Genomic DNA, 41975 nt, shown 5'->3' on the forward strand with positions numbered 1-41975 from the left:
CATGACTTACGACCAGGGCCGGGAGATGGCGCGACACGCCGAGATCACCCAAAGAACCGGCGTGGCGATCTACTTCTGCGACCCGCACAGCCCCTGGCAGCGCGGCAGCAACGAAAACATCAACGGCCTGATTCGCCAGTACTTGCCCAAGGGCACAGACCTGTCGGTACATAGCCAAGAGGAGCTGGACGCCATTGCGCTGCAACTGAACATGCGACCGCGCAAGCGCTTCGACTTCAAATGCCCCATCGAGGTGATGGGAGAGGTCATGCAAAATGCCATGGCGATGCGGCATGATGCTCCGGCTTCAATTCAATAACCGTGTTGCGCTCAGCTCCTGCAACCGCCAACCTTTAAGAACAGATGAATCAGTGCTCTTGAGCGCGCTTGATTAATTTTTTCAAGGTCATCATTTGGGGGACGATATTTTGTCATTTCTCTCGGCGAATCGAAACGAATTTGATCCAATATGTTTATTAACGTTTGATATTTAGACATTTTTTATTTCTCAATCTTTTAAAGCTTCTGGAGCCAATGTTAATTAGATTGCTCATATAAAAATTACATATTACTCATCCGCAACCCTCCCGCTCCAAGCCCCCCCTAACCCCACCAATCACTCCTGCACCCGTCGCGTAAAATCCGAATGGTTCAAGTATGTCATCACCAACCAATCGATCGCTCTTGTCATCGCCACATAACAACCGCGCTTCATCCGCTTCAGCCTCGCCTTTCTTCGGCATCTCACCAAGGCCCGGTATCGACACCAGCCCGAACTCCAGCCCTTTGCTCGAATGCACGAAAAAAGGGGGACAGATTTATTTCCCTTACCTACGCACAACCCTCCCGCATCACCCCAGCCCCTTCCTTCACCCCACCAATCGCCTCCTGCACCCGCCTCGTGAAATCCGAATGCGCCTGATACGTCATCACTAACCGATCAATCGCCCGCGTCATGGCCACATACAACAACCGCGCCTCATCCGCTTCGGGCTCGCCCTTTTTCGGCATCTCGCCTAGGCCCGGTATCAGCACGAGCCCGAATTCCAGGCCTTTGCTGGAGTGCATGCTAACGATCTTGACGCTGTCGTCGCTGCCGTAGAGTTCACCGCGGCCTTTGGCGCTGATGCCTGAAGCGTAGGCGATGCCGGCTTGGGTCAGGGCGCGTTCGGCGGCTTCGGCTTGGGCGTTGTTGCGGTAGATAATCGCCATGTCGTTGAGTACGCGGCTGTTGGCTTGTTCGTCGCGGATGCGGGTGACGAGGCAGTCCCATTCTTGCCAATGGCCTTCGCAGTGAATGAGTTCGGGGAAGGCGCCGCGGCGGCCGGCGCTTTCGGGGACGATGATGGGGACGCCGTCTTCGCCGGCATCACGGCCGGAGAGCAGTTCGGTGGCGAAGGCGCGGGCGACCGAGAGCACTTCCAGGGTGTTGCGGTAGTTGAGTTTGAGGATGGTGGTGCGGCCCTGGGCCTGGATGCCGACGCTGGCAAAGCTGAAGTCCAACCCGGTTTTCTTGCCCTTGCCGCGGTAGATGGACTGGGCGTCGTCGTAGAGCACCAGCAGTGCATTGGTGGTCGGGTCGACCATCTGCACGACGAGCTTGAACCACTCGGGTGCGAAGTCGTGGCCTTCGTCGATCAGTACGGCAGAGTATTGCGCGCGCGGGATCTGGCCGCGGTCGACGCCGTCGATGGTGAACTGGATCATCTGCTCCATCTTCTGGCCGACCGGCAGGCGATGGCTGGGTTTGTCCACCTGATAGGCCGTGAGCATGTCCGAGCACCAGGCGTGGAAGTTGCGCACGCTGACTTTCTCGCCCAGGCCTTTCTCCTCCAGCACTTGGCGCAACCGCCCGGCAAGGGACTTGTTGTAGCAGAGCACCAGAATCGGCTTGGGCGATACCTTGGCCAGCTGCTCGCAGCGGTAGCCGAGGATCATGGTCTTGCCGCTGCCGGCCGCGCCGTGAATCACACGATGGCCTTCACCCAGTGAGCGGGCGAGTTGTTCCTGCTGGAGGTCCATGACCTTGATGAGGCTTGGGATCGGCGCGTCGTTATCGGCAAACAAGCCGAACTGGCCGGGCAGGGCGCTGACGCGAACCTCGGGGTAGAGGTGGTAACGCACACGGTCGATCTGCGGCAGCGTCAGGGTGCAGGGGAAGACGTGGGGGAACATGTTCCACAGGCGCTGCTGAAACGCTTCGGGGTCCGCCGTTTCGGTCATTTCGTCCTGAAAAATGACGCGTTGCGGATCGAGTACGTCGTGGAGGTCGGTCTGTTCGAACTGGCGGCGGGTGATGTTGGTCAGCACCACGCCCCAGCCCCACGGCATGATCAGTTCGCCCGGCCGCGGTGAGCTTTTGCTCTGGCGCAGCAGCGGGTCTTTCTTGAGCACCATATCGACTTCAACGACATAGGAGCGCGCCTGCAGCATCGGGTTGGCAACGGTCTTAACCCCGCTGCTGGTGTGCAGAGTGACCTTGCCGTGTGTAGCGCTCTGGATGGTGGCGAGCTTCCAGTCCTTGACCTCCAGCACGAGGATGCCGCGGCGCGGATGCAGGACGACGAAGTCGGGGTAGCGGGCCTTGGGGCCGACCGGGACGTTGCTCCAGCAGAGGTAGTCGTCTTCGAGCAGCTTTTCCAGCCGCTCGGCAAAACGGCGCTCGCCAGGCGTATCGAACTGGCATTGCGACCGAACGGGGAAGAAGCGCGCCATCTGTACCTTCCATGGTGATCGGGCTAGTGCCCGTGGTGCTGCCGCTGAGCCCAAGCCTGGGCGGGGAGTGTGATACGGGGCGCAAAAGGAGCGCCGCTTCGCCACGTTACCCACGGCTGTGTCGTCGGTAAAGCAACTAAGGGCTTAATCCAGGCTTTTTATGCGGCTTCTGGATACACGGTTTCGCTTAGGTCTAGCGCGGGCAGGGCGGCGAGCTAGGTAGGACGCTTACACCGGCCCGCTCAACGCTCAGGCGTTCCCAGCATTTCCTTAACCTTGCTGGCAAAGGCATCGATGGCGAACGGCTTGGTGATCACGGTCATCTCCGGGCCGAGGAAGTCGTTGGCGGCGAAGCTTTCGGCGTAGCCGGTGGCGAAGATGACTTTCAGACCGGGCCGTTGCTGGCGGACGATCTCAGCCAGTTGCCGGCCGTTCATGCCCGGCAGGCCGACGTCGGTAATCAGCAGGTCGATACGATGGGCGCTTTCGGTGATGCTGAGGGCCTCGCTGGCCTCGCCGGCCTCCAGGGTCTTGTAGCCCAGGTCGTTGAGCACTTCGACCACCAGTGCGCGAACCACAGGTTCGTCCTCGACCACGAGAATGGTTTCGCCCGCGCCTTGCAGCGCGCGCTCCGGTTCGACCGGTAAGGGTGTCGAATCGCCCTTGTAGATGGGCAGGTAGAGGCAGACGCTGGTCCCGGCGCCTGGCTCAGACTCGATATGGATGTAACCCTTGGCCTGTTTGATGTAGCCGTAGACCATCGAGAGCCCGAGGCCGGTGCCCTGGCCGATGGGTTTGGTGGTGAAGAAGGGTTCGAAAGCCCGCTCGATCACTTCCGGCGTCATGCCTGTGCCGGTGTCGGTGACACTCAGCAGGACGTAGTCGCCTTCGGTCAGGCCGCGCTTTTTCGCATCGGGCTCCTTGCCCATATGGAAGTTGGCGGTCGCTAAGGTGATTCGCCCGCCGTGGGGCATGGCATCGCGTGCGTTGATGACGAGGTTGAGCAGCGCACTTTCGAGCTGATTGACGTCCATGCAGGCGTGCGGCAGGCCCGCACCGAGTTTGGTCTCGACGCGGATGTTTTCGCCCGTGGTGCGACGCAGTAAGTCTTCCAGCGAGGCCACCAGCTGGTTGACGTCCACGGGCTTGAGGTCGAGCGTTTGCTGGCGGGAGAAGGCCAGCAGTCGTTGTGTCAGCGCGGCAGCGCGGTGGGCGGAGGTGACAGCTGCGTTGATATAGCGCTCGACGTCTTGCATGTCGCCCCGGCAGGTGCGCCGCTGCATGAGGTCGAGGCTGCCAATGATGCCCGTCAGCAGGTTGTTGAAGTCGTGGGCGATGCCGCCGGTGAGCTGGCCAACCGCTTCCATTTTCTGCGCCTGGCGCAGGGCTTCTTCGGCCCGGCTGCGCTCGGCCACTTCGGCTGCCACCCGGGCTTCGAGGTTATCGTTGAGCAGACGCAGGCGGTGCTCGCTGACCTTCAGAGCCTCTTCGGCACGCTTGCGTGCGCTGATATCGGCGCAGGCCCCGGCGACGCTGAAGGGTTTGCCCGAGGCCTCTAGGAATACCTTGGCCCGGCACATCAGCCACTTTACCGGGCCAGGGCGCGCCAGCCGGAACTCGACGGCAATGCCGCGGCCTTCGGCGCATCGGTCGAATGCCTTCCGCACAGCAGGGCGGTCTTCGGGATGTACCAGCTCGAGGAACCGCTCATCGGTGTCGGGTTTCTGGCCCGACGAGAGATTGAAGATCTGCTCCAGGGCACTATCAAAGTGAAGGCTGCCGTCGCATAGATACCAGTTAAAGGTGCCGGTCCCGGCTGCCAGCAGCGCCGCGCGGAAGCGCTCATCCCAATATTCCGTCCGCGCCTTGGATGCGTCCGGGCTGAGGATTCGGTCCGTCACGTCCTCGGTCTTGTGCACGATGCAGTACATGGTGCCCTGCTTGTCGAAGACCGGGAGGTTGATCGGGCTCCAGTAGCGAGCCTCGAAGCCGCCACCTTCGGAAGCCGGTCTGGTCACGTCGTAACGGGTGATCGCCATGCGATCGGGGACGCCGGTTCGCAGAACGCGCTCCAGCGAAGCGCGCAGCACGCCGGCACCGCAGGTTTCAGGCTTGTCCGAATCTTCCGCGAACACCTCGAAGATGGAACGTCCGATGCATTCGTCGCGGCGCTTGTTGGTGGCGCGCAGACGCGCATCGCTGGCGGCGAGCATGATGAAGTCGGGATCCGCCGACAGGACGAGATTGTTGGCGGGCAGGGCCTCGAAGATGGTCTTGAAATCCAGTTCTTGCTTCATCGGGGCGGTCGCTGCTTAGAGTGAAAGCGCTCAATGAGTAAGACCTGCGCCGCGTAAAGAAATGCGCAGGCGAGCGCGCACGCTCATCCGAAAAGCGGACGGAAGCGCTTCGGAATGGTTCGCAACCGGCAGCGCAGAGCGGGCGAGCCGGTCATCGGAACCCCTCGCGCGGGCACATGGGGTAGCGCCGCCGGCTCGGTCGCTGCGGCGCGAGGAGTCTTCAAGCCGCAGGAAGGAAGGGGCAATCGGCTCCGGCGCTACGAACAGCAGCAGCCAGGTCGGATCTAGCGGCGAATGCTTACGGCGCGATCTCCAGCATGATCTTGCCAATATGTCGGCTGCTTTCCATCAGCTGGTGCGCCTGCGCCGCCTCCGCCAGCGGGAAGGTGGAATGGATCACCGGGCGGCACAGCCCTTGTTCCAGCAGCGGCCAGACCTTCGACTGCAATGCCGTGGCGATGCTTGCCTTGTCTTCGCGGCTGCGCGGGCGCAGGGTCGAGCCGGTGAAGGTCAAGCGCTTGCGCATGATTGGTGAGGTGTCCAGCTCCACACGGCTGCCCTTGAGGAAGGCGATCTGTACCAGGCGCCCTTCCAGCGCAAGGGATTTGACGTTGCGGGGAATGTAGTCGCCGCCGACCATGTCGAGAATGACGTCGACGCCATTGCCATCGGTGGCTTGTGCCACGGCTTCGACGAAATCTTCCTCGTGGTAGTTGATCACCCGATCCGCGCCGGCGCGCTGGCAGGCCTCGGCTTTCTCGCTGTTGCCAACGGTGGTGAATATGGTGGCACCGAACTGCTTGGCCAACTGGATCGCGGTGAGGCCGATGCCGCTGGAGCCGCCATGCACCAGCAGGGTTTCGCCGGCCTGCAACCCGCCGCGTTCGAACACGTTGGTCCAGACCGTGAAATAGGTTTCCGGTAGCGCCGCCGCCTCCAGTAGCGACAAGCCCTTGGGAACCGGCAGGCAGTGTTCGGCCGGCGCGACGCAGTATTCGGCGTAGCCGCCACCGGGTGTCAGCGCACACACCTTGTCGCCAAGGTTCCAGCCGGTTACGTCGGCACCGAGCGCGACGATCTCGCCGGCGATCTCCAGGCCCAGCAGCGGCGACGCATCCGGCGGCGGGGGGTAGCTGCCGGAGCGCTGAAACACGTCCGGACGATTGATCCCGGCGTAGGCCACTCGAACCAGCACATCGTGGGGGCCCGGCTCGGGAACAGGGCCGTCGGCCAACCGCAGGCATTCTGCGTCGCCACCCGGACGATGCTCTACATGACGCATGGTTTGCTCACTCATGACTTTCGCTTTCCTTTCGGCGTGTTTTGCTTGAGGGTCGGTTCGTCGTCACAAGGTAGTGTCCGGCAGCCGCAACGCCAACCCCTCGCAGGAGATGGACGTCCGCTTGCGCTGTTGACGATGCCCTGAGCCGCCGACGACGGATGCATCGGCGGCTTGAGGCAAGGGAGCTCCCCGGTGAGCTCGCCAGGGGTGACGCGTGGCGTTTATTCCCGCTCCGATTTCGGCATCGGGATCGCTACGCTGCTTTCAACGCTGCCGGCCAGCGGATCGCCTTCCTTGTAAAAATGCTCAACCTCTTCACGGGCCTGCAGCCAATGCTCGGCGTCCTGCCCTTCGGGGCGGCCTTTGGCGTCCCAGATTTCGTAGGCTCTTTCGCGTATGCGTTGTTCGATGTCCATTTGCGTCTCCTCGTGCGGTCGGTTCCAGGCCCATCTGCACGCCGTATGAGCCGGGTTAGAGGCCTCGGTTCGCCTCGGCGATTACTCGTCCTGGTATTTAGCAGAGGGGAGCAGGGCCAGGATGGTTCCGGTGTTTCGACCATAACCGACCAAAGCCTCACCCCCGGCGTTTCGGCGCCGGGTGCTCAGTGGTAACGGGCCTCGCTCAGAGCACCGGAGAAGCCGCACTCACCACGCGCAGGGCCATGCCCTCGTATGGATCGAGCTCAAGGGTCATCTCGCAGTTGTCGGTCAGATCGCCCTCGACCCGCTCGTGGATGATGTCCACCACCGGCCCAGGCGCGACGCCCGGAAGGCAGATGGTTTCGCTGATGTGCTCGCCGCTGAAGTTCAGTGCGGTGATCTGCACTCCCTTGCCGGCCGGCAGTTCATGCACCATGACCAGCAGCCCCGGTGCCTGCACATCGGGAATCAGGATCTGCTTGCTCGCCGCAATGTCATAGGCGCGGCGGACGCTGAGGATGTGCTTGAGCTGACAGGCGAAGGAGTCGGGCGTCTTCAGCTGCTCGACCAGGCTGCCATAGAGCGAGCGCGCTTTGGGCAGCCCTTCGCTGGAGGCGCTTGCTTCGGGTGCCAGATCCGCCAGATCGTAGGCGCCGCGGTGTAGCCAGCGCGTGTCGCCATCGCCCATCAGGTGTTCGACCTGCTCGGCTTCCAGCGGCAGGGCGCCGACCAGATCCCAGCCGGAGAGGGCGAAGACGCCAGGCTGCATGGCGTTGAACATCACTAGCAGCAGGTGCAGCCGCTTGATCTGCTCGACATCGGCCGGGCCGATGGTGCCAAGGTCGCGAATCCCGAGCGCGGCGGTGATGACGCTGACCGTGGTGCAGGACACACCGTTGGTGACGAACTTGAGGTTGTAGGGCGCGTGCTCGCCGGTCAGGCGTTCGTACATCTCTTCGCGGATGTGCTCGCGCAGGATGCCGCCCGGCAGTGTCTGGCCGTGATAGTGGTAGTGGTCGTAGGCATGCAGCGTCCAGAAGTGCACCAGTTCCAGGGTCAGCTCGTCATGGTTCTGCATGGCATGAATCAGCGAGGCCGGATCGATGCCGAACGCATGGACTTCGCGCAGCATCAGCCGCAGGAACTCGGTGTCGCCGGTGAGCAGGGCGTGCTGATAGGCCGGGCGGGTGATGAAGTCGTAGGACAGGTCGGCGCCACCGTGGGACATCGAGGCGATGTCATCGATGGTCAGGTTCAGCTCCTGGAAGCTGAAGCCGCCAGCCTTGCGGATGGTGCTGGCAATCAGCTGGTTACCGGTCACCGACAGCGGATGGCTCTCGGACCAGGCGGTGCCTTCGGCACGACGCTCGACACCGAGGAAGCCATTGGCGTCCAGGCGCAGCACGCGCGCGCCGGAGACATCGATGGCATGCAGGGCGTCGCCGATGATCAGTTGCTGGGCGGCGAAGGTCGGGTCCAGCCAGTTCAGCGAGGGCTGTCCTTCCTTGAAGTAGTGCAGATACACCCAACGCCGGCGCTTGCCGTCGACGCCGGTCACCACGCCGGTGGCGCTCCAGTCGGTGTCCTTGATGCCAGGCTCGAAGAAGATCACCCGCTGCAGCTGGCCGACGATGTAATACTTGTCCTTGAGTTGATCGACCACCACCGGTGACAGGTTGATCGAATCCCGCCCCTTGGGCACGTCAGGCAGCAAGGGCCAGTCTTCCTCGTTGATCTCGACCATGTGGTACAGGCCGGGGTAGTCGCCGTAGGCCATTTCGGCGAGGCGAAAATCCGCGCCCTTGCCGGTGTGCGCCGGAACGATGTCGTCGATCACGATGGCGTTGTGCGCGGCCGCCATGCGGCTGAGCTGCAGCATTTCCGCCTCGGTACCGAGGTTGGGGTCGATATCGAAGCTGATGCGGTCGAAGTTGCCATCAATGGTCGGCGTGAAGTCGCGCCCACGCAGGCCACCGGAGCGCTTCATCGGGCCGTTGTGAATGCCTTGCACGCCGAGCTCCGACAAGGCACTCCAGAGGCGGTCATCACCCAGCGCCTGCAGCACCGAGCCGCCCTCGGGCGTGATGATGGCGGCGGGGTAGGCGGTAAACCACACCGAGGAAATTGCGCTGGCATCGCGCGGCCGGGCCTGGGCGTAAGGACGCTGCCAGAGCCGCGCCTGGCCCGCATAGAGCCGGGCCCGCTGGCGGGCGGCATGAAGCATGGACTGGCTTTCCAGCCACTCGACATAGGTATTGTCTGGTGTGCTCATAACGACGTTGGGTTCCCGGTGCGCTGAGGGGAAATGTAGTCGTTTGAGTCGGTCGCACCGGCATCGTTGCATCGGGCGACGTATCGATGCGCTGAAGGGGAGCGCTCGGTGCTTGTTGATTTGTTGTAGGAGTGAGCTTGCTCACAAAAAGCGCCGCACTGCGCAGCGGTTCGCGAGCAAGCTCGCTCCTACAGTCTTGCCCCCGCCTTCTGCCGCAACGCTTCAGCGCCCGCTGGCTATCGCGGTGGCGGCATCACGCGGCTCACCGGCGAGTTGGCGCTCGGCCATTTTCTGCTGCTTGTAGGCCAGCGCGGCGGGCGCGACCGGGGTCACCTTGCCGGTTTCCAGCCATTTCTTCAGGCGGCTGGCGTCTGCCATGTGGGTGTACTTGCCGAACGCATCCAGCACCACGAAGGCCACCTCGCGTTCGTCCATGACGGTGCGCATGACCAGGCAATGGCCCGCAGCGTTGGTGAAGCCCGTCTTGGTCACCTGGATGTCCCAGTCGGGTTTGCGCACGAGTGCATTGGTGTTGCGAAAGCCCAGCGTGTAGTTGGGTTTGTGGAACGCGACGGTCTTTTCGGAAGTGGTGCTGAACTGCTCGATCAGCGGATAGGCCTGGCTGGCCTTGAGCAGCTTGACCAGATCGTAGGCGCTGGAAACGTTCTGCTCGGATAGGCCGGTGGGTTCGACATAACGCGTATGAGTCATACCCAGCGCCCTGGCCTTTGCGTTCATCGCCTGGATGAATGCGCTGTAACCGCCCGGATAGTGATGCGCCAGGCTCGCGGCGGCGCGGTTTTCGGAGGACATCAAGGTCAGCAGAAGCATCTCGCGCCGGCTGATTTCGCTGCCAATACGGACCCGGGAAAACACACCCTTCATTTCGCGTGCATCGCGGATGACCACTGGCAGGCGCTGATCGAGCGGCAGCTTGGCGTCGAGCACGACCATCGCCGTCATCAGCTTGGTTACCGAGGCGATAGGCACCACCAGGCCCGGGTTGCTGGAATAGAGCACCTCGTTGCTCTTCAGGTCGATCAGCAGTGCACTGCCGGAGGCCAGCTCCTGCTGCTGAGTGATTTGCGGGGCAGCGGCAACTGAGGGGGACAGAATGACGCTACCGCAGGCGAATAGAAGGCCAAGAAGGGAATGACGAAATTTCAAGATGAACACCGATGAATTGGCAGTGGAAAAGACGCGCCGAAGCCGACGACGCGGCGGGCATTATAGGTAAACCCGAGCCAGAGATAAGGCCTCGTAGCCGTTATATTTCGGGGCGTTGGGCGCCGCTTCCGGCCCGTTGCGCATCCGTCGTTTCGCTTGTTGGATGCGCCGCCACAACGCCCTGAGTGTAGAAGAACATCAATTGCCTCGCTGCAGCAGCGGCTCCTGCTGGCTGGCGCAGGCGTTTCCTTTGCTATCGGCAGCGGGGCGCATCGAATCAATCAGCCCGACGGACGGGAACCCGTACGGGTGAAGCGGGTCCGCTGCCTACCGGGGGCGTTGTCGTGAGGCCGCACCTTCGGCCGATGACGAGGTCAAACCAGCACGTCCAAAAGGAGAGAAATCTATGTCCCGCTTCAGCCGCAAACCCACCACTCGCGACGAAATCGAGAGGGAAATCCACGACCTGATGGCCGCCCTCGACGAGCTCAAACACGACGCGACCCGTGGATCGCGGCATCGCTTCGAGTCCCTGCGTGCACGCGCCGAATCGCTGTGGAACGATGCCGACCTGGATACGCACTACCGTGACCTGTCCAAGCGAAGCCGCGATGCCAGCCGTCTGGCCAAGGAGTGCGTGCGCGAACATCCACTGAGCACCGTGGCGCTGGCCGCTGGCGCGGTCGCGCTAATCGGCTATCTGGTCACGCGTCGCTGACCGCTCGTCCCGCTCATGCTCAACGCCGAGACACCCCGCCTCAAGTTCGCCCTTTACGGAGCGCACTCGAGCCTCGGCAATGCCGTGCTGTGCGAGCTGCTGACCCGCCAGCACGAGGTCGTGGCGCTGGTCGACGACTTCAATTCGATGACCGCTCGGCCGGGGCTGCGGGTCAAGACCGGCGACTTGTTCGATGCCATCAGCGTGTCGCAGAGCGTTGCCGGTATGGACGCGGTGATCTGCCTCTACGACAGCCCGTCGGTACCCAGCGCATCCGGCGACGCAACCTTCGAGCAGCCACGCGGCTTCTATCAGGCGGTCGACGCCTTGTTGAGTGGATTACCAAAGGTCGGCGTCGAGCGCCTGTTGCTGGTAGCGGATTTCAGCGTTCATGGTGAGAAGCCCGATGCGGCCGCTGCCTTGCAGCGCATCGCCGCGCACCCGATGAAATGGACGCTGGTAGATGCCGGAACCGACGGCGAAGACCTGTCGATCGAAGACCTCAGCAACCTCGACGGCTTGGCTAGCGAGGATCGCCGCGTACAGCTCCGGCGCATCGCCGCGGGGATGATCGACGAGCTTGAAGCCCCGCAGCATCTGCATCAACAGGTGCACTTCCGTCTCTGAGCGATGCTCAACCCGCCAACTGACTGCGCAACTGCGCCAGAACATCGGCCGACTCGGGCCTTACCCCACGCCATAACTCGAACGCGGCCGCTGCCTGCTCGACCAGCATGCCCAGGCCATCACGGGTCGACCGCCGAGGTTGGCCGCCCACAGGCAGAACGGCGTGGGCTCTGCGCCATACATCATGTCGTAGCAGAAAGTCGTGCCCAAGCGGATCAGGCTGTCGGCAAGGGGTGGCAGCTCGCCGCCGAGACTGGCGGAGGTACCGTTGATGATCACATCGAACGGACCGTGCAGCTGATCGAAGGCGCTCGCGCTGACCGATCCCAGTTCGGCGAATTCGCCGGCCAGCTGCTCGGCCTTGCTCAGTGTGCGATTGGCGATGACCAATGCAGCCGGTCGCTGCGCCAGCAATGGCCCGAGCACGCCGCGCACCGCGCCGCCAGCGCCCAATAGCAGTACGCGCTTGCCTTCCAGCGCCACGCCGGCGTTATCCAGCAGGTCGCGCACCAGGCCAATGCCATCAGTGTTGTCGCCCAGCAGCGTGGCGTCTTCGAGCTTCTTCAGGGTATTGACCGCCCCGGCACGCCGCGCGCGCTCGGTCAGCTGGTCAGCCAGGCGGAAAGCCTGTTCCTTGAACGGCACGGTGACATTGGCGCCACGGCCATCCATGAAAAATTGGCGAGCGAAACCGGAGAAATCATCCAACGGCGCCAGCAGCGGCTCATAACTGAGCGACTGGCCCGTCTGCTGCGCGAACAGGCGATGAATCTGCGGGGATTTGCTGTGGCCGATGGGGTTGCCGAAAACGCCGTAGCGATCCATGAAAACGGTCCTCGAAAGTTTGATCGGCTGCGGAGTCAGGCCTGCTCGGCAAGCCAGTCGCGATCCTGCAGGAAATACTCAGTCAGCCGCGCCTCCGGCGTGCCCGGCTCGGGGTGCTTGTCGTAGCCCCAACGCACCAGCGGCGGCAGTGACATGAGGATGGACTCGGTGCGCCCGCCTGATTGCAGGCCGAACAGGGTGCCGCGGTCATAGACCAAGTTGTATTCCACGTAGCGCCCACGACGCAATTCCTGGAATTCCCGTTCACGTTCGCCGTAAGGCATGGCCTTGCGCCGTTGCACGATGGGCAGATAGGCCTCGATGTAGGCATCACCGATCGCGCGCATGAAGGCGAAGCTGGTGTCGAAGTCCCACTCGTTGAGGTCGTCGAAGAACAGACCACCGACACCCCGTGGTTCGTTGCGGTGCTTGATGTGGAAGTAGCGGTCGCACCACTCCTTGTAGCGTGGATAGACATCGGCGCCAAAGGGCGCGCAAGCATCACGGGCGACTCGGTGCCAGTGTATGCAGTCCTGCTCGTTGCCGTAGTAGGGCGTCAGATCGAATCCACCGCCGAACCACCAGACCGGCTCTTCGCCTTCCTTCTCGGCGATAAAGAAGCGCACATTGGCGTGGGAAGTCGGTACGTATGGGTTCTCTGGATGGATCACCAACGACACGCCGAGGGCCTCGAAGCCGCGGCCGGCCAGTTCCGGACGGTGCGCGCTGGCCGAAGGGGGCAGGCCGCTGCCGTGTACGTGGGAGAAGTTCACGCCGCCCTTCTCGATCAGCGCGCCGTTCTCGATCACCCGGGTCCGGCCACCGCCGCCCGCCGGACGGGTCCAGGCGTCTTCGGCGAAACGGGCGCCGCCGTCTTCGGCTTCAAGGGTGGCGCAGATTCGGTCCTGCAGGTCGAGCAGGTAGGCTTTGACGGCTTCGGTACGCTCGTTCACGAAATCACCTTGGCAAGTAACGGCACGGGCCCGGCGACAGCGATCGCCCAGCAGTGCTTTAGCGGAAGGGCCGGCAAGCATATCACCCGGCCGATTGACGGATGCGCGCGGGAAGCGTTGGATAGGCTCCTTTGCATTCGCTCAGGAGTCGATATGTCACAGCGCATCCAGTTCAGCCAGCATGGCGGTCCCGAAGTTCTTGAGCAGGTAGACGCACCTGTCACGGCGCCCGGCGCCGGTGAAGTCCGGGTACGCAACCACGCGATCGGCCTGAATTTCATCGATACCTATTTCCGCAGTGGGCTCTATGTACCGCCGAGCTTGCCATCCGGCCTGGGTGCCGAAGGCGCGGGCGAAGTGGAGGCTATCGGCGAAGGCGTCAGCGGATTTCAGGTCGGCGACCGCGTTGCCTACGGTACCGGTCCGCTGGGCGCCTACGGCCAGCATCACACGCTGCCGGCGCGCCACTTGGTGAAACTGCCGGACTCAATCAGCTACGAGCAGGCCGCTGCGGTCATGCTCAAGGGACTGACCACCCAATACCTGTTACGCCAGACCCATGTCCTGCAGGCGGGCGAAACCGTGCTGTTCCACGCCGCAGCTGGTGGCGTCGGTTCGATTGCCTGCCAATGGGCCAAGGCCATCGGGGCCAAGCTGATCGGCGTGGTCGGTTCGGCGGAAAAAGCCGAGCGGGCCAAGGCGCTGGGTGCCTGGGCCACCATCGACCGTACTCAGGAAAATGTCCCGCAGCGCGTGCTGGAACTCACCGATGGCAAGAAATGCCCGGTGGTCTACGATTCGGTGGGCAAGAGCAGCTGGGAGATTTCGCTGGACTGCGTGGCGCCGCGCGGCCTGCTGGTCAGCTTCGGCAATGCCTCAGGCGCGGTCACCGGGGTGAACCTCGGGGTACTGGCGCAGAAGGGCTCGCTGTACGTCACCCGGCCGACGCTCGCCGGCTACGCGGATACCGCAGAGCGGTTACAGGCCATGGCAGCCGAGCTGTTCGAGATGATCGCCAGCGGCAAGGTCAAGGTCGAGATTGATCAGCGCTACCCGCTCGCTGAAGCCGCCGAGGCGCAGCGCCAGCTGGCCGCGGGTCAGACCACCGGATCGACCATTCTGCTGCCCTGACGCTGGCGTCATCGCCGTCCTGCCTGCCATCAGGACGGCCGAATGACCTCGCCGCTACGCAGATCACGGATGGTGCTGGGGTTGCGCCGCCCGCCCAGGCGGCCGCCGAGCACCGCGTCGAGTTGGCCCGGAAAGTACTGCTCCACACGCAAGCGTGAGCGCGCCGAAGGCCTGCCGGCGGGATTCGCCGAAGTGGATACCAGCGGCCCGGTCAGTGCGCACAGCCGGGCGACCAGGGGATGATCGCTGACCCGCAGGGCCACGCTGTCGTGCTTGCCGGTGATCCACTCAGGCAGCCGCTGGCGATGCGGCACCAGCCAGGTATTGGGCCCCGGCCAGGTCCCTGCCAGGCGATCGAGCCAGCGCTCGGGTAGATCCTCCAGCAGAAACTCGAATTGCTCGACGCAGTCGGCCACCAGAATCAGGCCCTTTTCCACCGGCCGCTCCTTCAACGCCAGCAACCGATGCACCGCATCGCTGTTCCACGGGTCACAACCGAGCCCCCAGACCGCTTCAGTCGGATAGGCGATGACCCCACCGTTCCTGACCACACGGGCCGCCTGCTGCACACGCCAGTTACCGACCATCACCACCTCCGCTGACTGATCGGCGCAGTTTACCCAAGCGCATGAGGCTGCACAGCTGCGCTCAGCCGGCTCGCGCCCCCCATAGGCCGTTCTCGCAAGCGACCAGTCCCTCAATTTCCAGCTCGGTCAGCTCCGCCAGTACCTGTGCCAGGGGCTGCGTCAATGCAGCCGCGAGCGTCTCACTGGTCATCGGTGCGGCATGCAACTGCGCGAGCAGCGGATGAACCAGCCGCTCGGGTTGCGGTTGACTAGCTGCAGCCGTATGCCGCCAACCCTGCAATGCCTGGAGAATATCGTCGACGCTTTCCACCAGCGCCGCCCCCTGCCGAATCAGCTGATGACAGCCGCGTGCGCCGGGATGATGAATCGAACCGGGGATGGCGTAGACCTCGCGGCCCTGTTCGGCAGCAAGCCGGGCGGTAATCAGCGAACCGCTCAAGGGGCTCGCTTCGACCACCAGCACACCCAGCGAAAGCCCGCTGATGATGCGGTTGCGACGGGGAAAGTTGGAGGCGTGCGGTGCGCAATCCAGCGGCAGCTCGGACACCAGCGCGCCGCCGCCTTCGACAATGCGCGCGGCGAGGCCAAGGTGGCGCCGTGGATAAAGCTGCTGCAGGCCAGTACCCAGCACGGCAATGGTCTTGCCGTTTACATCCAGCGCCCCCTGGTGCGCCGCTCCGTCTATGCCAAGGGCAAGACCGCTTGTGATCACGAAACCGCCCGCAGCGAGGCTCCGCGCAAAAGCCATGGCATTGTCCAGGCCCGGACGCGAGGCGCGACGGCTACCGACCATGGCCAGCTGCGGCCGCTCCAGCAGGCTCGGGTCACCTTCGACGAACAACAGCGGCGGGGCATCCGGCAGTTCCGCCAGCAAGGCTGGGTAGCAGGGATCGTCCCACATCAGTAGCTGATGGCCTGGTTGTTCCAGCCAGGTCAGCGCCAGGGCGGCACGCTCGCGTATTACCGAGCTACGTCTGGGTTCGGCGCAACTGGCTGGCAGCCCCAATGCGCGCCAGGCGGCGGCCGGGGCGCTGAGCGCAGAGGCGGCATCAGGGAAAGCACTGAGCAATTTGTGCAGACGCCGCGGACCAAGCTCCGGCAGCAGATGCAGGCGCAGGCGGGCTTCCAGTTCGGCAGGGGAATTCGCAGGCATGAGTGAACATTCCTTGTCTCGTCGCACCGCATCCATGCGGTGGTATCAGCAGAAAAAAGCCCCGCATTTGCGGGGCTCGGGTAACTCAGGGATTGCGGACCTTGTCCATCACCGCCAGCGAGCGGGTGGCCTGCAGCACCAGACCGTAGCTGAGCTTGTCGTAGGTACGGAACACCATCAGCAGTCCCGAACGCTCGTCAGGAATCTTGACGTTTTCACCCGTCACCCGGTCGCGGACGGTTTCGCCGGTCTTGTACACAGCCAGCACGTTGCCGATGCTCAGCCCGTCGCGTGCGCCCTTGTTCAGGGTGACCACATCGAACTGGCCGATCTGGGTCACGCCACGCGGCACGTCGAGGATCACGCCATTGACTTCGCCTTCCGGCTCGCTCGGCATGAAGGTCGAGTTCACCGCACGCTCCTCGCTGGGGAACATGCGATCACCGATACGCGCTTCCTGGGTGACTCGAGTGAGCATCATGGTGGCGATGTCGCCTTCCATGTCGAGTAGTTCGGCGGTACCCACGTCATCGGCGTTGATGCCTAGGAACTCCTGGGTTTCGGGATCCATGTAAGTCTTGCCCTGACGGAAGATGCCGTAGACGCCGATGCCGTCCTGGAATTCGCCACGTCCGTAGACACGGTCGCCGGATCCGCTGATGACGCGCTCGGCATTGCCGGCAACGATGTAGGGCGCGGCTTCGAATTCAGCGGCACTGTCGACGATTCGGTTGCTCAGCAGGAAGCTGTTGATCGCTTCAAGCGGGATGGTGCTGATGGCCTCGGCCATGGGGGTGGTGCGAATGGTAGGCGAGAGCTTGATGGTTCCGCGCGACGCGCCGCGGTTAAGCATGACGCGCGGCTGGCCGTCGATGTAGACCAGACTCAGACGGTCGCCGGGGTAGATCAGGTGCGGGTTTTCGACCTGGGGGTTGGCGTGCCAGAGCTCCGGCCATTTCCAAGGTTCGCTGAGGAAGCGACCGGAAATGTCCCAGAGTGTGTCGCCTTTCACTACGGTGTACTGCTCCGGATGATCATCCTTGAGCTGCACAGCGGCCTGTGCCATGCCGCCAACCGCCACCAGGAGCAGGGCGAGTAGTGATTTCCTCATGTGGTGAATCCCTTTATGATGTGCTTTCACGTAAAGCGCCCTAGCGCCGCAGAAACCCTTGTGGAAAGCGGCGTTAAGCCGTTTACAAGCTGCTCGGCATCTTAGCAGCGGCTTTTGACTTTATTCCATAAGTGCATCACAAACGCATATGGCAATCCTGAACATCCTAGAATTTCCCGATCCGCGCCTGCGCACCATCGCTAAACCGGTGGACGTGGTCGATGACGGCATACGCCAGCTGATCGACGACATGTTCGAGACCATGTACGACGCCCCTGGCATCGGCCTGGCCGCGACGCAGGTCAATGTGCACAAGCGCGTGGTGGTGATGGATCTGTCCGAGGACAAGTCCGAGCCCCGTGTTTTCATCAATCCCGAGTTCGAGTTCCTGACCGACGAGATGGAGCAGTACCAGGAAGGATGCCTGTCGGTGCCCGGCTTTTACGAGAACGTTGACCGGCCGCAGAAGGTCAAGGTCAAGGCGCTGGACCGCGATGGCCAGCCCTACGAGCTGATCGCCGAAGGCCTGCTCGCGGTCTGCATCCAGCATGAGTGCGATCACCTCAACGGCAAGCTGTTCGTAGATTATCTGTCCAACCTCAAGCGCGACCGGATCAAGAAGAAGCTGGAAAAGATCCACCGTCAGCAGGCTTGATTCCGACCCCAAAGGCTTGCAGCAGCAAGCCTTTTTTATTGACGAGTCCTTTCCATGCGCATCGTTTTCGCCGGTACTCCGGAATTCGCCGCTCAGCATCTGCAAGCCCTGCTCGACGCCAAGCGTGATGTGGTGACGGTTTACACCCAGCCGGATCGGCCTGCAGGTCGCGGGCAGAAGCTGATGCCCAGCCCGGTCAAGCAGCTCGCGCTGCAGCACGGGATTGCCGTGTACCAGCCACAGACCCTGCGCGATCCGGCGGCTCAAGCGGAACTGGCGGGACTGCAGGCCGACCTGATGGTAGTGGTCGCCTACGGCTTGATCCTGCCGCAGGCGGTGCTGGATCTGCCTCGCCTGGGCTGCATCAACAGCCACGCGTCGCTGTTGCCACGCTGGCGTGGTGCCGCGCCAATTCAGCGCGCGATCGAAGCGGGCGATGCCGAATCCGGGGTGACCGTGATGCAGATGGAAGCCGGCCTGGATACCGGTCCGATGCTGCTCAAGGTCAGCACACCGATCACAGCTGACGACACCGGCGGCAGCCTCCATGACCGCCTTGCCGAGCTCGGCTCGAATGCCGTGGTTGAAGCCGTCGCCGCGCTCGAATCCGGCACGCTCGTCGGCGAGGTTCAGGACGATAGCCTGGCTACCTACGCGCACAAACTGAACAAGGACGAGGCACGCATCGACTGGAGCCGCCCGGCCATCGAACTCGAACGCCTGGTGCGCGCCTTTCACCCTTGGCCGATCTGCCACAGCCAGTTGGATGAGGCCGCGGTGAAAATCCACGCAGCGCGACCAGCGGCCGGGCAAGGCGCGCCCGGCCAGATACTCGATGCTGGTAAGGACGGTCTGCATGTGGCGTGCGGCACGGGCTCGCTGCTGCTTACGCGCCTGCAGTTGCCGAACGGCAAGCCGTTGAATTTCAGCGATCTGTACAACAGCCGACGTGAGCAATTCACGCCCGGCAAGGTATTCCAATAATGTCGATGAACCCGCGCCTCGCCGCCGCCCGCGCACTGGGCGTGGTGCTGTCCGGCAAAGCCTCGCTGAACAGCAGCCTGCCCGAGGTATTAAGCAAGGTCGATGCCCGCGACCGCGGCCTGACGCAAGAACTGGCGTTCGGTACCGCCCGCTGGCAGCCGCGCTTGGCCGGCCTTGCCGAGCGTTTGTTGCAGAAGCCCTTCAAGGCCGCCGACCGCGATGTCGAAGCCTTGCTGCTGGTCGGTCTCTACCAGCTGTTCTATACCCGCATACCGCCGCACGCCGCCATTGGCGAAACCGTCGGCTGTGCACAAAAACTGAAGAAGCCCTGGGCCAAGGGTCTGCTCAACGCCGTGCTGCGTAACGCGCAGCGTGATGGTGAAGCACTGTTCGCTGAACTGGAGCACGACCCCGTGATCCGTTTCGCTCACCCGCGTTGGATGCAGAAATCCTTGAAGGCGCACTGGCCGGAGCACTGGCAGGCGATCTGCACGGCGAACAACATCCATCCGCCGATGATGCTGCGAGTCAATCATCGCCAGGTCGAGCGCGATGACTATCTTGGCGAACTGCAGGCTGCCGGCATCGAAGCCTTTCCCTGCAGCCACAGCGAAGATGGCATCCGTCTGGCCGCGGCCTGCGATGTCAGCCAGTTGCCCGGTTTTGCCGAAGGTCGCGTCAGTGTGCAGGACGAAGCGGCGCAGCTGGCCGCCGGACTGCTGGATCTGGCGCCGGGTCAACACGTACTGGATGCCTGCTGTGCGCCTGGCGGCAAGACCTGCCACATCCTCGAGCGCGAGCCGAACCTTCAGAGAGTCGTCGCGCTGGACCTGGAGCCCAAGCGGCTGCAGCGTGTGCAGGAAAACCTCGACCGCCTGCAGCTACAGGCGACGCTGGTAGCTGCCGACGCCCGCGCCACCGACCAGTGGTGGGACGGCCAACCGTTCCAGCGCATTCTGCTCGATGCCCCCTGTTCGGCGACCGGCGTGATTCGCCGCCACCCCGACATCAAGCTGGCCCGCCAGGCCGACGACATTGCGCCGTTGGCAGCCCTGCAAGGCGAAATGCTCGATGCGCTCTGGCCGACGCTGGCGGTCGGTGGCGTGCTGCTCTACGCCACCTGCTCCGTGTTGCCGACCGAAAACCGCGACGTGATCGAGGCCTTCCTGGCGCGCATGCCGGGTGCCCGTGAGCTGGATCTGCCGAGCGAATTCGGTATCGAACAGTCACATGGTCGTCAGTTGCTGCCGCAGGAAAACGGCCACGATGGCTTCTACTACGCCAAATTGATGAAAATCGCGGCCCAACCAACGGCGAACTTATCGAAATGAACAGTGGCGCGTCTTGGTGAGATGGAATGAGCAAGGTGGTGAGGCGGCGGGCTAAAGCCCCACGCTATATGACGAGGCGGGCCATCCGAGGCGCCGGTGCATAGCACCGTAGGGTGGGCTTCAGCCCACCCTACGGTGTCATTCGATTGCGGTGGGCTAAAGCCTGCCCTACCGATGTGTAACCGAAGTTTGGCCAAAATCATGGGCGGCCGATAGCCGCCCTCCAGGAGCGAGTTCGTGAAGATCATTATTCTCGGTGCAGGGCAGGTAGGCGGTACGCTCGCCGAAAACCTCGCGAGCGAAGCCAACGATATCACCGTGGTAGACACCGACCCAGATCGCCTGCGCGACCTGGGCGATCGCCTGGACATTCGCACCGTGGTCGGCCGCGGCTCCTTTCCCACCGTGCTGCGCCAGGCCGGTGCGGACGATGCCGACATGCTGGTAGCAGTGACCAACAGCGACGAAACCAACATGGTCGCCTGCCAGGTAGCGTACACGCTGTTCCACACCCCGACCAAGATCGCTCGGGTGCGTGAGTCTGCTTACCTGACTCGCTCTGGTCTGTTCAGCAACGAGGCGATTCCGGTCGACGTGCTGATCAGCCCTGAGCAGGTGGTCACCAACTACATCAAGCGTCTGATCGAACACCCCGGCTCGTTGCAGGTCATCGACTTCGCTGAGGGCAAGGCGCAGCTGGTGGCGGTACGGGCCTATTACGGCGGCCCGCTGGTAGGCCAGGAGCTGCGCCAGCTGCGCAATCACATGCCCAACGTCGATACGCGCGTAGCGGCGATCTTCCGTCGCAACCAGGCGATCCTGCCCCAGGGCGATACGGTGATAGAGGCCGACGACGAGGTGTTTTTCATCGCTGCGCGTGGACATATTCGCGCCGTGATGAGCGAAATGCGCCGACTCGACGACTCCTATCGACGCATCGTCATCGCTGGCGGCGGGCACATCGGGGAGCGCCTCGCTGAAGCGATCGAAAGCCGCTATCAAGTGAAGATCATCGAGATGAACCCGGCGCGTTGCCGCTACCTCTCGGACACCCTCGACAGCACCATCATTCTTCAGGGCAGCGCTTCCGATCGCGACCTGCTGGTGGAAGAGAACATAAACGACGCTGACGTTTTCCTCGCGCTGACCAACGACGACGAGGCCAACATCATGTCGTCGTTGCTGGCCAAGCGCCTCGGCGCACGAAAGGTAATGTGCATCATCAACAACCCGGCCTACGTCGATCTGGTTCAGGGCGGCGAGATCGATATCGCCATCAGTCCGCAGCTGGCCACTATCGGTACGCTGCTGACCCATGTGCGCCGCGGCGATATCGTCAGCGCCCACTCGCTGCGCCGCGGTGCAGCGGAGGCCATCGAGGTGATTGCCCACGGCGATTCGCGTTCGAGCAAGGTCGTCGGCCGCGCCATCGGCAAGATCGCCTTGCCGCCAGGCACCACCATCGGCGCGGTGATTCGCGACGAGGAAGTGTTGATTGCCCATGACAACACGGTCATCGAGTCGGGCGACCATGTGATCCTGTTCCTCGTCGACAAGAAGCAGATCCGTGACGTGGAGCGCCTGTTCCAGGCTGGCCTGACCTTCTTCTGAGGTTTCAGAGCACCTCGGCGGCCACTGCGTCCACTGCACTTCGGGCGATCTCGACCACCTGATCGGCCTCCGCCTGCGTCAGCACCAACGGCGGGGCGAAGCCGAGGATGTCACCGTGCGGCATGGCGCGCGCAATCATGCCGCGCTCCAGACAGGCAGCCGAGACGCGCGGCCCTACCTTCAATGCCGCATCGAAGGGCGTGCGGGCCTCACGGTCGGCCATGAACTCGAGAGCGGCGAGCATGCCGATACCGCGCACCTCACCGACCAGCGGGTGGCTGTCGAACGTCTGGCGCAGCTGCGCGTTGAGATAGGCACCCACCTCGGCGGCGTTGCCCGGAATATTCTCTCGCTCCAGGATATTCAGATTCGCCAGTGCTGCGGCGGCGCAGATGGGATGCCCAGAATAAGTCCAGCCGTGCCCCATGGCGCCGTCGCGAGCCGAGGCTTCATCAATCACGCCCCAAACCTTTTCCCCGACGATCACTGCGGACAGTGGCGCGTAGGCGCTGGTCAGACCCTTGGCAGTGGTGATCAGGTCCGGCTTCATGCCGAACAGCTGGCTGCCCATGGACGTGCCTAGGCGACCAAACGCGCAGACCACCTCGTCGGCAATCAAGAGGATGTCGTACCGCGCCAACACCGCCTGGATCGCCTCCCAGTAGCCCTTGGGCGGGACGATGATGCCGCCGGTGCCCATCACCGGTTCGCCGATGAAGGCAGCCACGGTGTCCGGACCTTCCCGCTGAATCAGCTGCTCCAGATCCTCGGCGCAGTGGCGTACAAAAGCAGCCTCGTCCATGCCGGCCGGCGCCTTGTAGAAGTGCGGGCAGGCGGCGTGCTTGATGTCCGCATGCGGTAGATCGAAATGCTGATGAAAACTGGGCAAGCCGGTCAGGCTGCCGGTCATGATTCCCGAGCCGTGATAGCCACGCTGGCGGGAGATGATCTTCTTTTTCTGCGGGCGGCCGAGCACGTTGTTGTAGTAGCGCACCAGCTTGATCTGGGTCTCGTTGGCGTCCGAGCCGGAGAGCCCGTAGTAGACCTTCTTCATGCCCTCTGGCGCCCAGTCGATGATGCGTTGCGACAGTTCGATGATCGCCTCGGTCGAGTGACCGACATAGGTGTGGTAATAGGCCAGCTCCGTGGCCTGCTTGTAGATAGCTTCGGCCACCTCCGTGCGACCGTAGCCGATATTGACGCAGTACAGACCGGCAAAGGCGTCGATGAACTCTCGGCCTTCATGGTCGCGGATGCGGATACCTGAAGCGCCGGTGACAATGCGGCCCTTGAGCGCTCCGCTGGCGTGGTCATGGGCATGGGTGGACGGATGCATGAAGTGGGCACGGTCCTGGTCGAATAGCACGTCGTAGTCATGGCTCATGGGCTTCTCCGTTTGCTGTGATGGGATGGGGCTCGAACGCCTTCCCCTCATCCCGACCCGCCCCCGGCGGGGGGCGGGAGTGATTCGGCTCATCAATGCCGGCTGCGTCAGTAGCGCTGGCCCTGATGATGGATACAGACGTACTTAGTCTCGACGAAAGGCTCGAAGCCTTCGCTGCCACCTTCCCGGCCCAGGCCGGAGGCTTTCATGCCGCCGAAGGGGATCGGGTGGCCGGTGAACTTGGTGCCGTTGACCGCGACCATCGCGTGATCGAGCCGACGGATGAGCGGGTGGACTACGTCCAGCCGATTCGAGCAGACGTAGGCGGCCAGCCCGTATTCGGTATCGTTGGCCATGCTGACTGCCTCGTCCAGGCTGTCGAACGGCAGCACGCCGGCGATCGGTGCGAAATTCTCCTCGCGGTAGATGCGCATGTCGGGCGTGACGTCGGCCAGCAATGTCGGTTGCCAGAACCAGCCGCCGAGGGCGTGCGGCTCACCACCCGCCAGCAGCCGGGCGCCCTTTTCCAATGCATCGGCGACTCGTGCCGCGGTAGCGTCAAAGGCGGCCTGGTGCATCAGCGGGCCGATCTGACTGCTCTCATCGAGGCCGGGCCCGACACGCAACTCACGTACCGCGCGGGCGAAGCGTGCCAGGAAGGCTTCATAGATCGGCCGCTGCACGAGGATGCGATTGGCCGCGCAGCAGTCCTGGCCGGAGGTCTGGAACTTGGCGTCCATGGCCACCTGCACGGCATGATCGAGGTCGGCGTCAGCACAGACGATCACCGGTGCATTACCGCCCAGCTCCAGGGCCACCTTCTTCACGCCGGGCGCGGCGGCGGCCAGTATCAAGCGGCCGACCCGGGTCGAACCGGTAAAACTCACCGAACGCACGCGCGAATCCTGCACCAGGGTTTCCATGACCATCTGCGGTTCGCCAAGCACCACGTTGAACACCCCGGCAGGCAGGCCCGCTTCCTCGGCGAGCTGGGCCAGGGCGAAGGCGGAATAGGGCGTCTCGTGCGCCGGTTTGACCACCACCGTACAACCGGCCGCCAGCGCCGCCGCAGCCTTGCGAGTGATCATCGCGCTGGGGAAGTTCCAGGGGGTAAGCAGGGCGCAGACGCCAACCGGCTCCCTCAGGGTGCTCAGTTCGGCATCGGCAATGTGGCTCGGAATGGTCCGGCCATAGAGACGGCGGGCCTCCTCGGCGAACCAGGGGATAAAACTGGCGGCGTAACGGATCTCGCCCCGCGCTTCCGCCAGCGGCTTGCCCTGCTCCTCGCAGAGGATGGCAGCGAGGTCTTCCTGGTGCTGCAGGATCAGCTCGGCCCAGCGCTGCAACAACACTGCGCGCTCGTCCAGGCTTTGCCTGCGCCAATTCTCGAAGGCACGCTCGGCGGCATCCACCGCGGCGAGGATTTGCTCGCGTTCGAGCATCGGCACGTGGGCGATCTCGGCTCGAGTGGCGGGGTTCTGCACAGCGATGCTGGCGCCGCTGCGGCTGTGAACCCATTGTCCGTCCACGTAGCAGAGCGATTTGAACAGCAGGGGATGTTTGAGCGGCATGGCAATGTCTCCGGGCCAAGTGGCATGGGAGACATGCTAGGGAAGGGCGGCTTGGTGTTTTTTCCGTAGCGGCCCGATTGGCAGGTAAATCTTTCTGTTCGACGGGCGCGAAACAAGAAAAGCGTCGGGTGCGTGAGGTATGCGGTGGAAAAGGCTTCGCCGTTTCCACTTTACGCAGCGTTACCGGCGCTGTCGCTTACGCCGTGGCGGTCTTCTGCTGCGGCAACATGCGCACGATGGCGTTGAGCAGCATGCCGTAGAGCGGCACGAACAGCGCCAGGCTGATGGCCAGCTTGATCACGTAATCGACGCTGGCAATCTCCACCCAGTTCGCCGCCATGAAGGGGTCATCGCTGTGCCAGAAGGCGATAGAGAAGAACACGAAGGTGTCCAGCAGATTGCCGAATATGGTGGAGGCGCTGGGCGCAACCCACCAATGGCGCAAGCGGCGCAACCGATCGAACACCTGGATATCGAGGATCTGACCGAAGACATAGGCGAGGAAGCTGGCGATGGCGATGCGGAACACGAACAGATTGAACTCGCCCAGCGCCGCGAAGCCGCTGAACGCGCCCTGGTGGAACAACACTGAGACCACGTAGGAGGCCACCAGCGCCGGAAGCATGACCTGGGCGATGACTCGCCGCGCCGGACCCTTGCCGAGCAGGCGTACGGTCAGGTCAGTAGCCAGGAAGATGAACGGGAAACTGAACGCACCCCAGGTGGTGTGCCAGCCGAACAGGGTGATCGGCAGCTGCACCAGATAGTTGCTGGCGATGATGATGAGGATGTGGAAGGCGATCAGCCCGGCCAGAGTGGCCTGGCGGACCGGCGAAGGGATCTGTAGCACGGCATGTCCTTTTTAAAAGTGATGGGGTGAGGGAACCCATTTGTCGACCGATATGGCCGAGGCGGCGCGCATTCTAGTGCCAATCCGGGCGAGGGTATAGCCGCGTCGGTCAGAACGCCTCGGTTCGCGAGGCTGGAAGCAGTTCATCGTCAAGCGTTGACGGAGCGCCACCGTCGTCGCGCTTGACGCTTTTGGTGACGATGTAGGTGTAGTAGCGTTCGATGCCCAGATCTTCCATCAACAGCGTATCGATGAAGCGCTGATAGTGATCGATGTCGCGCGCACGGATCATCGCGATGTAGTCGACGCCGCCGCCAGTGGCATAGCAGAAGGCAACCTCCGGCGCTTCGGCCAGCCGCTGTTCGAAGCGTCGCATATCCTGCGCGGTGTGCCGCGCCAGGCTGATTTCCACCAGCACCTGCTGGGTGCGGAACAGCGCGCCCCAGTCGATCAGTGCTCGATAGCCGTGCACCAGCCCGACGGCTTCGAGCTTGCGCACGCGCTCCCAGGCCGGGGTCACCGACAGGTTGATGGCTTCGGCCAGCGCCGACTTGGTGATCCGCCCGTCCTTGGACAGGATGTGCAGGATCTTCAGGTCATAGCGATCGAGCTTGAGCATGATTCCCCCTTACCAGCCGGAAGGCCCCGGGGCGCAGATTACCTTTCCGCGCATCGGGCGAAGACACCTGCAGGGTAGCCGACCCCCCGCAGCGCAATTAGCGTCACCGTACCACCTCGGCGATGACCGCCAGCGTATCGCCACTCTGCACCCGCCCTGGAAAGTGCCGGGCGCAGAGCAGGCCGCCGCGCCGTGCCCGGTACTCCACCGGCACCACGCCGGTGCGGCGGGCATCATGCACCCGCGCTACCAGCTCACCTTCTCGCACGGTCTCCCCCAGATCCTTGCACAGCTCGAGCAGACCGTCGCTCTCGCTGCACAGGTAGCAATCGCCATCCGGCATGTCCAGCATCACCGACTCGGTCGGCTCGATTTCGCCGTCGAGCAGATCGAAATGGATCAGCAGATTACGCACGCCACGCTCGGCGATGGCCAGGCTTCTGGCGCTGATGGAGCCGCCACCACCGAGTTCGGTGGTGACGAAGACCTTGCCCTGCGCTTCGGCCGCGGTGTCGTACATGCCCAGCGCGTCCTGCTCCAGCATGCGCATGCAGAAGGGCGCCGCGAAGGCACGCATGCCCGCCTCGCAGCGTGCCTGCTGAGCCTTGTCGGCCAGCACATGGCAGGCCGCGAACGGCAGGAAGTCGAGGGTCTTTCCACCGGAATGGATATCCAGCACCAGGTCGGCCAGTGGCAGCAGGCTGCGCTGGAAGTAGTCGGCGATCTTCTGCGTCACGGTACCGTCGGGCCGACCGGGAAAGCTGCGGTTCAGGTTGCCCTGGTCGATCGGCGAGGTACGGGTGCCGGCCCATACCGCCGGGGCGTTCATGAAAGGAACGATGATCACCCGCCCATGCACGCGCGCCAGATCAAGGCTGCCGGCTAGCTTGCTCAGCGCCAGCGGGCCCTCGTATTCATCGCCGTGGTTGCCGCCGGTGAACAGCGCCGTGGGCCCCGCGCCGTTCTTTATCACGGTGATCGGGATCATCACCGCGCCCCAGGCCGAATCGTCACGTGAGTGGGGCAGGCGCAGATAGCCGTGCTGCACACCGTCGCGCTCGAAGTCGACAGTGGAGCTGATTGGGTTGCGCAGCAAGGTTTCAGTCATGGTTCAGTCCTTGACGTAAAGCTTGCGCGGCAGGTCGCAAAAGGTTTCCATCCCGGTCTCGGTGATCAGGATGCTCTCGGTGATTTCCAGGCCCCAGTCCGCCATCCACAACCCGGGAATGAAGTGGAAGGTCATGCCCGGTTCGAGCACGCTGTTGTCGCCCGGGCGCAGGCTCATGGTCCGCTCGCCCCAGTCCGGCGGGTAGCTGACGCCAATTGAATAGCCGCAGCGGCATTCCTTCTGGATCTCGAACTTTTCAAGCACCTGGCAAAAGGCCCGGGCGATGTCACCGGTGGTATTGCCCGGGCGCGCCACGGCGAGGCCCGCCGAGATACCCTCGACTACCGCCTGCTCGGCCTCGAGGAAGTGTGCCGGCGGCTTGCCCAGGTAGATGGTGCGCGACAGCGGGCAGTGGTAGCGCTTGTAGCACCCGGCGATCTCGAAGAAGGTGCCCGCGCCAGACCTGAACGGACTGTCGTTCCAGGTCAGGTGCGGCGCGCTGGCATCGATGCCGGTTGGCAGCAACGGCACGATTGCCGGGTAGTCGCCGCCATGGCCTTCGATGCCAAGGATGCCGGCACGGTAGATGTCCGCGACCAGCTCGTTCTTGCGCAGCCCCGGTTCGATGCGCTCGAAGATTGCCTCATGCATGCGCTGGACGATTCGCGCGGCGATGCGCATGTATTCGATTTCCTGAGGCGATTTCACCGCCCGTTGCCAGTTGACCAGCGCGGTGGCATCCAGAAAGCGCGCGTGCGGCAGGTGCTGCTGCAGCGAGCGGAAGGCCGCCGCGCTGAAGTAGTAGTTGTCCATCTCCACGCCGATCGCCAGACGGTCCCATCCACGCGCGGCAATCACCTCACTGGAAAGATAATCCATCGGATGGCACTGGCTGGACTGCACATAGTGGTCCGGGTAGCCGACGATGTTGTCGGCGCCCATGAACACGGTACGGCGCGCACCATTGGCATCGTGGCCGCGGCCGAACCAGAGCGGATCACCGTCGAGCGCCAGCAGCACACATTGGTGCACGTAAAAGGACCAGCCGTCATAGCCGGTCAGCCAAGCCATGTTCGACGGGTCGGTGACGACCAGCAGCTCGATGCCGCGGGCAGCCATGGCCTGGCGAACCTTGGCGATACGCAACGCATATTCCTCCCGGCTGAACGGGAGATTAACGACGATCTCGGACATCTTCTTTGCCCTCGTGGATGGACCGCTTTTGCTCTGCAGGGGCGAGCTGGCTCGCGAACAGGGGCTTGTGCCCCCAGGGCGAACAGGCTCGCGTCTGCAGATCAGGGGTTGAAGACGAAACCCCTGCCCGCCGCTCGGGCTCGGTCGAAGGCAAAGCTGGCGATGGCTGTGTCCTGCGCGCCAGTGCCGGTCAGGTCGCAGAGCGTGACCTGACCGGCCGAGGTGCGGCCGGGGTGATGTCCGGCGATCACCTGGCCGAGTTCGGCGAAGGATGAGTCGTCCACCGCGCCAGCGGCCAGTGCGTGATGAAGCTCACCGAGAATCCGGGTCTGGCTGAGCCGGTCGGCGACATAGAGATCGCAGGCAGCCAGGGCATCGGCGGCGATCTCGTTCTTGTGCTCGGCGTCCGAGCCCATGGCGGTGATGTGCAAGCCCGGCTGCAAATGATGCGCCTGGATCAAGGGCGTGCGGCTGGGCGTCGTGGTGATGGCGATATCGACGCCGTCCATTGCGGCGTCGAGGCTGTCCATGAGCCGAACTTCTACGCCCTGCAGCTCACCGGCGAAGACGGCCGCCTTCGCCGGATCTCGGGCCCAGATGCGCACCTCATGGATGTCACGCACCAGCCGCAAGGCCGCCAGCTGCAGACGCGCCTGCTCGCCGGCGCCGAGGATCGCGACGCGGCTGGCGTTCCCACGGCTCAGCCATTTGGCCGCCACCGCGCCAGCCGCAGCCGTGCGCACCGCCGTGAGGAAGCCGTTGTCCAGCAGCAGCGCATCGAGCAATCCGGTGCGCGCCGAGAACAGCATCATCAACCCGTTGAGGCTCGGCAAACCGAGCGCCGGGTTGTCGAAGAACCCCGGACTGACTTTGATGGCGAAGCGCGGCAACCCCGGCAGGTAGGCGGTCTTCACGTCTACCTCGCCGTTGTGCTCGGGAATATCCAGGCGCAGGATCGGCGGCATCGCCACCGCCTCGGTGGCGAGCAGGCGGAAAGCGTGTTCGACCGCGTCGAGGCTGGCCGGATCGAGGGCCAGGCAGGCGCGGAGATCGGTTTCGCTGAGCAGGATGGTCTCGGCCATGTTGATCTCCATCGGTGATGCACCGGACGGACCGGTAGCAGGGTTGGCTGGTTTGGGTTGTTCTATTCGCTGGCGCCGTTGAGCACCCGCAGGTGCTGCGCGGTGTCGACGTTTCGGCCGCTGATCACCACGACCACCGGCCCGCGAGGCTCGATCACTCGCTCGAGCAAGGCGGCGATGCCCACCACGGCGGCGCCTTCGAGCACCAGCCGCTCCTCGTGATAGGCATGACGGATGCCGGCTGCGATGGATGGCTCGTCGAGCAGGTGGATCTGGTCGGCCAGCTCACGAACGAGGCCAAAGGTGTAGCGATTGTTCAGCCCGATGCCACCGCCAAGCGAATCGGCCAGGCTCGGGCGCTCCTCTACTTCCACCGGGTGGCCGGCCTCCAGGCTCGCGTGCATCGCCGCACCGCGGCGCATGCTGATGCCGTGGACGCGGATCGCCGGGCGTTGGTGTTTGAGACCCAGCGCGACACCGGCAAACAACCCGCCGCCGGACAGCGGCACCAGCACCTCGGCGACTTCGGGGCACTGCTCGAGGATTTCCAGCCCGAGCGTGCCCTGGCCGGCGATGATATGCGGATGGTCGAAGGGCGGAATGAAGGCAGCGCCCTGCTCTCGGGCGATGCGCGCTGCCTCGGCCTGAGCATCGTCTTGGCTGTGACCGACGATGACCACCTCGGCGCCGAGTTCGCGGATCGCTTGGACCTTGTTCGGCGGCACCCGCTGTGACAGGCAGACGATCGCCCTGACCCCCTGCTGCGCGGCGGCAAAGGCGAGCGCCCGGCCATGATTGCCAGTGGACACGGTCACCACACCGAGGCGTTTCTGCGCGTCCGACAGTTGCGCCACTGCATGACTAGCCCCGCGCAGCTTGAAGCTTCCGGTCGCCTGCTGAGACTCCAGCTTCAACCACACCGGCACGCCTACCAGCTGACTGAGCGACGCCGACCGCTCCAGGGGCGTTTCCCGAACGAGGCTGCGAATGGACTTGCGGGCCTCGAAAAGCTGGTCAAGAACAATCGGCTGCATGGCGAACATCCCGATGGTGGATGTTGCCGAGTGTAGGAGCGCCGAATTCAGCAGCTGAATGTACTAGGACGCTATTTTTTCAAGCCCTGTATTTTTCCGCGCCAATCGCCGCAGCGCCCCGATTTTCGGGCCCTGCCGGCAATCGACAACGCCGCCGAGGTGTTTCGGCGAGCACATTTCAACGAGCACCGCGAAACTCATGAATTTCCGGGTACTGCTCGAACACTTCACGAACGCTCGCCAGCCCCTCGCGCAACCGTAAGTCGTCGCATTCGGCGCCTACACAGAGGCGCATCGCCCTGGGGCGGCGGGTGCCTGGCGGGAGAAAAGGGTCAGGAAGGGTCAGGGCTACTCCGCGTCGGCGCAGCTCGCGCTGCAGCGCATCCAATTCCCAATGTTCCGGGACGTTCAACCAGGCGCTGAGCGATAGCGGATGACTGCCGCGTAGATAATCGCCCAGTTCATCGCTGACTGCCGCCTGGCGGACGGCGATCAGTTCACGCTGCATGCGCACCAGTTCGTCCGCCTGGCCATGCTCTATCCAGCGTGTGGCGATTTCGCCGAGCAACGGCGCGGCCATCCAGCTGTTCACGCGCAGGATGCTCTCGGTACGCAGCGCCAGTCGCCGCGGCATCGCCAGGTAACCCAGGCGCAGCCCGGTGAGTACCGACTTGGTCAGGCTGGTGCAGTAGAACGACAGCTCCGGCAGGTAATGGCTGATCGGCAGCGCTTCGCGGCGATCACCGAGCAGCGGTCCGTAGACATCATCCTCGATTACGTACACACCGTAGCGCCGAGCGATCGCGGCGATCTCGCGGCGGCGTGCCTCCGGCATCACGCTGCTGGTGGGGTTGTTCAGGTTCGGCGTGCAGACCAGCGCGGTGACCCGCTCGTTGCCGCAAAGGTCCTCGAAATGCTCCGGGTCCAGGCCGTAGCGATCAGTCTCTACCCCTTGCAACGTGAAGCCGAGCACCTGGGCGGTGCCGATCACGCCGTGGTCGGTGCAGTTTTCGCAGAGCACCAGGTCATCCGGCCCGGCCAGGGAGGCCAGCGCAAGAAAAACCGCGTGCGAGGTCCCGTTAGTCAGCAGCAGATCCTGCAGCTCTACCGTCAGGCCGAGACCGGCGAGCCATTGCACGCCGACCTCGCGATGGTGCTCGAAGCCGGCGATCGGTCGGCAGGCGTGAATCCACGGTTGCTCATGTTCGGCGGCCAACTCTTCACAGGTCTGTCGCCAGAAACGGTCATGGGTCTCGGTACGGATGATGCGTGCCGTCGAGAAGTCCAACAGCGAGTTTTCACCCCGGTCGAGCATCGAACTGGCGACGCGTTCGCTGATGCGTCGGCTGACGAAGCTGCCTCGTCCGACTTCGCAGCGCACCCAGCCCTGGCGCTCCAGCTCTTTATAGGCGTTGGTCACCGTCTGCACGCTGACATCGAGTTGGTCGGCCAACAACCGCTGCGGCGGCAGGCGCTGGCCATCCTGGAGATTGCCTTTCTCGATGTCGCTCGCGACGGCAGTCACCAGCAGCTTGTATTTCGACGCACCACTGCCAGCGGCAAGCAGGGCCTGTTTCCAGTTGTGCATGACGGTCACCTCAGTCGAGGCGACAGGATCAACTGAAGCGCAATGTCATGCAATTGTCCTAGTGCAATCCCTGCTGGAAAACAGCTTTTGTATCCTCGGTCGGCGAAACGCGGCGCACGTTTCTTTTCTGAAGCAGTCAAAAGCCGCGCTGTGGCAGGGAATGCCCTGTCCTGATGCTCTCTCCTATAAACGCAGCCCGCCTGCGAACCATAACAGCACAGGAGTACTCACCATGAGTCGCGCACGTCCCCTTCACTTCGGCAAGCTCATGCTGGCCTGCACCGCTCTGGCCGGCCTTTCTGTAGGTAGCCTGACCCACGCAGATACCCTTGATGACATCAAGGACAACAGCAGCGTCCGCATCGGTTATGCCAACGAAACCCCCTTCGCCTACACCGCCACCGATGGCAGCGTCACCGGAGAGTCCCCGGAGATCGTTGAGAAAATATTCCAGCGGATGGGCATCGAAACCATCAAACCCGTTCTGACCGAGTGGGGCTCGCTGATCCCCGGTCTGCGCGCCAGCCGCTTCGACCTGATCGCCGCCGGCATGTACATCACCCCGGAACGCTGCCAGCAGGTGATATTCACCGATCCGCATTACCAGTTGCAGGACACCCTGCTGGTCAAGGCCGGTAACCCCAAGCAACTGGGCAGCTACGCGGATATCGCCAAGGATGAAAGCATCAAGCTGGCGATCATGTCCGGCACCGTCAACCTGAACTATGCCCGCAACGCCGGTATCAAGGACTCGCAAATTGTTCAGGTGCCGGACACCACCTCGCAACTGCAGGCCGTGCGTACCGGACGGGCGGATGCCGCAGTCGGCACTCAGCTGACCATGAGAGGGCTGGCAGAGAAGGCTGGCGATCAGGTCGAGGCGACCGATGACTTCAAGGACGACCCGGCCAACACCGGCTATGGCGCCCTGGCATTCCGACCGGAAGACAAGGCACTGCGCGACGCCGTCAACGCGGAACTGAAGGAATGGCTCGGCAGCGATGAGCATCTGAAGACCGTCGAACCCTTCGGCTTCGATCGTTCGAACATCACCGACAAGACTGCCGAGGAGCTCTGCAGCGCCTGAATGGAACCGGCGCGGCTGACGCCGCGCCGGGCTCTTCAGTGAATAGCCTCTCGATGGATCCTCCGCCTCCGCCCGGCCACATCGCTGCATCGCGATGCGCGGCACGCGGCTGGCTGCACTCCGTCTCCCATTGCGAGGCGGTACTGCAGCGACCGGATCGCAATGTCTACCCGGACAATCTCGCCGGGCGGCTAGCGATCTCAGCTCCGCCCCCCTGGAGCCAACCGGAAATCGACCATGAACGAACTACTCCCCCTCCTGCTGCAAGGCGCCTGGGTGACCGTACAGATCACCTTTTGGGGCTCCATGCTGGCCATCGTTGCCGCACTGATCGGCGCCTTGGGACGGCTCTCGCCGATTGCGCCGTTGCGATGGCTGGCGATCGTCTATATCGAAGTGTTCCGTGGCAGCTCGCTGCTGGTCCAGCTGTTCTGGCTCTACTTCGTCCTGCCGATGCCGCCGTTCAACATCGCCATGAGCGCCTTCAACGTTGCGGTAATCGGCTTGGGTCTGAATATCGGCTCCTACGGTGCCGAGGTGCTGCGCGGCGCCATACGGTCGGTGCATGAAGGGCAGTACGAGGCGTGCCAGGCACTAAACATGACCGCCTGGCAGCGTCTACGCCGGGTCATCTTGCCCCAGGCCCTACTGGCGGCGATCCCGCCCGGCACCAACCTGTTGATCGAACTGCTGAAGAACACCTCACTGGTTTCGTTGATCACGCTGTCCGACCTGGCTTTCCGAGCGCGCCAGCTGGACCAGGCCACCCTGATGACGCTGGAGATCTTCGGCCTTGCGCTGGTGATTTATTTCATTCTCGCGCAGGTCATCAACTTCTCTATGCGCACGCTTGAACGGCGCCTGGCTCCCGGGCGTATGCGGGGAGGCCTGTCATGAACTTTTTCGACTGGCAATTCGCCTGGGAGATCCTACCCAGACTGCTCGATGCATCGCTGAAAACCATCGGTATCACCATCGCCGGCTTCTCTATCGCCATCGTGCTGGGCCTGTTTCTAGCCGTGGGACGACGCAGCCGCTTCCGCTGGCTGTCGTGGCCGATGACCGGACTGATCGAATTCATCCGCAGCACACCGTTGCTGATACAGGTGTATTTCCTGTTCTTCGTGCTACCCAACTACGGCTTGAATCTCTCGGCACTGCAAGCCGGCATCATCGGCATCGCGCTGCACTACGCCTGCTATACCGCGGAGGTCTATCGCGCCGGGCTCGATGCAGTGCCTCGCTCGCAGTGGGAAGCTGTGACGGCATTGAACATGAAACCACTTAACGCCTACCGCAAAGTGATCCTGCCGCAAGCGTTGCGGCCGATATTGCCGGCGCTGGGCAATTATCTGATATCGATGCTCAAGGACACGCCGGTGCTGTCGGCGATTACCGTGGTGGAGATCATGCAACGCGCCAAGAACATCGGCTCGGAGCATTTCCGCTATCTGGAACCGATCACCATGGTCGGCCTTTTTTTCCTTCTTCTCAGTCTCGGCCTCGCCTGGTTCGTGCGCCGTCTGGAAAACCGTATGGAGCTAGCCCGATGAGCGCACCGATGCCTGCCGGCGAAACCCAGAACGCTACCAGCACCGCCAACGAGCCGGAGCTCATGGTGCAGTTTCGCGACGTGACCAAACGATACGGTGATCTGACCGTACTCAACCATCTCGACCTCGATGTTCGGACGGGCGAAAAGGTCGCCATCATCGGCCCCAGCGGCTCGGGTAAATCGACGTTGCTACGGGCACTGATGACCCTGGAGGACATCGACGAAGGCGTGATCATGGTCGATGACGAACCGCTGACCCACATGCCCGATGCCAACGGCAAGCTCATTCGGGCCAGTTCGCGGCATCTGCGCCGGGTTCGTGGCAAGGTCGGCATGGTGTTTCAGAGCTTCAACCTGTTCCCGCACATGAGCACCCGGCAAAACGTGATGGAAGCGCCTATACAGGTGCTGGGGATGCCAAAGAGGGACGCACGCGAACGCGCCGAGGAGCTGTTGGCGATGGTGGGGTTGGAAGACAAGCTCGACCATTACCCATCGCAGCTCTCCGGCGGCCAGCAACAACGGGTTGCCATTGCCCGTGCCATGGCCATGCGGCCGAAAGTAATGCTGTTCGACGAGGTGACCTCGGCGCTAGACCCGGAACTCTGTGGTGAAGTGCTCAACGTCATTCGCCGGCTGGGCGAGGAGCACAGCCTGACCATGCTGATGGTCACCCACCAGATGGGGTTCGCCCGTGAGTTCGCCGACCGCGTATGCTTCTTCAACGAGGGCCGTATCCATGAAATGGGTACGCCGGACGAGCTGTTCGGCAATCCTCGGGAAACGCGCACACAGGAATTTCTCAGTGCGGTAACCCAGGCAAGCTAGACGCCTCGCTGCACCAAGGCCGGTCTATCATGGTTTGCATCGGCCTGGTGAATGCACTGTCGGAGGGGAGAGCAATGCTCCAATCACTGGAAAACATGCTGGCCAAAGGCATGGACAACTCCATGCTGCGCTTCGGCCTAGGCAAGGGCTACCTGGACGCGGGCGACGCGCCTCTGGCTGCCACCCACCTGCGACGCTGCGTCGAGTTTGATCCGCGGTATTCCGCAGCCTGGAAACTGCTCGGCAAGGCGCTGCAGGCCAGCGGCGACAATGAAGGAGCACGCCAAGCCTGGGAGCAGGGTTTGATCGCCGCCCAAGCGCACGGCGACAAGCAGGCAGAGAAGGAAATGACCGTGTTTCTGCGCAAGCTGAACAAACAGGCCGGGGCCTAGCTGCGGTTGTAGTCACGCAGCGGACTGGCCTAGTCCTCCTGCACGAAGCGCAAGCCGATGCCCTCGGCATCGACGCGCATCACTTCCATCCGCAGCACAGGCGCCGGCATCGGCAGATCCTGCACCTGGCCACTGACGATCGTTCCCAACTGCAGTTCGGCCAGCTGCGGATGCTTGACGTAGACACCGCCATCGGACAGATCGCGGGTATAAGCGAACACTTCGCCGAATGACTCATGGGTGATGCGTATACGGCACTTCATGGGTGCACGTGGATGCTGCCGCTGGTTTGCCATCTGACGTTCCTGTTGTCTTCGTTATGTTGTCAGTACCAGCGATCTTCGCCGGCCGGGCGCTTCTTGAAGCGTTTCATGGTCCACATGTACTGGCTCGGCCAGGTGCGCACGTAGCGCTCGATGACACCGCTCATGGCCGCGACCGCGACCTCGACGTCTTCGTCGTACATCGCCGGCGGTGCAGCTTCAAGGATCACCTTGTAGCCTGACCCGTCCTCCAGACGCAACGCGTGGAGGAATACCCCGACCGCCTTGCCACCGGCGAGCATGCCAGGTACGAACTTGCTGGTCAGGGCCTGGGTGCCGAGAAAGGGCACGAACACGCCGGCGCCTTCACTGGGCTCAGGGTCCGCCGGTATTCCCACGGTGCCGCCTTTACGGACTTCTTTGATGACGCTGATGATGCCTTCGCGAGTTGATGGCGCAACCTTGTTGCCCAGCTGCACGCGCTGACGCTGCAGCAGATCATCCACGGCCTTGAGCTTAGGCGGGCGATAGAAAATGATCGGCTTGCACTGCGCGCAATAAAAATGATTCAGCACTTCCCAGTTTCCGAGATGACTGGTGATGCCGACGACCCCCTTGCCGGAGGCCAAAGCCTGCTCCAGCACATCAAGCCCTTCGACCTGCTTTACCAAACGCAAGGTCTTATCGGCGGGCCAGATCCAGGCGCAGGCGCTCTCGGTGAAGGTCTTACCGATCTGTTGCAGGCTTTTTCTCAGCAGCTGTTCCCGCTCGGCATCGCCAAGCTCGGGAAAGCACTTGGCCAGGTTGGTCCGGGCGACCTCGCGCGAACGGTTGGGCAGTTTCCACATCAACCAGCCAATGAAGCTACCCATTCCCTGTACCGCACGCCAGGGCAACAGCGCGAACAGGCGCAAAAAGCCAACCACCAGCGCACCTTTGAACTTGTCCAAGGATCTCTCCCGAAAAAATCAAAGGCGCTAGTGTAACTGCTTCGCGCGCTCGGCTACTTGTGAAGCGTTCTCGGCGCCAGGCGATGCTGCGGCGGCGAGCGATGCATAGCGATCGCAATCGATGGTGTGGTCCATCACCATTCCGCAGGCCTGCATATAGGCGTAGCAGATGGTCGGGCCGACAAAGCTGAAGCCGGCTTTTTTCAACGCGCGGCTCATGGCTTCGGCTTCGGGGGTCACCGCAGGGACTTCTCTGATCGACTCGAAATGGTTGATCTTCGGCTGGCCATTGACGAACGACCATAGCCAGCCAACCGGGTCTTCCAGTTCGAGCCACCGCTGGGCGTTGCGCCGCGCCGCTTCGAGTTTTCGCCGGTTGCGGATGATGCCTGCATCAAGCATGCGCTCATCGATTTCGGCGTCGCTCATTTGCGCCAGACGCTTTGGGTCGAAGCCGAACAGGACCTGTCGATAACGCTCTCGCTTGCGCAGCACAGTGATCCACGACAGTCCGGCCTGAAAAGCCTCGAGAATCAGGAATTCGAAGAGGACCTGCGGATCACGAGTGGGTACGCCCCATTCGCTGTCGTGGTACTCGATGTACAGCGGATCATTACTGCACCAGGCACAACGCGGCATTTCCCAGTTCTTAACGGAGGCGACGAGCAGATCGCGGTCACCGCGGCGCCTTACCCGAAGCCAAGCACCACCACGGGTTTCGGCCTTTATCGGGTATACTCCGGGGCTTTCTGTCGAAGCCAGCACAGGTGAAATTTTGACCCAGCCTACGCCTACCGTGCGCACCTTCCAAGACCTGATCCTCGCCCTGCAAAGCTATTGGGCAGAGCAGGGTTGCGTCGTTCTGCAACCCTATGACATGGAAGTGGGCGCCGGTACATTCCACACTGCCACGTTTCTGCGGTCCATCGGTCCGGAAACCTGGAACGCCGCCTACGTACAGCCCTCGCGTCGTCCAGCCGATGGCCGTTATGGCGAGAACCCCAACCGCCTGCAGCACTATTACCAGTTCCAGGTTGTACTCAAACCCAACCCGGACAACTTCCAGGAGCTTTACCTCGAGTCGCTGCGCCGTATCGGCGTAGATACCTCAGTCCACGATGTTCGTTTCGTCGAGGACAACTGGGAGTCGCCGACGCTGGGCGCCTGGGGGCTCGGCTGGGAAGTGTGGCTGAACGGCATGGAAGTCACCCAATTCACCTACTTCCAGCAGGTCGGTGGCATCGAGTGCTATCCGGTCACCGGCGAGATCACCTATGGCCTGGAACGTCTGGCGATGTACTTGCAGGGCGTCGACTCGGTCTACGACTTGGTCTGGACGGATGGCCCGTTCGGCACCGTCACCTATGGCGACGTGTTCCATCAGAACGAGGTGGAGCAGTCCACCTACAACTTCGAACACGCCAACGTCGACAAGCTGTTCGAGCTCTTCGATTTCTACGAATCCGAAGCCAACCGGCTGATCGAGCTGGAGCTGCCACTGCCCACCTATGAAATGGTGTTGAAGGCGTCGCATACCTTCAATCTTCTGGATGCCCGCCGGGCCATCTCGGTAACGGCGCGTCAGCAGTACATCCTGCGCGTGCGGGCGCTGGCTCGTGCGGTGGCGCAGAGCTACCTACTGGCACGTGCCAAACTCGGCTTCCCCATGGCAACCCCTGACCTGCGTGACGAAGTACTGGCCAAGCTGGAGGCTGCAGAATGAGTGCACTGGATTTCCTGGTCGAGCTCGGCACCGAAGAACTGCCGCCCAAGGCCCTCGGCAAGCTGTCCGACGCATTCCGTTCGGGTATCGAAAAAGGTTTGAAAGAAGCCGGCCTTAGCCACGGGCGGGTGCAGGCATTTGCCGCACCGCGGCGTCTCGCGGTGCTGATCGAGCAGCTCGACAGCGAGCAGCCCGATCGCAGCATCAACCTTGACGGGCCGCCGCTGCAGGCCGCCTTCGATGCCGAAGGCGAACCGACCCAGGCCGCGTTGGGCTTTGCCCGCAAGTGCGGCGTGGACCTCGCCGAGATCGACCGTAGCGGCCCGAAGCTCCGGTACAGCCGTTCGATCCCCGGCCAGCCGACCGCCGAACTGTTGCCCGGCATCGTCGAAACCTCTCTGAATGAATTGCCAATTCCCAAGCGCATGCGCTGGGCCACGCGCAAGGAAGAGTTCGTCCGGCCGACCCAGTGGCTCGTGATGCTGTTGGGCGACCAGGTCGTCGACTGCACCATTCTCACCCAGCGCGCCGGACGCGAATCCCGCGGCCATCGTTTTCACAGCCCGGGCCCGGTACGCATTTCCAAACCGACGAGCTATCTGGAAGACCTGCGCGGCGCCCGCGTGATAGCCGATTTTGCCGAACGCCGCGAGCTGATCGCCAAGCGTGTCGAGCAGCTGGCCGGCGAACAGAATGGCAGCGCCATCGTGCCGCCTTCCTTGCTCGACGAAGTCACCGCGCTGGTGGAATGGCCGGTGCCATTGGTGTGTTCCTTCGAGGAGCGCTTCCTTGAAGTACCGCAGGAAGCGCTGATCACCACCATGCAGGACAACCAGAAGTACTTCTGCCTCCTGGACGCCAATGGCAAGCTGCTGCCGCGATTCATCACCGTGGCCAACATTGAGTCCAAGGACCCAGCGCAGATCGTTGCGGGTAACGAGAAAGTGGTGCGCCCGCGTCTGACCGACGCCGAATTCTTCTTCAAGCAGGACAAGAAGCAGAAGCTGGACAGCTTCAACGAGCGGCTGAAGAACGTGATCTTCCAGGCGCAGCTGGGGACGGTGTACGACAAGGCGGTGCGGGTCTCCAGGCTTGCAGCCTTTATCGCCGAGCGCACCGAAGGCAACGCCCAGTGGGCAGCCCGCGCCGGCCTGCTCTGCAAGTGCGACCTTGCCACCGAGATGGTCGGCGAATTCCCAGAGATGCAAGGCATTGCCGGTTACTACTATGCCTTGAACGATGGCGAGCCCAATGACGTAGCCCTGGCACTGAACGAGCAGTACATGCCGCGTGGCGCGGGCGCAGAGCTGCCGAGCACCCACACCGGTGCCGTGCTGGCGGTGGCCGACAAGCTGGACACCCTGATCGGCATCTTCGGCATCGGCATGCTCCCGACCGGCAGCAAGGACCCCTATGCGCTTCGTCGTTCGGCGCTGGGAATCCTGCGCATCCTGATCGAAAAGCAGCTGGATCTCGATCTGGTAGAGACCGTGCGCTTCTCGGTCGGCCAGTTCGGCAATCAGGTCAAGGCCACAGGGCTAGCCGATCAGGTATTGGACTTTATCTTTGATCGCCTGCGGGCTCGCTACGAGGACGAGGGCGTCGAAGTTGCCTCCTATCTGTCGGTACGTGCCGTGCAGCCGGGCTCGGCGCTGGATTTCGACCAGCGCGTACAGGCCGTCCAGGCGTTCCGCAATCTGCCTGAAGCTGAGGCCCTGGCGGCGGCGAATAAGCGAGTCTCGAATCTGCTGAGCAAGTTCGAGGCGAAGCTGCCGGAAACCGTTGAGCCCCGTTACTTCGACAATGCCACGGAGTTCTCTCTGTATTCGGCATTGCAACAGGCCGAACAGGCCGTGCAACCGCTGGCTGCGGATCGCCAGTATCGTGAGGCGCTCGAGCGCCTGGCGCACTTGCGCGGCCCGGTGGATGCCTTCTTCGAGGCGGTACTGGTGAATGCCGAAGACGCTTCGGTACGCGCCAACCGCTATGCCTTGCTTGCCCGGTTGAGAGGATTGTTCCTTGGCGTCGCCGATATTTCCGCACTTGGCTAAGCCGGTGAAACTGATAGTGCTCGACCGTGACGGAGTCATCAACGAAGACTCCGACGCCTATGTGAAGAGTCTGGATGAATGGATTCCTATTCCGGGCTCGATAGAGGCGGTCGCGCGGCTAAGCAAGGCGGGCTGGACAGTGGCTGTCGCCACGAACCAGTCCGGGCTGGCACGCGGCATGTTTGACGCGACGACCCTCGATGACATGCATTTCAAGATGCAGCAGCTGGTGATGGAGCAGGGCGGTCGCATCGATCTGGTCGTGCATTGCCCGCATGGTCCGGGCGATGGCTGCGACTGCCGCAAGCCGCTGCCCGGGCTGTTTCAGAAGATCGCTGAGCACTTCCATCTGCAAGACCTTAAAGGTGTACCGGTCGTCGGCGATAGCCATCGTGATCTGCATGCCGGGATGCGGCTTGGCGGGTTGCCTTATCTGGTTCGCACTGGGAAAGGCGTGAAAACCCTGGAAGGTACGCTGCCAACGGGCACGCAGGTCTTCGATGATTTAGCGGCGGTGGTCGATCATCTGCTGGGGGCCAAAGGATGAACGTATTGCTGCCAGTACGCGTCGCATTGTTCTACCTGCTCCTGGCGTTCACGGCATTTGCTTGGTGCCTGGTCAGCTTGGTCTTTGCGCCCTTCATGTCGTTTCGCACGCGCTATCGGTTCGTGGTCCAGACCTGGTGTCGCAGTGCGGTGTGGCTGGCGAGAACCGTTGTCGGCCTTCGCTATGAGATCAGTGGCCAGGAGAACATTCCGGAAAAGCCCTGCGTCATTCTTTCCAAGCATCAGAGCACCTGGGAGACCTTCTTTCTCTCGGCGTACTTCGAACCGCTGAGCCAGGTACTCAAGCGCGAA

The 41975-nt window shown here is 62.9% G+C and carries 39 protein-coding genes and 1 pseudogene; 17 read left to right on the plus strand and 23 right to left on the minus strand.

The features are described from left to right. A partial coding sequence (locus DQ405_RS21050; protein WP_168425986.1) for an IS30 family transposase occupies window positions 1-319 on the plus strand: 319 nt, incomplete at its 5' end. Between the two features lie 512 nt (window positions 320-831). On the opposite strand, the gene DQ405_RS21055 is transcribed toward DQ405_RS21050, so the two are convergent. From DQ405_RS21055 to pbpG, 6 genes are all read right to left on the minus strand, one after another. Continuing rightward, the gene (locus DQ405_RS21055) at window positions 832-2715 is read right to left on the minus strand and encodes a 3'-5' exonuclease (RefSeq protein ID WP_168425987.1); all 1884 of its coding nucleotides are present in this window, start codon (window positions 2713-2715) and stop codon (window positions 832-834) included. Window positions 2716-2957: 242 nt separating this feature from the next. After that, window positions 2958-5012: an ATP-binding protein gene (locus tag DQ405_RS21060; protein ID WP_168425988.1), complete on the minus strand. Its 2055-nt coding sequence runs from the start codon at window positions 5010-5012 to the stop codon at window positions 2958-2960. A 298-nt stretch (window positions 5013-5310) separates the two neighbouring features. Further along, on the minus strand, window positions 5311-6309 hold the full coding sequence (locus DQ405_RS21065) for an NAD(P)H-quinone oxidoreductase (protein WP_168425989.1): 999 nt from the start codon (window positions 6307-6309) through the stop codon (window positions 5311-5313). A gap of 206 nt (window positions 6310-6515) precedes the next feature. Continuing rightward, window positions 6516-6710 (minus strand): DUF2934 domain-containing protein, encoded by a 195-nt coding sequence (locus tag DQ405_RS21070; protein ID WP_168425990.1) that lies wholly within the window; start codon window positions 6708-6710, stop codon window positions 6516-6518. Between the two features lie 205 nt (window positions 6711-6915). Then, on the minus strand, window positions 6916-8985 hold the full coding sequence (gene treS, locus DQ405_RS21075) for a maltose alpha-D-glucosyltransferase (RefSeq protein ID WP_168425991.1): 2070 nt from the start codon (window positions 8983-8985) through the stop codon (window positions 6916-6918). A gap of 222 nt (window positions 8986-9207) precedes the next feature. Next, window positions 9208-10152, minus strand: a complete 945-nt coding sequence (gene pbpG, locus DQ405_RS21080; protein ID WP_168425992.1) for a D-alanyl-D-alanine endopeptidase — start codon at window positions 10150-10152, stop codon at window positions 9208-9210. A gap of 406 nt (window positions 10153-10558) precedes the next feature. Here pbpG and DQ405_RS21085 point away from each other — a divergent pair, with 406 nt between their 5' ends. Both DQ405_RS21085 and DQ405_RS21090 read left to right on the plus strand, forming a co-directional pair. Then, the gene (locus DQ405_RS21085; protein ID WP_168425993.1) at window positions 10559-10870 is read left to right on the plus strand and encodes a glycine zipper domain-containing protein; all 312 of its coding nucleotides are present in this window, start codon (window positions 10559-10561) and stop codon (window positions 10868-10870) included. Window positions 10871-10885: 15 nt separating this feature from the next. Next, a complete protein-coding gene (locus tag DQ405_RS21090; RefSeq protein ID WP_168425994.1) occupies window positions 10886-11497 on the plus strand; it encodes an NAD(P)-dependent oxidoreductase in 612 nt (203 codons plus the stop codon). Window positions 11498-11504: 7 nt separating this feature from the next. On the opposite strand, the pseudogene aroE reads toward DQ405_RS21090, so the two are convergent. Continuing rightward, a pseudogene (aroE, locus tag DQ405_RS21095) lies at window positions 11505-12322 on the minus strand (shikimate dehydrogenase). Between the two features lie 35 nt (window positions 12323-12357). Then, the gene (gene hemF, locus DQ405_RS21100; protein WP_168425995.1) at window positions 12358-13275 is read right to left on the minus strand and encodes an oxygen-dependent coproporphyrinogen oxidase; all 918 of its coding nucleotides are present in this window, start codon (window positions 13273-13275) and stop codon (window positions 12358-12360) included. 153 nt (window positions 13276-13428) lie between these two features. Here hemF and DQ405_RS21105 point away from each other — a divergent pair, with 153 nt between their 5' ends. After that, window positions 13429-14406, plus strand: coding sequence for a quinone oxidoreductase family protein (locus DQ405_RS21105; protein WP_168425996.1), 978 nt, complete (start codon window positions 13429-13431; stop codon window positions 14404-14406). A gap of 29 nt (window positions 14407-14435) precedes the next feature. Here the strand turns inward: DQ405_RS21105 and DQ405_RS21110 are convergent, their stop codons facing one another. The 3 genes from DQ405_RS21110 to DQ405_RS21120 all read right to left on the minus strand — a co-directional run bounded on the left by DQ405_RS21110 (window position 14436) and on the right by DQ405_RS21120 (window position 17257). Next, window positions 14436-14993, minus strand: a complete 558-nt coding sequence (locus DQ405_RS21110) for an L-threonylcarbamoyladenylate synthase (protein ID WP_168425997.1) — start codon at window positions 14991-14993, stop codon at window positions 14436-14438. A 61-nt stretch (window positions 14994-15054) separates the two neighbouring features. Beyond that, window positions 15055-16146 carry a DNA-processing protein DprA gene (gene dprA, locus DQ405_RS21115; RefSeq protein WP_168425998.1) on the minus strand — a complete coding sequence of 364 codons (1092 nt, stop codon included), beginning with the start codon at window positions 16144-16146 and terminating at the stop codon, window positions 15055-15057. An 85-nt stretch (window positions 16147-16231) separates the two neighbouring features. Next, a complete protein-coding gene (locus DQ405_RS21120; protein WP_168425999.1) occupies window positions 16232-17257 on the minus strand; it encodes a LysM peptidoglycan-binding domain-containing protein in 1026 nt (341 codons plus the stop codon). A gap of 148 nt (window positions 17258-17405) precedes the next feature. On the opposite strand from DQ405_RS21120, the gene def reads away from it, so the two are divergent. The 4 genes from def (at window position 17406) to trkA (ending at window position 21838) form a co-directional block, all read left to right on the plus strand. Continuing rightward, window positions 17406-17912, plus strand: a complete 507-nt coding sequence (gene def, locus DQ405_RS21125; protein ID WP_168426000.1) for a peptide deformylase — start codon at window positions 17406-17408, stop codon at window positions 17910-17912. Window positions 17913-17966: 54 nt separating this feature from the next. Then, window positions 17967-18896 (plus strand): methionyl-tRNA formyltransferase, encoded by a 930-nt coding sequence (fmt, locus tag DQ405_RS21130; RefSeq protein ID WP_168426001.1) that lies wholly within the window; start codon window positions 17967-17969, stop codon window positions 18894-18896. 5 nt (window positions 18897-18901) lie between these two features. After that, window positions 18902-20227, plus strand: coding sequence for a 16S rRNA (cytosine(967)-C(5))-methyltransferase RsmB (gene rsmB, locus DQ405_RS21135; protein ID WP_168426024.1), 1326 nt, complete (start codon window positions 18902-18904; stop codon window positions 20225-20227). A gap of 237 nt (window positions 20228-20464) precedes the next feature. Further along, window positions 20465-21838: a Trk system potassium transporter TrkA gene (gene trkA, locus DQ405_RS21140; RefSeq protein ID WP_168426002.1), complete on the plus strand. Its 1374-nt coding sequence runs from the start codon at window positions 20465-20467 to the stop codon at window positions 21836-21838. Window positions 21839-21842: 4 nt separating this feature from the next. Here trkA and DQ405_RS21145 read toward each other — a convergent pair whose 3' ends face one another. The 9 genes from DQ405_RS21145 to ehuR form a co-directional block, all read right to left on the minus strand. Further along, window positions 21843-23222 carry an aspartate aminotransferase family protein gene (locus DQ405_RS21145; RefSeq protein ID WP_168426003.1) on the minus strand — a complete coding sequence of 460 codons (1380 nt, stop codon included), beginning with the start codon at window positions 23220-23222 and terminating at the stop codon, window positions 21843-21845. 107 nt (window positions 23223-23329) lie between these two features. Beyond that, window positions 23330-24793 carry an NAD-dependent succinate-semialdehyde dehydrogenase gene (locus DQ405_RS21150; protein WP_168426004.1) on the minus strand — a complete coding sequence of 488 codons (1464 nt, stop codon included), beginning with the start codon at window positions 24791-24793 and terminating at the stop codon, window positions 23330-23332. A 196-nt stretch (window positions 24794-24989) separates the two neighbouring features. Further along, the gene (locus DQ405_RS21155) at window positions 24990-25643 is read right to left on the minus strand and encodes a 7-cyano-7-deazaguanine/7-aminomethyl-7-deazaguanine transporter (RefSeq protein WP_168426005.1); all 654 of its coding nucleotides are present in this window, start codon (window positions 25641-25643) and stop codon (window positions 24990-24992) included. Between the two features lie 109 nt (window positions 25644-25752). Further along, entirely contained in the window at window positions 25753-26262 is a 510-nt protein-coding gene (locus tag DQ405_RS21160; RefSeq protein ID WP_168426006.1) for an Lrp/AsnC family transcriptional regulator, read from the minus strand. A 103-nt stretch (window positions 26263-26365) separates the two neighbouring features. Beyond that, window positions 26366-27370 (minus strand): N(2)-acetyl-L-2,4-diaminobutanoate deacetylase DoeB, encoded by a 1005-nt coding sequence (gene doeB / locus DQ405_RS21165; RefSeq protein WP_168426007.1) that lies wholly within the window; start codon window positions 27368-27370, stop codon window positions 26366-26368. A gap of 3 nt (window positions 27371-27373) precedes the next feature. After that, window positions 27374-28564 (minus strand): ectoine hydrolase DoeA, encoded by a 1191-nt coding sequence (gene doeA, locus DQ405_RS21170; RefSeq protein ID WP_168426008.1) that lies wholly within the window; start codon window positions 28562-28564, stop codon window positions 27374-27376. Between the two features lie 101 nt (window positions 28565-28665). Continuing rightward, complete coding sequence (locus DQ405_RS21175) at window positions 28666-29646, minus strand: cyclodeaminase (protein WP_168426009.1); 981 nt, start codon at window positions 29644-29646, stop codon at window positions 28666-28668. A 62-nt stretch (window positions 29647-29708) separates the two neighbouring features. Further along, window positions 29709-30680 carry a hydroxyectoine utilization dehydratase EutB gene (gene eutB, locus DQ405_RS21180; protein ID WP_168426010.1) on the minus strand — a complete coding sequence of 324 codons (972 nt, stop codon included), beginning with the start codon at window positions 30678-30680 and terminating at the stop codon, window positions 29709-29711. A gap of 178 nt (window positions 30681-30858) precedes the next feature. Then, entirely contained in the window at window positions 30859-32268 is a 1410-nt protein-coding gene (gene ehuR / locus DQ405_RS21185; protein WP_168426011.1) for a MocR-like ectoine utilization transcription factor EhuR, read from the minus strand. A gap of 232 nt (window positions 32269-32500) precedes the next feature. Between ehuR and ehuB the strand changes: the two genes are divergently transcribed. The 5 genes from ehuB (at window position 32501) to DQ405_RS21210 (ending at window position 36130) form a co-directional block, all read left to right on the plus strand. Beyond that, window positions 32501-33355 carry an ectoine/hydroxyectoine ABC transporter substrate-binding protein EhuB gene (gene ehuB, locus DQ405_RS21190; RefSeq protein WP_168426012.1) on the plus strand — a complete coding sequence of 285 codons (855 nt, stop codon included), beginning with the start codon at window positions 32501-32503 and terminating at the stop codon, window positions 33353-33355. A 237-nt stretch (window positions 33356-33592) separates the two neighbouring features. Further along, window positions 33593-34252, plus strand: coding sequence for an ectoine/hydroxyectoine ABC transporter permease subunit EhuC (gene ehuC, locus DQ405_RS21195; protein ID WP_168426013.1), 660 nt, complete (start codon window positions 33593-33595; stop codon window positions 34250-34252). After that, window positions 34249-34908, plus strand: coding sequence for an ectoine/hydroxyectoine ABC transporter permease subunit EhuD (gene ehuD / locus DQ405_RS21200; RefSeq protein WP_168426014.1), 660 nt, complete (start codon window positions 34249-34251; stop codon window positions 34906-34908). Before ehuC ends, ehuD begins: the two co-directional genes overlap by 4 nt. Beyond that, window positions 34905-35738 (plus strand): ectoine/hydroxyectoine ABC transporter ATP-binding protein EhuA, encoded by an 834-nt coding sequence (ehuA, locus tag DQ405_RS21205; protein WP_168426015.1) that lies wholly within the window; start codon window positions 34905-34907, stop codon window positions 35736-35738. The genes ehuD and ehuA overlap by 4 nt, the downstream gene beginning before the upstream one ends. A 74-nt stretch (window positions 35739-35812) precedes the next feature. Then, window positions 35813-36130, plus strand: a complete 318-nt coding sequence (locus DQ405_RS21210) for a tetratricopeptide repeat protein (protein ID WP_168426016.1) — start codon at window positions 35813-35815, stop codon at window positions 36128-36130. Between the two features lie 29 nt (window positions 36131-36159). Here the strand turns inward: DQ405_RS21210 and DQ405_RS21215 are convergent, their stop codons facing one another. From DQ405_RS21215 to DQ405_RS21225, 3 genes are read right to left on the minus strand one after another with little or no spacing between them, the layout of a single operon-like run. Continuing rightward, on the minus strand, window positions 36160-36426 hold the full coding sequence (locus tag DQ405_RS21215) for a PilZ domain-containing protein (RefSeq protein WP_168426017.1): 267 nt from the start codon (window positions 36424-36426) through the stop codon (window positions 36160-36162). A gap of 29 nt (window positions 36427-36455) precedes the next feature. Next, a complete protein-coding gene (locus DQ405_RS21220) occupies window positions 36456-37343 on the minus strand; it encodes a lysophospholipid acyltransferase (RefSeq protein WP_168426018.1) in 888 nt (295 codons plus the stop codon). A gap of 27 nt (window positions 37344-37370) precedes the next feature. Beyond that, window positions 37371-37982, minus strand: a complete 612-nt coding sequence (locus DQ405_RS21225; RefSeq protein WP_168426019.1) for a DNA-3-methyladenine glycosylase I — start codon at window positions 37980-37982, stop codon at window positions 37371-37373. Window positions 37983-38118: 136 nt separating this feature from the next. On the opposite strand from DQ405_RS21225, the gene glyQ reads away from it, so the two are divergent. The 4 genes from glyQ to DQ405_RS21245 form a co-directional block, all read left to right on the plus strand. Then, complete coding sequence (glyQ, locus tag DQ405_RS21230; RefSeq protein ID WP_168426020.1) at window positions 38119-39066, plus strand: glycine--tRNA ligase subunit alpha; 948 nt, start codon at window positions 38119-38121, stop codon at window positions 39064-39066. Beyond that, window positions 39063-41117 carry a glycine--tRNA ligase subunit beta gene (glyS, locus tag DQ405_RS21235; RefSeq protein WP_168426021.1) on the plus strand — a complete coding sequence of 685 codons (2055 nt, stop codon included), beginning with the start codon at window positions 39063-39065 and terminating at the stop codon, window positions 41115-41117. The genes glyQ and glyS overlap by 4 nt, the downstream gene beginning before the upstream one ends. Before the next feature lie 4 nt (window positions 41118-41121). Next, window positions 41122-41664, plus strand: coding sequence for a D-glycero-beta-D-manno-heptose 1,7-bisphosphate 7-phosphatase (gmhB, locus tag DQ405_RS21240; protein ID WP_168426022.1), 543 nt, complete (start codon window positions 41122-41124; stop codon window positions 41662-41664). Next, window positions 41661-41975, plus strand: a 315-nt coding sequence (locus tag DQ405_RS21245) for a lysophospholipid acyltransferase family protein (protein ID WP_168426023.1), incomplete at its 3' end; no start/stop codon positions are given. The genes gmhB and DQ405_RS21245, both read left to right, overlap by 4 nt.

It is taken from the genome of Pseudomonas sp. SST3 (assembly GCF_003325755.1).

Bases quoted from the DNA above. Each gene is read 5' to 3' on its own strand.
- DQ405_RS21055 (WP_168425987.1), bottom strand. From the start codon at position 2,715: ATGGCGCGCTTCTTCCCCGTTCGGTCGCAATGCCAGTTCGATACGCCT.
- DQ405_RS21060 (WP_168425988.1), bottom strand. From the start codon at position 5,012: ATGAAGCAAGAACTGGATTTCAAGACCATCTTCGAGGCCCTGCCCGCC.
- DQ405_RS21065 (WP_168425989.1), bottom strand. From the start codon at position 6,309: ATGAGTGAGCAAACCATGCGTCATGTAGAGCATCGTCCGGGTGGCGAC.
- DQ405_RS21070 (WP_168425990.1), bottom strand. From the start codon at position 6,710: ATGGACATCGAACAACGCATACGCGAAAGAGCCTACGAAATCTGGGAC.
- treS (WP_168425991.1), bottom strand. From the start codon at position 8,985: ATGAGCACACCAGACAATACCTATGTCGAGTGGCTGGAAAGCCAGTCC.
- DQ405_RS21085 (WP_168425993.1), top strand. From the start codon at position 10,559: ATGTCCCGCTTCAGCCGCAAACCCACCACTCGCGACGAAATCGAGAGG.
- DQ405_RS21090 (WP_168425994.1), top strand. From the start codon at position 10,886: ATGCTCAACGCCGAGACACCCCGCCTCAAGTTCGCCCTTTACGGAGCG.
- DQ405_RS21105 (WP_168425996.1), top strand. From the start codon at position 13,429: ATGTCACAGCGCATCCAGTTCAGCCAGCATGGCGGTCCCGAAGTTCTT.
- DQ405_RS21110 (WP_168425997.1), bottom strand. From the start codon at position 14,993: ATGGTCGGTAACTGGCGTGTGCAGCAGGCGGCCCGTGTGGTCAGGAAC.
- dprA (WP_168425998.1), bottom strand. From the start codon at position 16,146: ATGCCTGCGAATTCCCCTGCCGAACTGGAAGCCCGCCTGCGCCTGCAT.
- DQ405_RS21120 (WP_168425999.1), bottom strand. From the start codon at position 17,257: ATGAGGAAATCACTACTCGCCCTGCTCCTGGTGGCGGTTGGCGGCATG.
- def (WP_168426000.1), top strand. From the start codon at position 17,406: ATGGCAATCCTGAACATCCTAGAATTTCCCGATCCGCGCCTGCGCACC.
- fmt (WP_168426001.1), top strand. From the start codon at position 17,967: ATGCGCATCGTTTTCGCCGGTACTCCGGAATTCGCCGCTCAGCATCTG.
- rsmB (WP_168426024.1), top strand. From the start codon at position 18,902: ATGAACCCGCGCCTCGCCGCCGCCCGCGCACTGGGCGTGGTGCTGTCC.
- DQ405_RS21145 (WP_168426003.1), bottom strand. From the start codon at position 23,222: ATGAGCCATGACTACGACGTGCTATTCGACCAGGACCGTGCCCACTTC.
- DQ405_RS21150 (WP_168426004.1), bottom strand. From the start codon at position 24,793: ATGCCGCTCAAACATCCCCTGCTGTTCAAATCGCTCTGCTACGTGGAC.
- DQ405_RS21160 (WP_168426006.1), bottom strand. From the start codon at position 26,262: ATGCTCAAGCTCGATCGCTATGACCTGAAGATCCTGCACATCCTGTCC.
- doeB (WP_168426007.1), bottom strand. From the start codon at position 27,370: ATGACTGAAACCTTGCTGCGCAACCCAATCAGCTCCACTGTCGACTTC.
- doeA (WP_168426008.1), bottom strand. From the start codon at position 28,564: ATGTCCGAGATCGTCGTTAATCTCCCGTTCAGCCGGGAGGAATATGCG.
- DQ405_RS21175 (WP_168426009.1), bottom strand. From the start codon at position 29,646: ATGGCCGAGACCATCCTGCTCAGCGAAACCGATCTCCGCGCCTGCCTG.
- eutB (WP_168426010.1), bottom strand. From the start codon at position 30,680: ATGCAGCCGATTGTTCTTGACCAGCTTTTCGAGGCCCGCAAGTCCATT.
- ehuR (WP_168426011.1), bottom strand. From the start codon at position 32,268: ATGCACAACTGGAAACAGGCCCTGCTTGCCGCTGGCAGTGGTGCGTCG.
- ehuB (WP_168426012.1), top strand. From the start codon at position 32,501: ATGAGTCGCGCACGTCCCCTTCACTTCGGCAAGCTCATGCTGGCCTGC.
- ehuC (WP_168426013.1), top strand. From the start codon at position 33,593: ATGAACGAACTACTCCCCCTCCTGCTGCAAGGCGCCTGGGTGACCGTA.
- ehuD (WP_168426014.1), top strand. From the start codon at position 34,249: ATGAACTTTTTCGACTGGCAATTCGCCTGGGAGATCCTACCCAGACTG.
- ehuA (WP_168426015.1), top strand. From the start codon at position 34,905: ATGAGCGCACCGATGCCTGCCGGCGAAACCCAGAACGCTACCAGCACC.
- DQ405_RS21210 (WP_168426016.1), top strand. From the start codon at position 35,813: ATGCTCCAATCACTGGAAAACATGCTGGCCAAAGGCATGGACAACTCC.
- DQ405_RS21215 (WP_168426017.1), bottom strand. From the start codon at position 36,426: ATGGCAAACCAGCGGCAGCATCCACGTGCACCCATGAAGTGCCGTATA.
- DQ405_RS21225 (WP_168426019.1), bottom strand. From the start codon at position 37,982: ATGCCGCGTTGTGCCTGGTGCAGTAATGATCCGCTGTACATCGAGTAC.
- glyS (WP_168426021.1), top strand. From the start codon at position 39,063: ATGAGTGCACTGGATTTCCTGGTCGAGCTCGGCACCGAAGAACTGCCG.